43 protein-coding genes are annotated in these 55,039 nt (G+C 59.3%); 16 read left to right on the top strand and 27 right to left on the bottom strand.

Going from position 1 to position 55,039, the window contains the following annotated elements; all coding sequences use genetic code 11:
- Window positions 1–1,045: S1 family peptidase (locus B3Q33_RS11285; protein ID WP_286827538.1), on the bottom strand; the 1,045-nt coding region annotated here is incomplete at its 3' end.
- 100 nt (window positions 1,046–1,145) lie between these two features.
- Complete coding sequence (locus tag B3Q33_RS11280) at window positions 1,146–2,087, bottom strand: GGDEF domain-containing protein (RefSeq protein WP_272963089.1); 942 nt, start codon at window positions 2,085–2,087, stop codon at window positions 1,146–1,148.
- 250 nt (window positions 2,088–2,337) lie between these two features.
- Between B3Q33_RS11280 and ppc the strand changes: the two genes are divergently transcribed.
- On the top strand, window positions 2,338–5,004 hold the full coding sequence (ppc, locus tag B3Q33_RS11275; protein ID WP_272963088.1) for a phosphoenolpyruvate carboxylase: 2,667 nt from the start codon (window positions 2,338–2,340) through the stop codon (window positions 5,002–5,004).
- Window positions 5,005–5,026: 22 nt separating this feature from the next.
- Here the strand turns inward: ppc and B3Q33_RS11270 are convergent, their stop codons facing one another.
- A complete protein-coding gene (locus tag B3Q33_RS11270; RefSeq protein WP_035249452.1) occupies window positions 5,027–5,284 on the bottom strand; it encodes a CDGSH iron-sulfur domain-containing protein in 258 nt (85 codons plus the stop codon).
- A gap of 262 nt (window positions 5,285–5,546) precedes the next feature.
- Here B3Q33_RS11270 and B3Q33_RS11265 point away from each other — a divergent pair, with 262 nt between their 5' ends.
- From B3Q33_RS11265 to B3Q33_RS11225, 9 genes are all read left to right on the top strand, one after another.
- On the top strand, window positions 5,547–6,401 hold the full coding sequence (locus B3Q33_RS11265) for a GNAT family N-acetyltransferase (RefSeq protein WP_272963087.1): 855 nt from the start codon (window positions 5,547–5,549) through the stop codon (window positions 6,399–6,401).
- A gap of 148 nt (window positions 6,402–6,549) precedes the next feature.
- Window positions 6,550–7,365 carry a lysophospholipid acyltransferase family protein gene (locus B3Q33_RS11260; RefSeq protein ID WP_272963086.1) on the top strand — a complete coding sequence of 272 codons (816 nt, stop codon included), beginning with the start codon at window positions 6,550–6,552 and terminating at the stop codon, window positions 7,363–7,365.
- Window positions 7,366–7,570: 205 nt separating this feature from the next.
- A complete protein-coding gene (gene yeiP / locus B3Q33_RS11255; protein ID WP_272963085.1) occupies window positions 7,571–8,137 on the top strand; it encodes an elongation factor P-like protein YeiP in 567 nt (188 codons plus the stop codon).
- Between the two features lie 9 nt (window positions 8,138–8,146).
- A complete protein-coding gene (locus tag B3Q33_RS11250) occupies window positions 8,147–9,190 on the top strand; it encodes an aminopeptidase (RefSeq protein WP_272963084.1) in 1,044 nt (347 codons plus the stop codon).
- Window positions 9,181–10,002 (top strand): rhomboid family intramembrane serine protease, encoded by an 822-nt coding sequence (locus B3Q33_RS11245; protein WP_272974873.1) that lies wholly within the window; start codon window positions 9,181–9,183, stop codon window positions 10,000–10,002. The genes B3Q33_RS11250 and B3Q33_RS11245 overlap by 10 nt, the downstream gene beginning before the upstream one ends.
- 71 nt (window positions 10,003–10,073) lie before the next feature.
- Entirely contained in the window at window positions 10,074–10,925 is an 852-nt protein-coding gene (locus B3Q33_RS11240; protein WP_272963082.1) for a TRAP transporter TatT component family protein, read from the top strand.
- A gap of 8 nt (window positions 10,926–10,933) precedes the next feature.
- A complete protein-coding gene (gene dctP, locus B3Q33_RS11235; protein ID WP_272963081.1) occupies window positions 10,934–11,923 on the top strand; it encodes a TRAP transporter substrate-binding protein DctP in 990 nt (329 codons plus the stop codon).
- A 59-nt stretch (window positions 11,924–11,982) separates the two neighbouring features.
- The gene (locus tag B3Q33_RS11230) at window positions 11,983–12,429 is read left to right on the top strand and encodes a TRAP transporter small permease (RefSeq protein WP_232222118.1); all 447 of its coding nucleotides are present in this window, start codon (window positions 11,983–11,985) and stop codon (window positions 12,427–12,429) included.
- Window positions 12,426–13,715: a TRAP transporter large permease gene (locus tag B3Q33_RS11225; protein ID WP_035249467.1), complete on the top strand. Its 1,290-nt coding sequence runs from the start codon at window positions 12,426–12,428 to the stop codon at window positions 13,713–13,715. Before B3Q33_RS11230 ends, B3Q33_RS11225 begins: the two co-directional genes overlap by 4 nt.
- A gap of 127 nt (window positions 13,716–13,842) precedes the next feature.
- Here the strand turns inward: B3Q33_RS11225 and B3Q33_RS11220 are convergent, their stop codons facing one another.
- The 6 genes from B3Q33_RS11220 to B3Q33_RS11195 form a co-directional block, all read right to left on the bottom strand.
- A complete protein-coding gene (locus B3Q33_RS11220; protein WP_035249468.1) occupies window positions 13,843–14,607 on the bottom strand; it encodes an NYN domain-containing protein in 765 nt (254 codons plus the stop codon).
- A gap of 254 nt (window positions 14,608–14,861) precedes the next feature.
- Window positions 14,862–15,668, bottom strand: a complete 807-nt coding sequence (locus B3Q33_RS11215; RefSeq protein WP_035249471.1) for an SDR family NAD(P)-dependent oxidoreductase — start codon at window positions 15,666–15,668, stop codon at window positions 14,862–14,864.
- Window positions 15,669–15,681: 13 nt separating this feature from the next.
- A complete protein-coding gene (locus B3Q33_RS11210; protein WP_035249473.1) occupies window positions 15,682–16,563 on the bottom strand; it encodes a fatty acid desaturase in 882 nt (293 codons plus the stop codon).
- Between the two features lie 146 nt (window positions 16,564–16,709).
- Window positions 16,710–17,582: a fatty acid desaturase gene (locus tag B3Q33_RS11205; protein ID WP_272963080.1), complete on the bottom strand. Its 873-nt coding sequence runs from the start codon at window positions 17,580–17,582 to the stop codon at window positions 16,710–16,712.
- 226 nt (window positions 17,583–17,808) lie between these two features.
- Window positions 17,809–18,804: an AraC family transcriptional regulator gene (locus tag B3Q33_RS11200; protein WP_035249477.1), complete on the bottom strand. Its 996-nt coding sequence runs from the start codon at window positions 18,802–18,804 to the stop codon at window positions 17,809–17,811.
- Window positions 18,801–19,418 (bottom strand): TetR/AcrR family transcriptional regulator, encoded by a 618-nt coding sequence (locus tag B3Q33_RS11195; protein ID WP_035249479.1) that lies wholly within the window; start codon window positions 19,416–19,418, stop codon window positions 18,801–18,803. Before B3Q33_RS11195 ends, B3Q33_RS11200 begins: the two co-directional genes overlap by 4 nt.
- An 82-nt stretch (window positions 19,419–19,500) precedes the next feature.
- Between B3Q33_RS11195 and B3Q33_RS11190 the strand changes: the two genes are divergently transcribed.
- Both B3Q33_RS11190 and B3Q33_RS11185 read left to right on the top strand, forming a co-directional pair.
- Window positions 19,501–20,739, top strand: a complete 1,239-nt coding sequence (locus B3Q33_RS11190) for an oxygenase MpaB family protein (RefSeq protein WP_273009945.1) — start codon at window positions 19,501–19,503, stop codon at window positions 20,737–20,739.
- Window positions 20,740–20,766: 27 nt separating this feature from the next.
- The gene (locus tag B3Q33_RS11185; RefSeq protein WP_272963078.1) at window positions 20,767–21,633 is read left to right on the top strand and encodes an SDR family oxidoreductase; all 867 of its coding nucleotides are present in this window, start codon (window positions 20,767–20,769) and stop codon (window positions 21,631–21,633) included.
- A gap of 317 nt (window positions 21,634–21,950) precedes the next feature.
- Here B3Q33_RS11185 and B3Q33_RS11180 read toward each other — a convergent pair whose 3' ends face one another.
- From B3Q33_RS11180 to B3Q33_RS11165, 4 genes are all read right to left on the bottom strand, one after another.
- The gene (locus B3Q33_RS11180) at window positions 21,951–22,379 is read right to left on the bottom strand and encodes a GNAT family N-acetyltransferase (RefSeq protein WP_272963077.1); all 429 of its coding nucleotides are present in this window, start codon (window positions 22,377–22,379) and stop codon (window positions 21,951–21,953) included.
- A gap of 173 nt (window positions 22,380–22,552) precedes the next feature.
- Entirely contained in the window at window positions 22,553–22,831 is a 279-nt protein-coding gene (locus tag B3Q33_RS11175) for a hypothetical protein (protein ID WP_272963076.1), read from the bottom strand.
- 547 nt (window positions 22,832–23,378) lie between these two features.
- Window positions 23,379–26,123, bottom strand: a complete 2,745-nt coding sequence (gene acnA, locus B3Q33_RS11170; RefSeq protein ID WP_272963075.1) for an aconitate hydratase AcnA — start codon at window positions 26,121–26,123, stop codon at window positions 23,379–23,381.
- A 314-nt stretch (window positions 26,124–26,437) separates the two neighbouring features.
- Window positions 26,438–26,935, bottom strand: coding sequence for a M48 family metallopeptidase (locus B3Q33_RS11165; protein ID WP_035248996.1), 498 nt, complete (start codon window positions 26,933–26,935; stop codon window positions 26,438–26,440).
- A 99-nt stretch (window positions 26,936–27,034) separates the two neighbouring features.
- On the opposite strand from B3Q33_RS11165, the gene B3Q33_RS11160 reads away from it, so the two are divergent.
- The gene (locus tag B3Q33_RS11160) at window positions 27,035–27,649 is read left to right on the top strand and encodes a lysophospholipid acyltransferase family protein (RefSeq protein ID WP_272963074.1); all 615 of its coding nucleotides are present in this window, start codon (window positions 27,035–27,037) and stop codon (window positions 27,647–27,649) included.
- 76 nt (window positions 27,650–27,725) lie between these two features.
- Here the strand turns inward: B3Q33_RS11160 and B3Q33_RS11155 are convergent, their stop codons facing one another.
- The 4 genes from B3Q33_RS11155 to B3Q33_RS11140 form a co-directional block, all read right to left on the bottom strand.
- Entirely contained in the window at window positions 27,726–30,122 is a 2,397-nt protein-coding gene (locus tag B3Q33_RS11155; RefSeq protein ID WP_272963073.1) for a TIM-barrel domain-containing protein, read from the bottom strand.
- 152 nt (window positions 30,123–30,274) lie between these two features.
- On the bottom strand, window positions 30,275–33,289 hold the full coding sequence (locus B3Q33_RS11150; RefSeq protein ID WP_272963072.1) for a parallel beta-helix domain-containing protein: 3,015 nt from the start codon (window positions 33,287–33,289) through the stop codon (window positions 30,275–30,277).
- Window positions 33,290–33,481: 192 nt separating this feature from the next.
- On the bottom strand, window positions 33,482–35,974 hold the full coding sequence (locus B3Q33_RS11145) for a membrane dipeptidase (protein WP_272963071.1): 2,493 nt from the start codon (window positions 35,972–35,974) through the stop codon (window positions 33,482–33,484).
- A 337-nt stretch (window positions 35,975–36,311) separates the two neighbouring features.
- Window positions 36,312–37,904 (bottom strand): ABC1 kinase family protein, encoded by a 1,593-nt coding sequence (locus B3Q33_RS11140; protein WP_272963070.1) that lies wholly within the window; start codon window positions 37,902–37,904, stop codon window positions 36,312–36,314.
- Between the two features lie 358 nt (window positions 37,905–38,262).
- Between B3Q33_RS11140 and B3Q33_RS11135 the strand changes: the two genes are divergently transcribed.
- Window positions 38,263–39,522: a hypothetical protein gene (locus B3Q33_RS11135; protein ID WP_272963069.1), complete on the top strand. Its 1,260-nt coding sequence runs from the start codon at window positions 38,263–38,265 to the stop codon at window positions 39,520–39,522.
- 12 nt (window positions 39,523–39,534) lie between these two features.
- Window positions 39,535–39,951 carry a hypothetical protein gene (locus tag B3Q33_RS11130; RefSeq protein ID WP_035248979.1) on the top strand — a complete coding sequence of 139 codons (417 nt, stop codon included), beginning with the start codon at window positions 39,535–39,537 and terminating at the stop codon, window positions 39,949–39,951.
- A gap of 185 nt (window positions 39,952–40,136) precedes the next feature.
- On the opposite strand, the gene B3Q33_RS11125 is transcribed toward B3Q33_RS11130, so the two are convergent.
- From B3Q33_RS11125 to B3Q33_RS11090, 8 genes are all read right to left on the bottom strand, one after another.
- The gene (locus B3Q33_RS11125; RefSeq protein ID WP_272963068.1) at window positions 40,137–42,089 is read right to left on the bottom strand and encodes a monovalent cation:proton antiporter family protein; all 1,953 of its coding nucleotides are present in this window, start codon (window positions 42,087–42,089) and stop codon (window positions 40,137–40,139) included.
- Between the two features lie 101 nt (window positions 42,090–42,190).
- Window positions 42,191–42,982, bottom strand: coding sequence for an endo alpha-1,4 polygalactosaminidase (locus tag B3Q33_RS11120; protein ID WP_273009947.1), 792 nt, complete (start codon window positions 42,980–42,982; stop codon window positions 42,191–42,193).
- 285 nt (window positions 42,983–43,267) lie between these two features.
- The gene (locus tag B3Q33_RS11115; RefSeq protein ID WP_273009949.1) at window positions 43,268–44,221 is read right to left on the bottom strand and encodes a Csu type fimbrial protein; all 954 of its coding nucleotides are present in this window, start codon (window positions 44,219–44,221) and stop codon (window positions 43,268–43,270) included.
- Window positions 44,218–44,910 (bottom strand): fimbrial biogenesis chaperone, encoded by a 693-nt coding sequence (locus B3Q33_RS11110; RefSeq protein WP_198030668.1) that lies wholly within the window; start codon window positions 44,908–44,910, stop codon window positions 44,218–44,220. Before B3Q33_RS11110 ends, B3Q33_RS11115 begins: the two co-directional genes overlap by 4 nt.
- Before the next feature lie 15 nt (window positions 44,911–44,925).
- Window positions 44,926–47,130, bottom strand: coding sequence for a fimbria/pilus outer membrane usher protein (locus tag B3Q33_RS11105; protein WP_286827537.1), 2,205 nt, complete (start codon window positions 47,128–47,130; stop codon window positions 44,926–44,928).
- A 340-nt stretch (window positions 47,131–47,470) separates the two neighbouring features.
- Window positions 47,471–47,977 (bottom strand): Csu type fimbrial protein, encoded by a 507-nt coding sequence (locus tag B3Q33_RS11100; protein WP_273009953.1) that lies wholly within the window; start codon window positions 47,975–47,977, stop codon window positions 47,471–47,473.
- Between the two features lie 328 nt (window positions 47,978–48,305).
- On the bottom strand, window positions 48,306–49,739 hold the full coding sequence (locus tag B3Q33_RS11095; RefSeq protein WP_035248966.1) for an aldehyde dehydrogenase family protein: 1,434 nt from the start codon (window positions 49,737–49,739) through the stop codon (window positions 48,306–48,308).
- A gap of 155 nt (window positions 49,740–49,894) precedes the next feature.
- On the bottom strand, window positions 49,895–51,535 hold the full coding sequence (locus tag B3Q33_RS11090; protein WP_035248964.1) for an acetolactate synthase large subunit: 1,641 nt from the start codon (window positions 51,533–51,535) through the stop codon (window positions 49,895–49,897).
- A 303-nt stretch (window positions 51,536–51,838) separates the two neighbouring features.
- Between B3Q33_RS11090 and B3Q33_RS11085 the strand changes: the two genes are divergently transcribed.
- Window positions 51,839–53,548, top strand: a complete 1,710-nt coding sequence (locus B3Q33_RS11085; RefSeq protein WP_286827536.1) for an amidohydrolase — start codon at window positions 51,839–51,841, stop codon at window positions 53,546–53,548.
- Between the two features lie 50 nt (window positions 53,549–53,598).
- Here B3Q33_RS11085 and B3Q33_RS11080 read toward each other — a convergent pair whose 3' ends face one another.
- Window positions 53,599–53,811, bottom strand: coding sequence for a hypothetical protein (locus B3Q33_RS11080; protein ID WP_035248960.1), 213 nt, complete (start codon window positions 53,809–53,811; stop codon window positions 53,599–53,601).
- 401 nt (window positions 53,812–54,212) lie between these two features.
- Window positions 54,213–55,039 (bottom strand): hypothetical protein (locus B3Q33_RS11075; protein WP_286827535.1); only part of this gene is annotated, 827 nt, incomplete at its 5' end.

The raw sequence follows: 55,039 nt of genomic DNA, 5'->3' as shown, positions 1-55,039 counted from the left end.
AGGGCCGACAGCGGTTGCCGGAAAGCAGACCGCTACACCCGGACCAGCCGCCGCTGGCGAAGGTGTTGCCAGTGAGACTAAAGGTCAGAATCGGATTGGTGACGGTGTTTTCCTTGCTGTCGTTTTTCAGGGCCAGGCTCAGCGTTTGGCTGCCGCCCGGGGGCTGGTAGTAATACTGCGGTGGGGGTGTAGGCCATTGGGGGAGTAGGTCGACCAGAGGAATACCGCCGGAAGCGGTCAATACCTCCAGTTCCCGAGTTTCCGCAGACAGATGCGTATAGCCGGATGGAGCCCCGGTGGCGCAGTTGCGCAGGCCGAAGCTGGTCAGGCCGACCAGCCAGGGTTGTCGGTCCCGGTCCAGGAAAAGGGGGCCGCCGCTATCCCCAAAGCAGGAGTCTTGCTGGACACCGTTGACCGGGTTCAGCTCCGCAGCGCACACCGCAAAGTTGGTGATGGTAAGGCTGGATAACTGCCGACAGCGTTGCTGGGGGATGTAGTCCAGCTGCACTTCACGCAACACATTGCTGAGGTTGCCATTACCGGTATTACCCCAGCCCAGGGCGGTGACTGATTCATCCAGCGCTGTGGTACTACGACCTTCTAAATCATTAAAGCTACTTTCGCTGATGATGTTGGGCCAGAGGGTATTGCTACGGGTGTCGATACGCAGCATGGCCAGATCCCGGTTCAGGTTTTGATACTGGCGGTGCAAGAGTATTTGCCTGACGGGGATGCCGTTTTGGGGAACATTGTTGCGATCATCGTCGCCGATAAAGACGAAGGTCTGGTCGGCTTGAGCGGGTGAGCCGTCCAGATATTCCATGCAATGGGCAGCGGTAACCAGCCATTCCGGGCTGAGGTGGCTGGCACCACAAAGCAAATAACCGCTCACGCTGGGATCATCCACGGCCACTTGGGCCATCCACGGCCAGCGATCAACCGGTGCTGGCTCGCCACCCACAATGCGGCCGGTGGCGGTGTCTGCGAGGGTGCTGGATAAGGGGAGTGTGGCTAACCCTGCCAGCAGAGCGATACGACGGAACATGGCAACTGCCTTACACATTTTTCACTATTTTACCGGTTTTCATGGCAAGACAGTGTGAGCTTATGTAGCTGAACAAAATGCACCAAATCGAGGCAGTCTCTCAGTTTATCGGCGGGGCGTGTGCCAGCCAGTGGTCGTTGTCGTTCCGGGTGCGGGCCATGGAGCTCTGCAGGTGGGCCAACGCCTGTTCCAGAGCCGCATCGCCATCACTCAAGGTCATGATCGCAGCACGCAGGCCGGGGTGGCGGTCGCGCAGATCGTTAAGCAGTTGTTCGGCGGCGGCGGTGGCTGTGCAGGGCAGCAGCAAGGCCAGATGTTGTTTGTCATAGCGTGCCGCCACATCGCTGCGGCGGATGCGGTGGGCCACCCGGTTGGCCAACTGGGGTAACTCATCGTGATGCACCAGCGCCAGGGTCATGGGTGATGAAATGCGGTCGTGCAGCGGCACCAGCCAGCCGGCGGTACTGATCAGTGCCTCGCGGCTGATGAAATCCGTATCCGGGTCCCGCCAGGTGGCTTCCAGGGCCGCCCGGGCCAGGGCCTGGTTGCGCCAGATCATCAGCCCGAAATAGAGCATGCAGGCACTCAGGGCGATGACCAGAAACAGGCTCGCCGAGGCAGACGGCGTTGTCACATAGCTCAGCCGGATCGGCAGCACAAAGGCCAGCACGATTTCCGCGCCAGCCAGCATGATCAGAAAGCGTTTGATGCCGTGGAGCAGGCCGTTGCTGAGCACGGCGATAAACAACAGCGCCATGGTGGGCGGCGGGTTGCCCGGGTCCAGTAGCAGCACGATGCCCAGGGTCAGCAAATCCAGACCGGAAGCAAACGCATCGCCATTGGCCGGGCGCCAGAACAACAGCAATAATTGCAGCCCCACATAAGCGGCAAACAACAGCCAGGGTGTCGCTTTGGGCAGAGCAAAGAAGAAACTGTCTGCATGATGGAAATAGATCACGGCCAGGGCGGCGAACAGGGCCCGGGCCAGGTACTGCATGATCACCACACCCTGATCCGAGGTGATACGGCTGGAAGTCGTCATGATTCATCGATCCCCGGTGACTTATTGGAGCCTCTGAATAGCCCTCTGCGTGCCCTTCAGGCCGCTCTGGGAACACAAGGGGTTATTCAGAGGCTCCTTGGCCGCCTATGTTGCGTCAGGGCCCTCCGGGAATAAAGATGTGATGCACGCTAATCTTGTTAAAAATGCGTTTTTTTGCGGTTGTCATGGCCAACGCGAATGTGCTCAGGCATAAAAGGCGATACCGTTCGGCAGTTATGAAGGAGCCACAGTGGATAACAGTGTCAATACGCCCCTGAGAGATGATGTGCGTTTACTGGGGGACTTGCTGGGCCAGTGTCTGCGTCAGCAAGCCGGTGACGATCTCTATCAGACCATCGAAACCATCCGCAAAGCCTCGGTGGCTACCCGCGGCGAGCAGGGAACTGCATTGTCTTCCCTGCGTGATCTGCTCTCGCCTCTGGATGACGCCACCCTGCTGGAAGTGGCGCGGGCCTTCAGCCAGTTTCTCAATTTGAGCAACATTGCTGAACAGCATCACCGTGAACGTCTGCACCGTCAGCATCAGCGTTACCCCGGAGATCCCGGTGGTGATCAGGGTATCGCCAATGTGCTGCAGCGCCTGCAGGAGGAGCAGATCAGCGCTGACGTGATCGACGGCACTCTGCAAGACCTGTCCGTGGAGCTGGTGCTCACTGCCCACCCCACCGAAGTGACCCGCCGCACCCTGATCCGCAAATACGACCAGATGGCGGACCTGCTCGGCGAACTGGACCGGCCGGATCTGACCGATGACGAACTGGCCTTTCGTCGCGAGAAGCTCTACCGCCTGATCCTGGCCGCGTGGAGCACCGATGAGATTCGCCGCGAACGGCCCACCCCGGTAGACGAAGCCAAGTGGGGCTTCGCCACCATCGAGCAGTCCCTGTGGCAGGCGGTACCGGAAATGGTGCGGCAACTGGAGCGGGAGCTGGCCGAGCAGGGCCTGCCCCAGCCGCCAGCGGACTGGGCGCCGGTGAAGCTGGCCTCCTGGATGGGCGGCGACCGGGACGGCAACCCCAATGTGACCGCGCCGGTGACCCGGGAAGTGTTGCTGCTGGCCCGCTGGATGGCCGCGGACCTGTACCTGCGTGACGTGGAAAACCTGCTGGCGGACCTGTCCATGGAAGCGGCCAGTGAGGAATTGCTGGCGGCAACCGGCCCCAGCCATGAGCCTTACCGGGTGATTCTCCGCCAGGTGCGCCAGAGACTGAAGCTCACCCGACGGCAGATGGAAGCCCAGGTAGAAAATCAGCCGGTGCCTGAAGGCGAGGGGTTCCTGCGCCGTGAGCAATTACTGGCGCCCCTGCAACTGATCGACCGCTCCCTGCGCGATGTCGGCCTGGGCGATATCGCCGATGGCGACCTGAAAAACACCCTGCGCCGCCTCAATTGCTTCGGCATTACCCTGTTGCGGCTGGATATCCGCCAGGAATCCACCCGCCATCGTGATGCCGTGGATGCGGTCACCCGTTATCTGGAACTGGGTAGCTATGCGGACTGGCCGGAGGAGCGCAAGCAGGCGTTTCTGGTGGAGGAGCTCCAGGCTCGCCGTCCACTGATTGATGACAGCTTCCACGCCAGTGAGGCATGCAGCGACGAGGTGGCAGAAGTGCTGGCCACCTGCCGAGTGATTGCCGAGCAGGGCAGCGAAGGGTTGGGCGCCTATGTCATCTCCATGGCCCGTGCTCCCTCGGATGTGCTGGCAGTGATGCTGCTGCAGAAGATCGCCGGCGTCAGCGAGCCCATGCGTGTGGTGCCGTTGTTTGAAACCCTGGATGACCTGGACAATGCCGAGGACACCATGTCGGCCCTGCTGGCGGTGCCGTTTTACCGGCAGCGGGTGGCCGGGGGCCAGGAAGTGATGATTGGCTATTCCGACTCCGCCAAGGATGCCGGTTTTCTCGGGGCCGCCTGGGCCCAGTATCGGTCCCAGGAAAAGCTCACCGCCCTGTTTGCCGAACATGACATTCCGCTGACTCTGTTCCATGGCCGTGGTGGTTCTATCTCCCGGGGTGGCTCGCCCACCCGCATGGCGCTGCTGTCCCAGCCACCGGGCTCCGTGGCCGGGCGCATTCGCGTCACTGAACAGGGCGAGGTGATCCGCTTCAAGTACGGCCGCCCGGCGGTGGCCGTGTTCAACCTGGCGCAATATGTGGCTGCCACCCTGGAAGCGACCCTGTTGCCACCCCGGGCGGCCAAGCCGCAATGGCGGGAACAGATGCAGACCCTGACGGATGTCTCCGTGGCCGGGTATCGCAGCGTGGTCCAGGAAGAACCTGAGCTAGTCCGCTACCTGCGCACGGTGACCCCGGAAACCGAGCTGTCCCGGCTGTCCCTGGGCAGTCGCCCGGCCCGCCGCAAGCAGGATGCCGGCATCAGCTCCCTGCGGGCCATCCCCTGGGTGTTCGCCTGGACCCAGATTCGGCTGATGCTTCCTGCCTGGCTGGGTACGGGTGCTGCACTGGAGGCTGCCCAGGCGGACCCGGCGCAAAACGGCACCGTGCAGGAAATGGTGGGCGAGTGGCCGTTCTTTCAGGGCGTGGTGGATATGCTCGAGATGGTGTTAGCCAAGGCGGACCTGCGCGTGGCGGCCTGGTACGAGCAACGGCTGGCCGGGGATGACGTTGATCTGGCCCGGTTGGGTGAAGTGTTACGCGAGCGGCTCACCGGCACCGTGAATGCCTTGTCTGCCCTCACTGGACGTGAAGACCTGCTGGATAACAATCCGGTGATGCGCTGGTCCATCCGGGTCCGCGACCCTTACACGGATCCCCTGCACCTTCTCCAGGCGGAGCTGATGGCGCGCCTGCGCCAGCAGGACGGCGATAAAGTTCTGGAGAGTGCCTTGATGGTGACCATCGCCGGTATTGCAGCGGGGCTTCGCAACACCGGCTAAACGCCTGGCCACGAAGCCGCTCCTACGGGAGCTTTCCCTCTTTCACTTGCACATGGCTGCCATCACAAACCGGCCCCTTGCCGCTGTGTTTGCAGCCGCAGAAGAACACGATCTTGTCCCGTGGGGCGGTGTAGGCCACCGGGGTGATGTCGGTGCCTTTGTGGCTGCCATCACAGTAAGGCTGGTTTTTGCTGCGGCCGCAGGCACACCAGAACACCTTTTCCCCTTTCTTGACCGGCAGAGGGTAGGGCTGCCGGGAAACAGTGACAGGCTTGTCCATAGGGCCTCTCCTTTTCACAAACGGCCGGAGTGTTGGGCGGTGGCGACGTGCTACCTGCATTGCTGCGCAATCGCCTCTCTATATTCAACTCGGAATTTCACTCCTCACTTTTGCTCGCGGCTTCTTGAGTTTCAGCAACCACAGCGCCACTTCCGCGCAACTATTAACTGCTTTTACCCCTTGTCGCACAACTGTCACTCAAGCGTCACTACTGTGCCACGTCCACTGGCGAAACTGCCCGAAACTGCCAGTGGAGTACACTATGCTTGCGCAAGCCGCAGGAAAGATCAAAGCCCTTAGCCCCCACCTAAGAGGGGCCCTGGCCAAGCCGTTTACGGCCACTGCCGATATTCTCCGTTTCCCCCGGGACATGACGGCGGATGCGGAAAATGCCGGACGGTTCAGTGCCTACTTCACCCGTTCCCGGCGGGAAATCATCAAGGTCCAGCGTCTGCGCTACCGTATCTTTTCCCAGGAATATGGCGCCAGCTTCAGCGCTCCCTTCGGGCTGGACCGGGACCGCTTTGATAAACACTGTCTGCACCTGGTGGTGCGCGATAACCACAGTGGCGAGATTGTCGGTTACACCCGTGTGCTGCCCGGCGAACGTCTGCATCGCACCGGCGGTTTCTACTCCAGCGGCGAATTTGATCTGTCCATGCTGCGCCATCTGGATGGCCGGGTGGCAGAGATCGGCCGTACCTGTATCCATCCCGCCCACCGCGGCGGTGCCGTGATCACCGTGCTGTGGGCGCGGCTGGCCCAGTACATGCTCGAAAACGATGTGCGCTACCTGCTGGGCTGCGCCAGCATTGCCCTGAGCGAGGGCTACAACGTGGCCGCCATTCAGCAGCGCATCAACCAGCGTCACCTGAGCGAGCCGGCATTGCGGGTTCAGCCGCACCTGCGCCTGGAGCGCCTGCCGGGCCTGGCCGCCGACGACAACGTGAAAATGCCGCCGCTACTCAAGGCCTACCTGCGCATGGGGGCCCGGGTGTGTGGGGATCCCTGCTGGGACCCGGATTTCAACTGCCTGGATTTCTTCGTGCTGATGGCGGTGGATGACCTGCCGGCCCGCTATGTGCAGCACTTCCTGCAGCCGGCCCAGGCGGTTTAGGAGCGTTGATTGGCGAAGGTCCCGTAGGAGCGGCGCTTGAGCCGCGAAGGTGGAAGGTTTGTCGCAAGCACGTTCGCGGCTCATACCCGCAGGGCACAGAGAGCGCCGCTCCTACGGGGCTTATACGATTCGGCCCAGGCTCTGAACTATGAGTGAAATGAATGATAGCGTCAGCGTCAGCCCTGATATGCAAAGCGGCCTCTGGCCGCAACTGCGTCGGGTATTGAGGGTTGCCCGCATCGTGCTCTATCTGCTGTGGGGCTTTGTGCTGGCATTTCTGCTGGGGGCGTTCTGGTCACCGTATCGGCCCGTGGTGCTGGCGGCCAAGCAGCGCTGGTGCCGGCACTTTCTGCGTATCCTCGGGGTGGAGCTGACGGTAACGGGCAATGCGGTCGACGCCCCGGTGTTTCTGGTCAGCAACCATGTGTCCTGGCTGGATATTCCATTGATTGCCAGCCAACGCCACCTGTATTTCCTGTCCAAGGCGGAAGTGGGTGATTGGCCGTTAATCGGCACTCTGGCCCGGGCCATGGGTACCCTGTTCATCAAGCGAGGCAGCGGCGAGTCCAGTCGCAAGGCCAGGGAAATTGGTGATCGGCTGAAGCAGGGTCACACGGTGCTGGTGTTCCCGGAGGGCACCACCACCGACGGCACCGGCCTGCGCCGTTTCTTTCCGCAGCTGTTCGATGCGCCGCTGATGGCCAATGTGCCAGTACAACCCCTGGCGGTGCGCTACCTGGACGACAGAGGCGCCCCGGATGCCGCCATGGCCTTTATCGGCGACGACGAATTCCACCACCACCTGTGGGCCATGCTACTGCGCAACCGCATCCGCGTGCGCCTGCATTTCTGCGAACCGGTATCGGCACAAGGCACGGATCGGAAGGCGCTGTGTGAGGGTGCGTGGGGGAAGGTGGCGGAGCAGTTGACAGTTGATAGTGGACAGTTGACAGCTCGCGGTTGATTCTTGTCCTTGTTTGCAATGCTTGAGGCCGCGCTCAGTATTTAGGTGCGGCCTCCTGGCTTTCCAAGCTGGGGAAGGTTTTCGCGTTTTTCGCTATCAACTATCAACTGTCCACTGTCAACTGTATTCCTCCTCCCTGTTATCTGGCGCCACACCTTTAAGCTCGGATACCATGTCCTTTTACTCACAAGGACCTTCCCCAGCCATGACCCGCGCCAGCGATCTGAAAAAATCCGATGTTATCGAAGCGAACGGCACCCTTTACGCGATCCGTCAGATCGAGGTGCAGTCCCCCTCGGCCCGGGGGGCGGCGACGCTGTATCGGGTGAAGGCCAGTGCGGTAGGGGGTGGGCCCAAGTTCGAGGAGCGTTACAAGGGGGATGACGACGTGACCACGGTGGAGTTGCTGCGCAGGCCGGTGCAGTTCTCTTACCTGGATGGTGACGATTACATCTTCATGGATAACGAGGATTTCTCCCAGTACCTGCTCAAAGCCGAGGACATCGCCGACGAGCTGGCCTTTATCACTGAGGATACCGAAGGGTTGCTGGCGCTGCGGGTGGACGATGCCGTGATCGGCCTGGAGCTGCCTGCATCCGTGGTGCTGGAAGTCGCCGAAACCGCCCCGGCCATGAAAGCCGCCTCTGCCTCCGCACGCACCAAGCCGGCCACCCTGAATACCGGGCTGGTGGTGCAGGTGCCGGAATATATCGTGGAAGGCGAAAAAGTGCGGGTGAACACCGCCGAACGTAAATTCATGTCGCGGGCCTGATCCCGGATCATGATGTTATTGCGGGTTGTCGCGCTGGCAGGCATGACGCTACTTGCCGGCTGCCAGTTGGGCTACTACAGCCAGGCTGCCAAGGGCCACTTGTCGCTGATGGGTCAGCGGGAACCGCTGGAGGTGGTGCTGGCGGACCCGCAGATACCCCCGCAGATTGCCGATTCCCTGGAGTTCAGTCAGGAGGTGGTGAGCTTTGCCGGGGACCAGCTGGCACTCCCCGCCGAGCACGTCTATCACCAGTATGTGGCGCTGGAGCAGGACGCAGTGGTGTGGAATGTGCTGGCGGCCCCGGCCTGGTCACTCACCCCGAAAACCTGGTGTTACCCACTGATAGGCTGCGTCAGCTACCGGGGGTATTTTCAGCGACCGGCGGCGGAAAAGGCTGCCGCCAAATTGGCTGAGCAGGGCCTGGATACCTATGTGGGCGGCGCCATTGCCTATTCGACCCTGGGCTGGTTTGCCGATCCGCTGACCACGCCCATGCTGCAACGCTCGGAGCCGGCGCTGGCGGAACTGCTGATCCACGAGCTGGCTCACCGGCGTCTGTATATCAAGAATGACACCCGCTTCAATGAATCCCTGGCCACCCTGGTGGGTCGCGAAGGCGCGGTGGATTTCTTTGCCGCCAGTGGCGAGCCGTTGCCGACGGATTTCTGGCAGCGCCGTGAGCAGGTCCGACAGGCCTTTATGGCCATCGTCACCGATACCCGTGAGGCCCTGAAACAGCTCTATACCGCTGAGCAGGATGAGGCGCTGCTGGCCCGGGAAAAAGCCCGCATCCAGCAACAGGCCCGGGAGCGCTTCGCCCGGGAGCAACAAACCCTGCCGGCCCTGGCCGGTTACCGGGGCTTCTTTGACGGACCGTTGAACAATGCCCAGTTAAACGGTGTCAGTGACTACAATGATCATGTGCCGGCCTTTGCCCGCCTGCTGGAACAATGCCGGCGGGACTGGGGCTGTTTCTGGCAGCAGGTGGAAAACCTGGCCGAGCTGGATACCCTGCAACGTACCGAGGCCCTGAAGGAGCTCTCATGGAACTGATCCGCACCCCGCAACCGGAACTGGCCGAACTGTTTGAGCATACCCTCAAGCGCAATGGCTTTGCGGTGGCGCGCCGTGAGGAGGGCAGTGAGCAGATCATCGATCTGCAGGACCCGGCGCAGTACAACCATGCCAAGGCTCTGCTGGAAGAGCTGATCACCGATCTCAAACACCAGCAGGGTCGCCAGCCGGTGGAGCCCCTCACCGGGCGGCCTCAGCCACTGATGTCCGGGGGATGGTTCGCCAGCCTGGGCTGGGTGACCCGCATCGTGTTGATTGTCAGCGTGCTGGTGTATCTGACGCCGTATCTGATGGGCGATGGCGTCTACCGGGCGCTGCTGTTCCCGGCAGCACTGGACGGGCTGGCCAGCCAGCCCTGGCGGCTTGTGACCCCCATGCTGCTGCACTTTTCCCTGCTGCACCTGCTGTTCAACCTGCTCTGGTGGTCGGACCTGGGTCGCCTGATCGAGCGGTTCCAGTCCAGCGGGCAGCTGGTGCTGGTCACTCTGGTCACCGGCATTACCGCCAATGTGGCCCAGTTCTTCCATACCGGGCCCATGTTCGGTGGTCTGTCCGGGGTGGTCTACGGGCTGCTCGGTTACCTGTGGATCTATGGCAAGGTGAATCCCCAATCCGGTTACCCCCTGCGCCGAGAGATTGTCATCTTCATGCTGGCCTGGATGGTGATCTGCTTTGTGGGGCTGTCCAGTGTGGTGGCCAACGCTGCGCATCTGGCGGGGCTGGTCAGCGGCTGTCTGCTGGGGGCCGGTTTCGGGCTCTGGCGCCGGGCACAGGGGGCCGGCGCCGTTTGAGTTAGCCCGGTCGTACTGCTATAAAGACTCCCAAACAAATGGTCACAATAATGAAAGGATACCGGCGACCTATGCAGTGGCGCTTCCTACCCGGGTTTGTCCCCTCTCTCCTCGTTGCAGCGGTGGTTTCCTTGCAGGGCTGTTCCCTGGCCAGCATCGACGACAACCTGCCCTATGGCGTACTCAACAACAATGACCTTGAGCTGGTGGCTGAGGGCCTGCCCACCTATCTGTTGATGGTGGACGGCCTGATCGAAAACTGGCCTGACAGCGCTTCCATGCTGGCCAGCGGGGCGGATCTATACGGCGCCTACGCGGGACTGTTTGTGGAAGACCCGAAACGGGCCCGCAAGCTCAGCGACAAGGCCCTGGGCTATGCCTTCCGCTCCGCCTGTGCCCACGATAGCGATTACTGCAATCTGCGTGACCTGTCGGTTCCCGAGTTCGAGGAACTGCTGGAAGATGCGGACGAGGGCGATGTGCCCATGCTGTTCACCCTGGGCAGCGCCTGGGCCGGTTATATTCAGCAGAACACCAGCGACTGGAATGCGGTGGCCGAACTGGGACGCGTGGAAGCCATCATGGAGCGCGTAGTGGTTCTGGATGAGGGTTACCAGTATGGCCAGGCGCACATGTACCTGGGTGTGCTGAGCAGCATCCTGCCCGCGTCCCTGGGCGGTAAGCCGGATCAGGCGAAGGCCCATTTTGAGCAGGCCATGACCCTGTCAGAGGGCAAGAACCTGTTGGCCCCGGTGCTGTTTGCGGAAAAATATGCCCGTTTGGTGTTTGACCGTGAACTGCATGATAGCCTGCTGGAAGATGTCCTTACCGCTGATCCGCAGGTGCACGGTCTGACCCTGCAGAATACCTATGCGCAGGAGCAGGCCGAAGCCCTGCTCGCCGACGCTGACGATTATTTCTAGGAGTACTTATGCTGCGTCTTGCCACGATTCTGGTCGCACTGTTGCCGGTCTGGGCTTCGGCCGCCAACACCTTGAAAATTTCTACTCTGTACCCGGACGGCACCACCATCGTCACCGGCCTGAAAGAGGCGGGTAAGGAGATTGCCGAAAAGACCGAAGGACGGGTGAAGCTGAAAGTGTACCCCGGTGGGGTGATGGGCGATGACCGGGCGGTACAGCGCAAGATCCGCATCGGTCAGCTACACGGTCAAGTAGCTCAGGGCGGCGCCTTTGCCTCTGCCTACAAGGACAGCCAGATTCTTAACGTGCCGCTGGCCTTCACTAACTACGACGAAGTGGATGCGGTACGCGCCGAACTGGATCCGGTGATTCAGCAGGGCCTGGAAGAGGGCGGCTGGGTCAGCTTTGGTCTGATTGATGGTGGCTTCGCCTACGTGATGTCAGAAAACCCGGTGAAAAGCATCACCGATCTGCGCAACCAGAAGCTGTGGCTGCCGGCCAATGATGAAGGCTCCGCCAAGGCGGCCAAGGCATTTGAGTTGTCGCCCATCCTGCTCAATATCGGCTCGGTGCTGACCTCCCTGCAGACCGGGGCGGTCAATGCCTTTGCGGCTCCGCCGGTGGCGGCCCTGACGCTGCAGTGGTACTCGCGGGTGAACTACCTCACCGATATGCCGCTGCTGTATACCTTCGGCACCCTGGGTATCCATGAGAAATTCTTCAAGCGACTCAGCGCCGAGGATCAGCAGGTAGTGCGTCAGGTGCTGGAAAGCACCTTTGCCAAGCTGGATACGGAAAGCCGCCAGGAAAACCTGAGTGCCTTCCAGGCGGTGAAACAGCAGGGCCTGGAAGTGGTTGGGCCCTCCCCGGAGCAGCTGGTCGAATGGCGCGACTATGCCAAGCGGGCCACCGCAGAGCTGGTGGAAGAGGGCGAAATCTCCCAGGAGATGCTGGACCAGCTTAACGCCATTCTGGCCCAGCAGCGCGAAGGGCAGTGATGGCAGCCTTGTTACACAGGCTCCACCGTACCCTTCACCAAATCGAGGACGGCCTGATCGTGGCCGTCCTTTTGTTTATGGTGCTGCTGGCGGTGGCGCAGATCGTACTGCGTAACTTCTTCGGCACCAGCCTGGTATGGATCGAGCCGCTGCTGCAGAACGCGGTGTTGTGGATCGGCCTGCTCGGCGCCATGATCGCTTCGCGCAATGATGAACATATCCGTATCGATGTGGCCTCGTCACTGCTGCCGGAAAAATACCACCCTTTCCTGACCACCGTTGTGGACTTGTTCACCGCCTTTATCTGTGTGCTGGTGGCCTGGTACAGCGTGGGCTTCGTCATCGAGGAATATGAATACGCCGGCACTGCTTTTTCCAAGGTGCCGAGCTGGGTGCTGCAGAGCATTATTCCGGTGGGTTTCTCGGTGATGGCAGTGCGTTATGTGGTGCTGTTCGTGCTGGGCCTGCTGGGTAAAAGGCCGAAGATGCAGGAGCCGGTGCCATGATACCCATTGCCATTGTCCTGCTGGTGTTGCTGGCGCTGATGGGCGCGCCGCTGTTTGCGATTATTCTCGGCGCCGCGGCACTGGGCTTTTATACCCTGGGCATCGAAATGTCGGTGCTGCATATCGACATTTATCAGCTCAGCAATTCCGTGGTGCTGATGGCGCTGCCGCTATTTACCTTTGCCGGTTTCCTGCTCAGCGAATCGAAAACTGCCGACCGCATGCTGCGCCTCAGCCAGGCGGCCTTTGGCTGGATGCCTGGCGGCATGGCCTTTGTGTCGCTGATTGCCTGTGCGTTCTTTACGGCTCTTACCGGTGGTTCCGGTGTCACCATTGTGGCGCTGGGCGCGTTGTTGTTGCCGGCGCTGGTAAAAGGCAATTATCCGGAAAAATTCAGCCTGGGTCTGGTGACGTCATCCGGTAGCCTGGGGCTGCTGCTGGTGCCCTCCGTGCCGCTGCTGATCTACGGCATTATTGCCCAGCAGATGTCACAGCAGTTGGATATGCCGTCGGTGGAAATCGTCGATTTGTATCTGGCCGGTCTGGTACCGGCGCTGCTGATGGTCGTGCTGATGTACGGCTATTGTGTGTGGGCGACGCGCGGCACCGAGGTGCCACGTCAGAGTTTCGATTTCCGTGAACTGGTGGATGCGCTCTGGGAAGCTCGCTGGGAGCTACCGCTGCCGCTGGTGGTGCTGGGCGGGATCTTCTCCGGCTTCCTGGTGATCAGTGAAGCGGCAGCAGTGACCGCGCTTTATGTGCTGGTGGCGGAAGTGTTCCTGTACCGGGAAATTTCCCTGCGCAGATTGCCCGGCATCATGCGTGACTCCATGATCATGGTGGGGGGCATTCTGCTGATTCTGGCGGTGGCGCTGGCCTTTACTGATTACCTGGTTTACGCCGGAGTGCCGGAGAAGTTGTTTACCCTGATTCAGACCCACGTGGAGAGCAAGATCACCTTCCTGATTCTGCTCAACATCCTGCTGCTGTTGCTGGGGGCGGTGCTGGATATCTTTGCGGCGCTGGTAATCATGGTACCGCTGATCTTGCCGGTGGCACTGCGCTACGGCATCGACCCGGTGCATCTGGGGATCATCTTCGTGGCCAACATGCAGATCGGCTATATCACCCCGCCGGTGGGTATGAACCTGTTCATCGCCAGCTACCGGTTCAAGAAGAAAGTCACCGAGCTGTTCGCGGCCACGCTTCCCTTCATGATGGTGCTGATCATCGCCTTGCTGATGATTACCTATATCCCGCAGCTCAGCCTCTGGCTGGTGCGCTAGCCTATCGACGAAGCCGCTGTAGGAGCGCCTCTTGAGGCGCGAAGCGGCTTTCCGTTAACCAAAGAGAGCACAGTGCACCCTACGGTAGGTGTAGCCAGCGTGGGTGTCTCCGTGAAGGGAGCTGCTATCACTTCCGTAGCGTTTTTACCTGAATGCTTTTGCCTTGCCCTTTCTGGATCTGGAACCACTTGGGGTAGGCGCGGATCATGTCGCTGAGTTTCTTGTGGCCGAACAGGCGGGTATCAAAATCGGGTTTGCGCTTGCTCAGGTGCTGGCCCACGGTGCCCAGGTTGGCCCAGTCGTCTTCGTCGGAAATATCATCAATCACATTGGCAATCAGCTGCAGCGGTGGCGGTTCCTTGCTGACCGGTTCGCTGGGAGCAGGCTCATCGGCTTTGCCGGTGGTGTCTTGCGGGGTGTGGTCCGAGCGCAGTACTTCGGTATAGATGAACTTGTCACAGGCAGCCACAAAGGGCCCCGGAGTCTTGCGTTCCCCGAAACCGTAAACGGTCTGCCCTTCCTCGCGCAATCTGGCCGCCAGACGGGTGAAATCGCTGTCGCTGGATACCAGGCAGAACCCGGACAGTTGTTTCGTATACAGCAGATCCATGGCATCGATGATCATGCTGCAGTCCGTGGCGTTCTTGCCCTGGGTGTAGGCGAATTGCTGGATCGGTTGTACGGAGTGCTTCAGCAGCACGTTTTTCCAGCCGCCCAGATTGGGCTTGGTCCAGTCGCCGTAGATACGCTTGACGCTGGCTGTGCCGAATTTGGCAATTTCCTCGAACAGACCATCGACGATTTTCGGCGGGGTATTGTCCGCATCAATAAGCACCGCCAGCGATGTGCTGCTGACCGGTGAAGCGTCGTTGCCAATATTGCTGCCTGCCATGATGCATTCCTTTTGCGTGGGATACCGCCAACATAACGGATTCGGCGGGGAGTGGACAGGCGCGGATGGGGCGGCTGTAGGAGCGGCGCTTGAGCCGCGAACCGAGCGTCGCGAGGCGGCAGAGATATCTGCCTCTCGTGACCTTTCTGGATAGACGGGACTTGAACTGAATCGCCTGATCGCCCGCTGGGCGATTCCTCCCCTTGAAGGGGAGGTTCGCGGCTCAAGCGCCGCTCTTACAGCGGCTTCGTAGATTATCTTTCCATTTCTTTTATCGATTGCTTGTACACAAAATTCGCCATGGCGCGCAGGGGCATGATGCGAATCCAGATGCTTTGCAGGGTCACGGAGAGGCCGGGCAGGGCGTAGCGCTTGCCCTTGTTGAGGGCCTGGTAGCCAGCTTTTGCCACCGCTTCCGGGGTGGCGATTTGTGCGGAGACGAATTCTCTGATGCCGCTGGACGATTTATGGTTGCTCTCGGCGGTATCCAGAAAGGCGGTTTTGGTAGTGCTGGGGCAGAAGCAGGTGACCTGCACGCCATAGGGTTTCAGCTCTTCGTGCAGGGAGGCGCTGAAGTTGATCACGAAGGCCTTGCTGGCGCTGTAGGCGGCGAAGAAGGGCATGGGGCAGAAGCCGGCCAGGGAACCGATGTTCATGATCTTGCCTTCACCGCGGGCTTTCATGCGCGCGCCCACCAACATGCATAATTTGCTGAGCAGGATGTTGTTGAGGGTGAGCATGCGCTCCAGCGTCTGGCTGTCCTGTTCTACATGTTCGCCCATCATGCCGAAGCCCACGTTATTGACCAGTACGTCCACGTCCAGCTGTTGCTGGTCCAGCCACTGCATGATCGCTTCGGCGGCACCGGGTTGGGACAGGTCCATCTGAACGGCATGGTATTCCACATCAGGGCGTTGCGCCTTCAGATCGTTGCCAAGCGCGTCCAGTTCCTCCTGCAGCAGGCTGAACACAATGATGCGATAGTCATCTGCGTTGAACAGCTTGCAGAACTCCCGGCCAATGCCGCCGGCGCCGCCGGTGATCAGAACGGTTTTTGTCATTGAGGTTCTCCTGTCAGGCATTACCGGGTTTGTCATCAGGCCCAAGCTGGAACGGGCGGATGATCATGCTGCCGGAGTGCTCGCGGTGGTATTGCTCACGGGCCTTCCAGGCCTTGCCGTAGCGATAGAAAGGAATGGTGGGGTAGAGGTGATGGATCAGGTGATAGTTCTGATACATCAGTACCGGGGTCAGCAGCCACTCCTTGCCCATGCGCATCAGCGCGGTGGTATTCGGGTCCACGTCCTGGCGGCCGGTGTGTGGATAGTGGGGCAATACCATGAACACCAGGCACATCAGGTAGAAGGAGAAATAGGAGGGGATCAGCCACAGCATCAGGGCTTCATAGGGGCGCCAGAGAAACAGGGCGGTGAGTGCCACGCCGGCCACGGCCAGTTCTCGCCAGATCTCCGCGGGTTTCACATTGGGCAGCACATCAGGGTTGCGCAGAAAATTGATCAGATAAAGGAACGGCCAGAAGCCCCACAGGGGCATGGTCCACAGGCTGCTGGCCATCCAGTGATCCGGGTCTTTCTGCGGATCATTGGCAAAGCGGTGATGGCGCATGTGCATCAGCCGGAACATCTTGCCCTTACCGAAGGGTACCGCCACAAAGGTGGCAATGGCGAGGATCAGGTCGTTGTGCTCCGGTTTGCGGGCGGCACAGCGGTGGATGGCTTCATGGGCTGGCGTGAACATCGCGTAGCCGGCGATGCTGTTGATGATCAGGCCTACCCAGGCGGGCCAGAGTCCACTGAGCACCATCACCCAGCTGAGAATATTGGCGCCGTGGGATGCCACCATGATGGTCATGGTGGGGCCGGCAAACCTGGGTGATACCTTGAGCCGGGCCAGGGTCTTGAGTTCGTTGTGTTGCGGGGCGGTTGTACTTGTCATGGGCGCTCTCCTGCAAGGTGCCAATACAGAGTGTTTACCTTTCTGCGCAGAAACATAAGCGCGAAAATTGCCAAATGGGGGATAAAAAGTGCCAATGAGTGAATAAACAAAAAGCGGGCGGCAAACGCCGCCCGAAAAGGGGGGCATCATGCAGGGTTTTGTTTCTGGTCTGTTTCCGGCCCCAGGCCAAAGGGCCCGATGATCATGCTGCCGGAATATTCACGGTGGTACTGTTCGCGGGCTTTCCAGACTTTGCCGTAGCGGTAGAAGGGCACGGTGGGATACAGGTGATGCACCAGATGATAGTTCTGGTACATCAACACCGGGGTCAGCAGCCACTCTTTGCCCATGCGCATCAGGGCGGTGGTGTTCGGGTCTTCGTCCTGCCGGCCGGTGTGTGGGTAGTGCGGCAGCACCATGAACACCAGGCACATCAGAAAAAACGCGAAGTAGGTGGGGATCAGCCACAGTGTCAGCATGTAAAACGGCGCCAAGGCGAGCAGAACGGCAAAAATCACACCTGCCAGGGCAACTTCACGCAGCACTTCCTGCACTGTCACATTGGGTAGCAGCGATGGGTTGCGCAGGAACTTGTACAGATACAGATAAGGCCACAATCCCCACAGAGGCATGGTCCACAGGCTGCTGGCCATCCAGTGGTCCGGGTCATTTTGCGGATCATTGGCAAAGCGGTGGTGGCGCATGTGCAGCAGCCGGAAGAGTTTCCCCTTGCCGAATGGCACTGCCACGAATGTGGCGGCAGCCAGCAGGAAATCGTTGGTTTCGGGTTTACGGGCCGCAGCGCGGTGGATGGCTTCGTGAGCCGGGGTAAAAAGGGCATAGCCGGCAAGGCTGTTCACCACCATGCCCAGCCAGAGCGGCCAGATGCCGGAGGGAACCAGAGCCCAGGTCAGCGCAATGGCAACCAGAGAACCAACAAGAATGGCCACGGTTGGCCAAGCTAGTGGTGGTGACACCTTCAGGCGTGCCAGTTCATTGTTGTTGTCTTCGTTGTACATTGCGCCAGTCTCCAGTGTTGCTTGGCTCCAGTGTTACTGGAATACCGGGGATGGGTGAGCGCGGATGCTGACAAGAAGGGGATAAAAAGTGACAGGGTGAGCCGCAAGCTTCAAGCTGCAACGCGGGAGGGCGACGTGGATTGGCAACGCCGTGCCCGCGTTTACTGGTTTATGCGGGCAGGGCAGCCCAGACATTAAACACCTTTATGGCCCTTGTAGCTTGAGGCTACTCCTGGCGGAAGCGGCCGGGGCTGGTGCCGAACCAGCGCTGAAAGGCTCGCCGGAAGCTGGCCACATCGGTGTAGCCAAGATCTTCGGCAACGGCGGCGACGGTGTAGTGGGGCAGGCTGAGTAACTGGGCAGCCCGGCGGCTGAGGGTCTGGTCGAGCAGTTGCTGGAAGCGGGTGTCTTCCTGCTTGAGCTTGCGGATCAGGGTGCGGGGGCTCATGTGTAACTGGTCGGCGATACTGTCCAGGTTGGCTTTACCGGGTTTCTGGTGCATCAGGGAAAGTACCCGGTCACTGACGGTACCTTGTTTGCGTAGGGCTTCCTGGCGGATCTCGCACTGTTGGATCGCCACCCAGAGCAGATCCCGGTCATGGCTGGGCAGGGGCTCGTCGCCGTAGCTGGCGGGAAGGCTCATGGCCGTGTCCGGAGCGTCAAACACTATACGAGTGCCCGGAAAGACCTGCGGGTAACGGTCGGCCCAGAGTGGTGGCGGGTAGTTGAAATAGGCACTCCCGCCATCAATGGGCTTGCCGCGCAGCACCACATGGCAGGCATAAGCGGAGGCCATGGCAGACTCGGTAAGAAACTGTATGGTCGGGCTCTGCGGATAGGCAAACACCATGCGCAGGGTGATTACCTCCGGGGTTTCCTCCATCACCGTATTGAATATACGCGTGCGGGTGTTGTTGAAACGCGCAAACAGCTGCATGGCATTGCGCAGGGTGGGGCTGGCCATGGCCGCCATGCCCATGGGGCCATGCATGGCGGGCAGGGCGCGCAGGCCTGTTTGCAAGGCGATATCCGGTTGATCGGTGAGTTGGTGGGCATTGGTGATCAACTGGCGAATGCCTGGCCAATCAATAAAGCCGTCACTGTGCAGCAGCGTTTCCACGTCGATGCCGGTTCCGCGCACCAGCATTTCCAGGCCGGCATGATCCAGTCCCAGGGTCTTGGCAATCATGCGGCAGTAGGTGATGGCCAGATCCGGATTCATGGGGATTCCTCAACGGTGTCCGGGGGGCTTGCCAGATAGCGGGCGACCATCAGTGTCAGTTCGTCGGCCAGCTCCTGTTCGCGGATCAGGCCACTGTGCTGGCTGATATGCCGGATCATGGTGAACAGGACACTGTTGGTCACGATAAAGACCCGCACTTCCAGGTTGCTGATCTGATGGTGCTGGTAGTGACGCAGGAAATACAACCTGGCCAACTCCATGAAGTGTTGTTGCAGCGCGTCCATCACCCGGTTGGTGGGCAACCGGTGCCAATTGCGCACCAGCTCCAGATAGAGCCCGTCGCGGGAATGCAGTACCGCAAAGCCAAAACGGATGGCGCTGCCCACCGTCGCGGCCATGTCCACATTATCCATGACCGGCAGTCGTTTCAGTCCTGTGCCGATCTCATCGGCCAGGCTTTCCATTAACGCCTCAATCAGCCCGTCCTTGTCGCCGAAATACTGATACAGCGACCCCACACTGACCCCGGCGACCTCGGCGATGCGGGCGGTAGTGGTGTTATCCAGTCCCTGCTGCTGAATGACCTTGCCGGTGGCGTCGATCAGGGCGCGGACCATTTCCCGGGAGCGCTGCTGTTGGGGGCGTTTACGCATGGGAGCCTCAAATGCGAATTGAATGCGAATAAATATTCGCATTATGGTGCCAGGCAATGCAAGATCGTTGAGGAGGCTTCCTGTGATAGCCAAGACGCAAAGACACAAGGTTCCCAGCCGGGCCCGCCCGTTCGAAAAGACTCAGAAGCCGACTCCGGCCTGGCTGAAAAAACTGCTCGGCCGTGAATTGGCCCCGAGTTACGAAGAGTACGCCGCCGTTCTGGATGCCCTTTGGGAGGGGGACCCGGCTATGGACGCGCTGGTGGACTGGATGGTGGATTATGGCCCCCGTGAGGCCCGCGTCTTGTTCGACAAGGCCGTCAGCGAAGGGCTGGCGACCATCCCGAATTGTCCGGAACCACTCTATCTCTTTATCAAGAGCCTGGAGCGGCGGCCTGCCTGGGTGGATGCCGAGCTGATTGACGAAGGTGCCCGTTTTATTCATTCCACGGGGATGACGGCGCCATACGTACTGCGGAATCTTGCGCTGATGGGCGGCTACCTGCTGTCCGGTTTCAATCAATCGTTGGTGATGACCGGGGCCTTGAATAAAGGAGCTTCCCGGCGCGTGGCGGAGACCGGAAAGTGGTGGATCGACTGTACCGAAATCGGCGGGCTACGCCGTTTTGCGCCGGGTTTCCGCAGCACCTTGCATGTGCGCCTGGTGCATTCACTGGTGCGCCGTAATCTGGCCAGCCGCGAAGAGTGGGAAGCCAGCAAGTGGGGCATGCCTCTCAGCCAGGTGGATATGGTCGCGACCTACCTGGGATTCTGTGTGGTCATGCTGGGAGGGCTGCGCAAAATGGGCGTGCCGGTGACGCCCCGGGAGTCCCGCGCGGTGATGCATCTGTGGAAATATGCCTGCTGGGTGATGGGGGTGGATGAGAAATGGCTGGTGGACACGGAGCGCGATGGCATCGTGCTGCTGCAGCATGCGTTGATGACCCAGAGTCAGCCCGACTGGACCAGTCAGGAACTGGGGCAAGCGCTGGCCCGGGAGCCCCTTGATCGTCATTTTCCCCGCTTCGAAAAATTGCAGCGAAAACTGGCCTACCAGAAGCATCTGAGCGTCAGTCGTTACTTCCTTGACCGCACCAAGATGCAACAGCTCGGTTTGCCCGAGGGCGTGTCTGCCTGGTACCCGCTGGCGACCTTTTTTCCCCGCCTGGCAAGTTATGGGGTGCAACGCTATATCCCTGGATTGCGACAGTGGCAACAAAAACTGGGGCGCAGTACGCAACGGCATGTACTCACGCAGATGTTCGGCGATGCCGAGCAGGATCTTATCCGTCCGGGTGCTGATCACCCGGGCCATGTTTAACCGCCTGTTAGAGATAGGGAGATAGCTGTGTCTCAGACGCAAACAAAAACCGTATTGATTACCGGTGCCTCATCCGGCATTGGTCGTGCCGCTGCCCTGTATTTTCAGGCGCGGGGTTGGCAGGTAGTTGCCACCATGCGTAACCCTGAACAGGCCGGAGACTTGGCTGAGCTCCCCGGTGTGCTGTGCCTGCCTCTGGACGTTAATGACCGCGACAGTATTCATGGTGCAGTGACACAGGCCATCAAACACTGTGGCGCCATTGATGTGCTGGTGAACAACGCCGGCTATGGATTGATGGGAGCGTTTGAAACGCTGGATGAGGAACAGATCCTGCGCCAGTTTGATACCAATGTATTCGGGCTGATGGAAACCTGTCGGGCGGTACTGCCTCACTTTCGTGAGCGTAAAAGCGGGGTGCTGGTCAATGTGGCCAGTATGGTAGGGCGTGTGCCGTTACCCTTGTATAGCGTCTATAACGCCAGCAAGTGGGCAGTAGAAGGGTTCACCGAGGGGCTGGTTTATGAGCTGACTCCGCTAGGCATCGGCGTCAAGATCATCGAGCCGGGGGCGGTGAACACAGAGTTTTTTGGCCGCTCTGCCGACCGTAAAAATCAGACCGGGGTTGAGAGTTATGCCACATATTCGCAGGCCCAGCTTGGGGTGATGGACAAGACCGGGCCGGGGGGATCTCGCCCGGAAGATGCCGCCAAGGTGATCTACCGGGCCGCCACCGACCAGAGTGCCCGTTTGCGTTATAGCGTGGGCGCGGATGCACGGATGTTGCTGTTGGCTCGTCGTTTGCTCCCGGAAACCTGGTTCCGCTCCATGATTCGCATGAGCCTCAGTGAGAAAGCCTTCAATAGCGTCGGCAAGCTGCTTTACAAGTCCTGACGCTCAGCCCCGGTTCGTAGTCGGGCAATCCTTTTCTCGGCAAGCGGTTGAGAAAGGGATTGCCAGATAGCGGGCACGGCCGTCCTGCAGACAAAAAAACGGCCGTCAGGGGTGACGGCCTAAGGGGGGGAAGCATGAACCCTCACGGGTTCCGGGTATCACAGAATCAACGCATGGATGTATATCTGGAGGCGGAGAAAGTGGTTCTGCCGCCATCCGATAAGTAAAGAATAGCGACAGCCCCGAGGGGAACCCAGAAGGCTGGGTTGAGGGGTGTTATCAGATTTTTCGATCAATCCCGCATGATGCGGTTGGGTTCAGATCAGCGATTTTCGCATGGCGTGGCGGGTAAGCGGGATGCCATCCCGTTCCGCCTGTTCCTGGCCTTCGCTGGTATAGCCCATGTAGGCAAAGAAATCGTGGGCAGTAAGGCTGGCGTGGGTGGTCAGCTCAGTGAGGCCATCGATGCGAGCACCGTCTTCCAGATGCTGGTAAAGCAGGGTGGCAATACCGACCCGAGAGGCCTCAGGGTGGACAAAGACCATGTTGATGTAATCCCGAATCCGATGGGCAAAGCCCACCAGCTTGTCGTCCCATTCCGCCACTACCGTGTCGCCTTCGCTAAGCACAGAGATCAGGCTGTCGTAGCTCTGTCCCCGGCTCCAGGCATCCCGTTGTTGCTGATCGTAGTCCGCCGCCGCACTGATCTGGATGGCCTCACGAAACACGCCCAGGAGCTCTGACATATCGCCGCTGTGCAAGGGGCGAATCTGGAAGGGCATCAGCGCGGCAATCGGGTCTGCCTCTGAAACGGGGGCGGGCGTGCTGACGGTTTCAGGCTTCTGCCGGGGTTCCGGTTTATGGGGGGCCGGCTTCGAGGGTGTCCGGCGGTGAAAGAGCTGGCGTAACCATTGCAGCATCACTGATCTGCCCGGGCAGTGTTATCTGCCTCTTCTGAGAGTTTTTTGAGTGCCTGGATTTCTTGCTGTAGCGCGTCCAGGTACTTGTCCTGTTGGCGGAGAAGTTGTTGCGCTGTGTCCTGTCGATCCTGCAATTCTGCCGCCCGCTCTGACAATTCCTGCTGCTCAAGCAGGCGAGCGTCGCGCTCCTCTTCCGTGAGCAGACGGGCGTTGCTGTCCTGTTGTGCAAACAAGGTGCCGGACAGGATCAGCGCGGTAGCAGCAAACAGGTAACGCACGGACTTCCCCCAAACTGGCCGTGAAGGGAATCAGCATAGCAAAAACAGGGGGTCAAGGGGGAGGGCTAGCTACGCTCGACTGGATAGGGAAAGGGTGGAGGGTTCCCCTGATCCCGTCATTTCTACGAAGCCGCTGTAGAAACGGAGCGTAGCGGAGTAACGCACGCAGTTACGTGCGGCCCGGAGGGTGAGCGTAGCGAATAACCTATGCTTGTCCCCCAGGGGATCTGCGACATGCGAACCGCGCTTGCGCGGAAATCGCCCGCAGGGCGATCAGGAATCTCAGAGCTCGACAGGTTCCAGAAAGAACGGCGGACAGACCTTTACCCCTGTCGCCTCGCGACGCTCGGTTCGCACCTCAAGCGGTGCTCCTACGGGGGAGGGGGTAGAGCGGTGCAGTTCGCCTGAGGCTCAGTGCACCCTACGGTGGCGTCCCAAATGCAGGAGGCCGCGCCCGAACATCGGGCGCGGCCTCCTGGATCAGAGCAAGCAACACGGCTTCCCGCGTTACTGCCCGTAGCTAGCAGCTCGAAGCTGGTAGCGTCTCCTACATCATCTGCCGCAGCACATAGTGCAGGATGCCGCCGTTTTTGTAGTACTCCACTTCGGCAGCGGTATCCAGCCGTGACAGGGCCTCGACTTTCTGTTCCTTGCCGTCCTTGCGGAATACCACGGTGACGGTGTCACTGGGCTTCAGGCCATTGGTCAGGTCCGGAATATCCACTTCCTCGCTGCCGTCCAGGTTCAACGTCTTGCGGTCGGTGCCTTCCGGGAACTGCAGTGGCAGTACGCCCATGCCGATCAGGTTGGAGCGGTGAATGCGCTCGTAGCTTTCGGCGATTACCGCTTTCACACCCAGCAGGTTGGTGCCCTTGGCGGCCCAGTCGCGGCTGGAGCCGGTGCCGTATTCCTTGCCGGCCACGACTACCGTGGGTACGCCATCCTTCTGGTAGCGCATGGCGGCGCCGTAGATGGAAATCTCTTCGCCACCGGGCAGGTGCCGGGTAAAGCCACCCTCGATATCCGGGGTCATCTCGTTGCGGATGCGGATATTGGCGAAGGTGCCGCGCATCATCACTTCGTGGTTACCCCGGCGTGAGCCGTAGGAGTTGAAGTCGAGGGGCTCCACGTCATGCCCTTGCAGATAATGACCGGCGGGGGAGTCAGCCTTGATGGCCCCGGCGGGGGAGATGTGGTCGGTGGTGATGGAGTCGCCAAGCAGCGCCAGGATGCGGGCATCCTTCACCGGCTGCACATCGTCCACTTCCTTGGTCAGCCCGTCGAAGAAGGGCGGGTTCTGGATGTAGGTGGAGCTGCTGTCCCAGTCGTAGGTTTCGGAGTCCGGGATTGGCAGGCTCTGCCAGACCTCGTCCCCTTCAAAGACACTGGCGTACTGGGTGCGGAACATGCTGTTGTTGATCTTCACCAGTTCATTCTGGATCTCTTCGGAGCTGGGCCAGAGATCTTTCAGGTAAACCGGCTTGCCGTCCTTGTCCTTGCCAAGGGGGTCCTTATCCAGATCAATCTTCACGGTACCGGCCAGGGCATAGGCCACTACCAATGGCGGCGAGGCCAGCCAGTTGGTGCGGACGCTCTGATGCACCCGGCCTTCGAAGTTACGGTTACCGGAGAGCACCGAGGCCACTACCAGATCGCCTTCGGCAATCGCCTTGTCGATTTCCTCGGGCAGCGGGCCGGAGTTGCCGATACAGGTGGTGCAGCCATAGCCCACCAGATCGAAACCGATATCGTTGAGCGGTTTCTGCAGGCCGGTCACGTCCAGGTAATCGGTGACCACCTTGGAACCCGGTGCCAGCGAGGTTTTTACCCAGGGCTTGCGGTTCATGCCTTTCTCGGCGGCCTTCTTGGCCACCAGGCCGGCGGCCAGCATGACGCTGGGGTTGGAGGTGTTGGTACAGGAGGTGATGGCAGCGATCACCACGTCACCGTGGCTCATGAAGTGTTTCTGGCCGTCGATCACCACCGGTACCTGGCCGCCACTGGGCTCGTGATTGCCCACAGCGGTCTGGCCGCCTTCGCCTTCCAGGGTACTGATTTCGTCGTCGTTGAGTTTGAGGGTCTCGGTGACCACATCAATGAAGGTGCGTTTCACCGCGGTGAGTGGCACCCGGTCCTGGGGCCGTTTGGGGCCGGCCAGGCTGGGCACCACATCGCCCAGATCCAGTTCCAGCACGTCGGTGAATTCCGGGTCCGGATCCGCACTGGAGCGCCACAGGCCCTGGGCCTTGCAGTAGGCCTCGACCAGGGCAATGGTGTCCGCGTCGCGACCGGACAGCTCCATATACTCGGTGGTGCGCTCATCGATGGGGAAGAAGCCACAGGTGGCGCCGTATTCCGGCGCCATGTTGGCGATGGTGGCCCGGTCGGCCAGGGTCAGGTCGGCCAGACCGTCGCCGAAGAATTCCACGAACTTGCCCACCACACCGCGGCGACGCAGCATCTCGGTGACGGTGAGTACCAGGTCGGTGGCGGTAATACCTTCACGCAGCTTGCCGCTGATCTTGAAGCCGATCACCTCGGGAATCAGCATGGCGATGGGCTGGCCAAGCATGGCGGCCTCAGCCTCGATACCGCCCACACCCCAGCCGAGTACGCCCAGGCCGTTGATCATGGTGGTATGGGAGTCGGTGCCTACCAGTGTATCCGGGTAGGCGTAGGTGTTGCCGTCGTCACTCTCGGAGGACCACACACCCTTGGCCAGGTATTCCAGATTCACCTGGTGGCAGATGCCGGTGCCCGGTGGGACTACCCGGAAGTTGTTGAACGCTTTCTGGCCCCAGCGAAGGAACTGGTAACGCTCCCGGTTGCGCTGGTATTCGATGTCCACGTTCTCGGAGAACGCCTGGGGATTACCAAACTTGTCCACCATTACCGAGTGGTCGATCACCAGATCCACCGGCGTTAGCGGGTTAATGCGGGAGGGATCGCCACCGGCCTTCTTGATGGCATCGCGCATGGCGGCCAGGTCGACCACGCCGGGGACACCGGTGAAATCCTGCATCAGTACCCGGGCCGGGCGATAGTTGATCTCTTTGTCAGAGCGCTTGTTTTCCAGCCAGCGCACCACGGCTTCCACGTCAGCGCCGGTGACGCTGTCGCCGTCTTCAAAACGGAGCAGGTTTTCGAGAAGGACTTTGAGGGAGAAAGGGAGCTTGCTGAGATCACCCCAGCCCTTGTCGGCGACCGTATTGATATCGAAGTAATGATAGGTCTTGCCGTTGGCTTCCAGCGTTTTCTTGCTGTTCAGGGTGTCCTGGCCAATCCGTGTCACTACACACCTCCTGGGCTCTGATTGGAGTCCCGCGCAGGCGGATAGAGCGGCCGCCAGCGGGAACACTGGCGCAGGATCAGTACAGCATTGCCACAAACCGAGGCACTGATGACCCTGCGTTATGACGTTAAGTCATTTCATACTACGCCCTTATGGCGGAGACATGAAACTGGCTGGAATGCTCTCTGGCAATATGAGTGGCCGGAAATGTAAGTGATTGTTGAATAGAGAGGTTTTGATGTTATGTGGCTGTTGGGCGGGCCCGGATAAGGGAGGGTAAAGGGAACCTGCAGGTGCTGATAAGAGCAGGGTTGTCAGCCGCTTGTGGTGTCCTGCCAGAGTAGCCAGAGCCGGGTATCCAGCTCCAGCTGGTGGTAGTCCGGCGCCATATGCGAGCAGAGCTGATAAAACGCCTTGTTGTGGTCGGTTTCTTTGAAGTGGGCCAGTTCGTGGACCACGATCATACGCAGAAAGGCCTCTGGCGCCGCCTTGAACTGGCTGGCGATGCGCAGGCTGTTATGGCTGCGCAGTTTGCTGCCGTGAATACGGGTTTGCCGGGTGTGCATGCCCAGCGCCTGACTCAGCGTTTTCAGCTTGGCGTCGTAATGGGCCTTGCCCAGCGGCGGCGCCTTGCGCAGGTATTGCTGTTTCAGGCTGTTGGCGTACTGGAACAGGGCCTTGTCGCCCTGAATATCATGCTTGTCGGGGTAGCGCTGTTGCAGATAATCACCCAGCTGCCCCCGGTCCACCAGGGTTTGGGCCTGCTGCTGGATCTGGGTGGGGTAGCCGGTCAGGTAATGCAGGGGATTCATGGGCCGGTTATCGTTTCCTGGCTTCGTTGGGCGTTAGTGCCAATGTGATCATTGGGCCGCGTGGGTATGATCGCCGCTCTCTTTGCAATGGACAATCCCATGTCGTCACCCCAGGACTCTGATTATCCCCGTCGCGGCAATGCCTTTTCCCGGTGGCTGGCCGGTGGTTTTTTGCGCCTGGCAGGCTGGCGGGTGACCAATCCCATGCCGGCAGTGCCCAAGGCAGTCATCATCGGCGGGCCGCATACGTCCAACTGGGATGGTATCTATACCCTGGCGGCGATGATGCAGCTGGGGCTGGATGCTCACGTGATGATCAAGGATAGCGCCTTCAAGGGGCCGTTTGGGGCAATGCTGCGCTGGATGGGAGCGTTGCCCATTGCCCGCCACAAGGCGGGTGGGGTCGTCGAGCAGACCGTGGCGCAGTTCAACAGCCGCGACAAGCTGGTCATGGTGGTGGCGCCGGAAGGCACCCGGGGTGGGGCCACACAATGGAAAACCGGCTTTTACCGTATCGCCGAGCAGGCCGGTGTGCCCATTGTGTTGGCCACAGCGGACTACCGGAAAAAAGAAATTACCTTTGCCCGGGTGATTGAACCCTGTGGCGATATGGAAAAGGATCTGGCTGAAATTTTTGAATGCTATGCGTCCATTCACCCGCGTCATCCGGATAAATTGTCGGCACCATTGAAAGCCCTCCGCGAGCGTCGTTAATAGCTGTCAGAGCATGAGGGGCAGATCTGCCCCCATTGTTTGGTTCTGCCCCTCATCGCCCTTATGCAATTTCAGTCTAGAAACCGCCTTCCGGTACCGGAAAGGGTTGGGCTCCGCAGCTGAAGAAGTAAGGCAGCTCATCGACCGCGGCCTGGATGAATTGTGTCTGTGGCCCAAGAATGGTCTCTTTCGTTTCCGGGTGCTGCCAGCAGCCCCGTGGGAAATAGACGTCGCGTCCGTCACTGTTTGGGGATACCACCGGTGCCACCAGCACATTCGGCCCCAACATGAACTGCTGGTCCTGGCGGCCGGCCTCCAGGTCGTTCGGGTATTCAAGCCAAAGTGGCCGGGTTATCGGAATGCCGGTGGCCAGGGCTTCCTGCCAGAGACGATAAATGAGCGGTTGCGCAGCGATGTGCCTGTTCATCGCTGCGCGGTAGTGCTCGACAACCTCGGGATCGTCGAATCGCCAGGGCATGGGAGTGCCATTGACAGGGCCTCCATGTTGGCGGAATACGGGCATCAGGGACGCATGGTTGGCCCAGCGAATCAATAATTCCGAATCGATGGAACCGAAGATATCAATGTAGCCGCCAATCTCGGTGACAAAGCCATAGGCTCCGCCAACACTGCGATTCAGCATGTCAGGAATGACCGAGCCAAGGCCCGAGGCACGGCTCCAGTCGGCGGTGTTGTCGCCAGGCCAGCTCGCGGATTCGTAGTGTGCTGAGCCTCTACGGCCGGAGTTGCCAAAACGCACGAAGAACCACGGTTCCCTGTCCGGGTTGTCGGCAACAAATTCGTCAAAGGCCTGACGGGTTGCCTGATGGAACAGCGCCGCATTGCGGTTGTGCATGGCGATACCCGAGCTGCCATCATGAAAAACCATATCAACCTGAACCTGCTCGCCGAAGTCTTGCATAAAGCCTTCGCTGCCTTCTTCGAGGCCTTTCTTGATCCGCTCTTTCCACCACTCGACGGCTTGCGGATTTGTGAAATCAATCAGAGCGGCGATGCCCCCCATCAGTGGAGAGCCAAAAATGTAAGGCACTCCTGATGCCCGCTTTGTGACATACCCACGGGATAGTGCCTCTTGATATACCTCCGGTTCTTCAAGCTCGTCCTCTGTCTGCCCCACAAAGCCCCGATAATAGGTCACAGGCTTGATGTTTTGTGCGCGCAGCCGCTGGATAATCTCATCGAAGGCGCCTGTTTTTTTGGTGCCGACCCACCCTTCAAAAGCAAATGCGGTGACAGGGAGTTCCAGTGCTTCGATTTGATCCAATGACTCCTTCACTTTTTCGGTGTAATTCTCTGGAGAATCGGTGAACTCCTGAATGGTTTCAGACAGCATTGGGCCCAGTGACCAGCGTGGTGGCACCCGATGCCGACCGTTTATGCCGGAGAGACGGCTCACGACTTGCTTTTGATTGCCGGGGACGACAAGGAAATCCAGTTCGCCGCCTGCTACTTCGACACGCCAGGCATCGTTACGGTCTGATGCCATTCGCCAATGAGAAAGCTCATCGCGATCCAGCATAAAACCGTAACCTTGATCTGAAATGAACAGTGACTGGATGTAATAAGCCCCCTGGGGGCCGGTGGGGAACTGGTACTGTTCGCCGAACGTATCGCCAATCAGAGGCTCAAGTTGCTCAGGGGTTTGTGAAAACTCTTCCGCCCAATTCAAGAACGCTTCATGGCGTTGATCGATTTTGTTGCGTCTGCCGCCAAACCCCCTGAACGCCTCACTGGACGTTGAATCGAAACTGGCTGAGATAAGCGGGACTTCCCGGAAGACGTGATTCACCTTGACGGAGACATGGAAGCTGCTGTTTTCATCGGCCTTGACGGTGACCCGTGCCTCCCGCCCGCTGGGGTCGGAGGTGTCTACCCGCAATAACAGTTGATTGCCGTCAACAGAAACGTCTTTCACATTGGTCAGACGAAACTCGATACCGGTGGATGCCGAGGCCAGCATATTTCCAACCCAGAAGGTTGCCGGGAATTGAAGGTTTATCTGGTCGCCAACAACAAATGAGAAGGGCGCATACAGGGCGGGTGCTTCCGGCATGATCTCGGTCCAGCCACCCAAAAGCCGGCTTGGTAACGGTGTTCTTAGCAGCAGCGGGACCGGCGGTTGCTGCCTGTCGCTGCTCAATACTTTTTTGCCATTCTCGTCGTAAAAGCTCATGGACAATGGCGCGCGTTTTATTTCCACGTGCCCATAGTCTGTTCTCAATGTAATGAGCTCAGGGCCATCTTCTATCTGGATATTGTCAGGTGGCGTCGTGGCGGGTGTTTCATTTTTTGCTTGCGGGGGTGCGTCTGGTTCAGAGGCCGTGATGTCGGGAGACAGGGTAGAGGGTGACGGTGGGGGTGACATTGACGTTGGAGAAGACGAGTCGTCTCCACTGCCGCATCCCCACAATAGACCAGAGAGAAGAAGGATGAATTGGATATTTTTAGTCATGTTAAGGGCCCCATTCCAGAAACATAGCCCTGCCCTGGTGCTCTGAGAGCTGCTGTTCGGATAGTTAGAAAATAAAAACCCTCCCCTTGCGGGGAGGGGCCAAACGCTCCTCCCGGAGACAGGTGGGAGGAGGGAGGGGGAACAGTGCAGCGCTAGTTGCAGGCGCTGCCGTTGGTGTAGCTGCTATCCACCACCTGATTGATCCACTGATCCAGCAGGGTGGTGGCTTCATCGTGGGCCACGCTGCGGGCGATGGGGGGCATCATCCGTTGCGGGTCGTTTTCCGCGGCCAGGCGGCAGGAGACGATGGAGTTGTTAGCGCTTCCCGGGACTACCACATGCTGGCGACCGCAGGAGCCGCCGCCGGTGGCGGTGGGTTTCTTGCAGATGCCGTAGCTGGCGTCCACTTCACGGAAATGATCCAGGTAGTAACCCGTGTTGGAGGCGGCGCCCTTGTCGTTGTGACAGTGCTGGCAGTTCACTTCCAGGTAGGCCTTTACCCGACTTTCAATATCCGCATCGGAGTTGGCAGTGTTGCCGCTGTCACCGGGCACGTTCCAGTGCGGCAGGCGCTCGATGTTGCTGGCAACGCCGTTGCTGATCTGCAGCTCCGGGGTGCCGCTGAGGATGCCTACGTCAGTCCAGTACTGCAGCTGGTTAAGGCGTGGGAAGCCGGCCTGGCCGGTGTTACCCATGAAGGCAGATTCCGGTTTGTAGGCACGGTTCAGGTTGCGTGGCTTGGGACCGATAGGGGCGCTGCCGCCGGCCTGGTCGTCGTTGCCATGACAGGTGATGCACTGGTTGGCGTTGGGCACCGAGTAGCTGTCGGTGCTGCCGGTGAGCAGTGCACCTGAGTCGCTGTCGCGGTAATGCCAGCTGGCAGGTGTGCTGCCGCCGCCCATGCTCAGACGGGCCACCGGTTTGCCGTCCTGTTCGCCCCAGATATAGGGCAGGCCTTCCCAGAAAGGTTTGCCGCTACTGCTGGTGCGTTTGATCAACAGGCGCGTCTCCACCAGCGTTTCATTGCTGTTGGCCTCATCGGTGAAGGCGAAGGTCTTGGCCAGTACGGTACCGGTGGGGAAGTGAATCCCTCCATTGGGGTTGCTGCCTCCCTGGCCGTCTCGGTACACCGCCTTGGTACCGGGAGGAACGAAGGCGACCCGGTATTTAGTGGCGTAGTCGGAGAACAGTTTGGTGTTCAGCACATAGGGCACGCCGCCTTCGTTGGGCAAGCTGCGTGGGTCGCTGGCATCGGCAAACAGGTTGTACTGTTCCAGGCGCGGGCAGTTTACTGCCAGCGCGTCGCGATTGATTTCACCGCTGGCCACTTCGGTGTTGCAGAGTGCTTCTACCACTTCCGGTGACGGCGCAGGATCGAAATCACCGCTGGGTTCGAAGGGAGGAATTTCTACTCTTGGCAGCGAGGGCAGCAGTTTGCCGAAACGGGCCTGACAGTCGTGGTCGGACAGGTTGGTATCCGAAGGCATGTTGAGCAGGCCTTCCAGTGCATCAAGCAGACCACCGGGCGAGAGGATTGAGAAATCCTGTTCTGCCAGAGCCAGCACCAACTCAAGCCCATCGGTACCGTGGAAGTTCAGGTAGGGTTCGCTGTCCTCGGAAAAGTCGTTGTCGTGGAAACAGGAGCCCCAGGTGGGCTGGATACGTTCGTTGTTTTCATCGAACTTGTAGGCGTTGTAGTGACAGGCCGGGTTGGGGTGCTCATTGGTGTGTAGCGGCTTGCCGTTGCTGTCCATGGGCACCGGCTCGCCATTGCTGTCCACCGGGTAGGGGCAGTCCGCATCCAGGTCATCACGGAGGCCGTCCCAGACAATGTGGGCGCCTTTACCCAGGTTGAGGATGTTGTCCAGGCTGCCCAGTAGTTGGGTGGGATCATTGATGATGGGCAGGTTCTTCAGGCCGATCAGGGTGGGCAGCACGCTTTCCACTTCACCGTTGGCCAGTTTTTCCAGGTCGGGTGGCGGCAGGTCGTAACCGGAGTTTTTCATCACGTTGTTGTGGATGTGCAGCCCTTCGGTATAGGGGTCCAGTTTTTTGTCTGCGGTCTTGTCTTTGCCATCAATCAGCTCATAGCTGGTATAGATGACGGCGGCGGTGCTGTGGTCTTCGAAAGTATTATTGAAGACCTCGATGTTGTCGTAGCCCAGGGTGATAAAACCGGTGCCGCGTGGCACCGCAGAGACCAGCCCGCTCTGGGCGAAGTTGTAGGTATTGTTGTTGCGGGCCAGGTTGTTGAGCATCACCGAGGTGTCGCCGTACTGGGTGATGTTTTCCAGGTCGTAGATCAGGAAGCCGCCGGTATTACACTCGGCCACGTTGTTGTCGTATTCCCCACCTTGCACATTTTCGATTTCAAACCCCATGACGTTATAAACGGCACGGCTGTCACGAATAATGGCGGTGTTGGTCTGGCCCACGTAGATGCCGGCATCGGAGGCGCCCACGGATTCACTGCCTTCCACCAGGATGTTTTCCGATTCCACCGGGTAGATGCCGTAGCGGCCACTGGCGGCACTGGGTACGTAATCCGGGGTGGGGTCGCCTTCGTTGAAGGGCGGATTGGTACAGGCCACATTCAGCCGGTCGCCGTAGTTGTCGGCGGTGATCGGCTCGCCGCCACCAGACCACATGGCGCGCACATTGCGCAGGGTGCCCCATTTGACGCCCTTGAGTTTGAAGGCGTCGCCGGGGGAATCCAGGATGGTCAGGTCTTCCACGGTAATGCCGCGAATGTTCAGCGCTTCCAGGCCGGTGACGTTGGCGCTGTTCTTGAATGACAGCACGGTGTCGTCCTTGCCGCAGCCTTCAATCAGGACATCCTCGGTGGCCTGGATCAGCAGCCCTTGATCCAGATCGAAGTAGCCACAGTCAAATTGCAGCGTGTCGCCAGGGCGCAGCTGAATCATGGCGTTGACCATGTCTTCGGTGGCGTTGTCGCCGGGGGAAATCATAAAGGTGCGGCCTTCCCCGGTGGGCGGGGTAACCGGATCGTCACCGTCACCACCGCCATCACTACTCCCTCCGCCATCATCGCCGCTATTGGCGGTGGGGGTGTTGGCCGGGTCGCTGCTACCCCCGCCACCACAGCCGGTGACGATGAAGGCGGTGAGTAACAGCAGAAACAGAGAACGGGCTGTTAGTGTTTTCATGGTATTCCCCAAAGGTTTCTAGTTTTTGGCTCTCTTCTCTCTTGGTGAGAGAAGAGTTGGAGGAAGCTGGGGTATTACGCCAGATCATCAAGCAAGTCTTGGCGCCTCTCACCCTCTCCCTGTCCCTCTCCCCTCAAGAAAGAGGGGACCTTTCTGGAAATGCTCTGGAATAGGTGCTTCCTTGATAGTTAATCATTGCGCCGCCTGTTCAAGCCGTTCCCACATGCGCAGGTAGGCTTCCGCCGAGGTGAATAACTGGTTGATGGCATCGTCAATCTGTTCCGGCGGGCGATCGCTATGGGCAATCATGTCAGCGATCTGATCCGGGTAGAGGCCGTAGTGGGCCACCCCCCGACCTTCGTAAAGGCTGAAGGCGTGGTCACCGGTGACCTGTTTGTCGAACACCACGCGACCATCCACGGAAGTAAACGGATAAAGGCTGTCTTCCTGATCCGGCGTCCCCGGGTTGCCGGCCAGGGCGGCGATACCATTCACATCGGAGGCAAAGGGAGCGCCGCCGAAGGGGCCCACTTTGTAGCTGTCGGGGCGCGGGCGGTTGCCATCGCGGGTGAGCTGGTCGACCCAGTCGTCACGGACACTGCCGAAGGAGGCGCTTATGCCGCCCTGAGCAGCGACACGGTCACGCAGGGTCTCGGTGCCGCCCCAGTTGCCGTGGCTGTTGATGATCGGGTAGCCACGCGGGGCGGTCAGATCGAGAATCTGGTCGGCGGCCTTGCGGCTGATGTGGTCGGTTTCAATCATCATGCCGCGTTTGGCCAGTTCTTCGATCAGGAAGAAGCCAAGGTCGGTGAGACCGCGGGTGTTGCAAAGGTGGTCGGTGCCCCGGCGCGGGTCGAGTTCGGCCAGCTCTTCCGGGCTGGCCGGGAAGCGCTCGCCCACGTAATCCAGCTGGAACAGCAACTGCTCGAAGATGCCATAGGGTTGTAGTGGGTCGGCCAGTGGGCTGTCATTCACCGCGTGGTCGTGATCCGGGCACTCTTCAAATTCCACGGTGTGACCGGTTTCCAGCAGGTTGCCGCCATACAGCACGGCACCAATGCCGATACCGTCGGAGAGATCCGGCAGGTGGCCACCAAAGGCGTTATCGAATTTATGCACCGGGAACAGGCTGCGCACATCCATGGCGTAAAGACGGTCTAGCCGTTCGACGATTTCTTCGCGGCTGCATTCGGCTACGCCCAGAAATTCCCCACAGTTGAGGGCCTTGGAGGCTTCCACGCCGAGGATGACAGCCATCTTGCCTTCACCGATCACCTGGCGGGCCTGACTGGGACTGGTGACGATACGGAACCAGCCTTCGCCGGGGCCACCGTTCTGTGCATCCACGTAATCCTCCATGCGGTGCATCAGTTCTGCCTGCTGTTCGATGGCGGCCACGGTGTCGCAGTCGTTCTGCTTCTGTGGATTGATCTGGCAGAGGATTTCGTTATGCACCAGGTGGTTGACCAGAATCTTCAGGCCGGACAGGTGGGCCCGTTCGATCCATTTGTAATAGCTCTGGTGGTGTTGCAGTGAATCGTTGCGCGGCCAGAAGGGAAAGTCAGGCCAGCCGCGGGTCTCGTGGGGTCCCGGGTTGCTGGTGACTTGTTCCACCAGGCCAGTCAGGCCCTGGGGACCATGGTTTTCCGCGCAATCGTGGAGAGCGTGGTCGACGCCGAATTTGTGAAAGGGATCGCCATAATTGACCCGGCCGCCGATGAATTCGTAGGCAGAGATATGACTGTGGGCATCCACGTAGCCGAACACATCGTCGTTATCGATGCCGGGGGTGCCACGGAAGCGATCGACCTCTTGCAGGTAAATGGCCGGGCCGCTGTCGACCACGGTGGCGTTCAGCTCGGCTTCAGGGTAACCGTTGCAGCCTTCAGCATCGGTGAGGACAAAACGGGTGTCGGCGTTCTCCAGGCTGGGCGAGGTCAGAGTCAGCCCGTCATCGCCGGCGGTGAGTAGCAGGCCGGTGACCTGGGAGGCCAGGGTGAAGCTGTCGCCCTCGCTGGGGTTGAGATTCCATACCGCCAGATCATTGGCATCGGCGACCATGGCCAGAGACGGGCGCAGGGTGGTGTCGCCCAGGTTGTTGCCGATGCCTTCCAGATTTTCTCCCAGCTCCCGCAGCAGGCCGCCCAGGGGGGCCACCGGATCCAGTACCAGGTTGAGGGTGTCGCCCAGGCCTGCCACCAGATAACTGAGTTCGCCGACGAAGTTACCGCCCTGATCCAGCAGCTCCCCGGCAGGGTCGCTGATGCCCAACAGTTGTTTCTGACCGATGCTGCCGGTGGTGCGCTGGTAATCAGACACCAGCAGATAGCGGCCCAGATCGGTGGGTTTCAGGGTAAAGGTGGTGGCCTGGGAGGCGTCCGCGGTCAGGCCATAGGCGCTGCTGGAGCTGTTCGCCTGCAGGAAGCGTCCGTCGCTATTCAGGGTGTAGCAGCCATTGGCGAACTGGAAGCGATTGAGCGGTTGTGGCTCTGGCGCCGGTTCCGGGCCGGGTTCCGGCGTCGGGGCCGGGTTCTCGGTATCGGGCTGGCGTGGCTGCTCGCCGGCAGTGCTGGCGGAGGAGCCGCCACTACCACCGCCACAGCCGGCCAGAAGGCTGACGGCCAGTAGCAGCGAGCAGGGCAATACAGAAGTGGTCAGGGCCGGAGCCCGGGTCAGTTGTAGCATGGCTAACCCCTTAAGGGAGTCCTCGCGATGCGGGGCGCCCGTTGTTGTTATGGGTACGTACGTTCTTATTGGTACGTTTGTACAACTAAAGGGCTGGGAGTGGCTGTAGCGTTATTGTCAAAAAGGGGGAGGGGTTTGTTACAGGGGGGCATCAAGCGAGGCCGGGTGATAACTGTGTAGGGTGCACTGAGCCTAAGGCGAACTGCACCGATCCGCCGCCGGGGTGGTGCAGTTCGCCTTAGGCTCAGTGCACCCTACGAAGAGGAGGGAGTTGGGAGAGCGGTCGAGCCAACCGGACATGGCAAACGACCGCTCAACAGAACACGGAAAAGGCAGTTTACGCCACCAGCCGGTTATCCAGCGGGCGGGTCAGGTACCCCAGCACCAGGGCGGCGATATCCACCTTGGGTTGGTAATGCAGGAAGAACCCGCCCAGGGTGCCGAACACCCGCGCCAGCATGATGAAGTCACCGGGCATTTTTTCCACCGGGTCATGCTCCAGGCGATCCAGCAGGTGGCTGACCTGCTGCATCATTTCCTCGGCGCTGGGCCAGCCCTTGTCCGGGTCAGGATAAATAATGGCGTTGCGTACCTGATCCAGAATGGCAGCGACGAACGCCAGCAGGGTGTCTGGATTACCGCTGCGGGTGCTGAAGCCCATGGCAGTAAGTGTGTCGGCAATGACTTTCTGATCGTTCACCACGCAGGCCTGCAAGACCCGGAAATAGCCGTGCCGTGCCGCATCGCTGAGGCTCTGGGCACAACCGAAATCCAGCAGTACCAGGGTGTCGTGGTCAGTGATCATGATGTTGCCTGGGTGCGGGTCGGCATGGAATACGCCGCCGTGCAGCACCTGGGAGAACCAGGCATCCAGCAGCCGATGCAGGACCACACCCAGGCGCTCCGGGTCGGTGTGGTGCAGTTCATCCAGCACGGTGGTGAGTTTGCGGCCGTGCACGAATTCGGTGGTCAGCACGTGGCGGCTGCTATGTTCTGCCACCAGGGCCGGGGTGGTGATGCCGTTGACGCCTGCCAGTTGCGCGCCGATCTGCGTCATCACCCGGGCTTCGCGCTCATAGTCCAGTTCTTCGCGCACGGTGCGCTGGATTTCACTGACGATGGTATCCATGTCCATGGGTGGCAGGGCGGATTTCACCGCATCCATGAACACCTTTAGCAGGGTCATATCCAGCTCTACCACTTCGTCCAGGCCCGGGCGTTGTACCTTGACGGCGACCTCGCGACCATCGTGCAGCCGTGCCCGGTGTACCTGCCCGATGCTGGCAGCGGCCAGCGGTTCCGGGTCGAAATCGGCAAACAGTTCGTTCAGGGGCTGACCGAACTCCTGTTCCAGCACCACGGCAATGTCCTCGAAGGGCACCGGGGTAGCCTGATCCTGCAGAATGGTCAGCTCATCGACCCAGGCCTGGGGGAGCAGGTCCGGGCGGCTGGACAGCAGCTGACCGATCTTCAGGAAGGCGCCGCCCTGTTCCAGGGAGGTATCGCGGAAGCGGCGGGCATTGCGCTGGTGCAGGTTGGCCAGGGCGGCTTCGCGCATGCTGGTTGGCAGAAAGGCGGAGCGGGTACCCCACAGGCGGTAGCTTGCCACCACCTTGGTCAGCATCCAGCCGGTTTTGCTCAGGCGCTTGAGGCGGGTTGGCCAGCGGCGCGCCTCGTCGGCCAGGATCTGCATTTCCTCGTTCACGGCGTTGGCGCCACGGCCCACCGCTTTACAGGCCTTGATGGCCTGGTCGGCAATCTCGCGACCCTGCCAGGCGGTCTTCTCAATGGCTCTGATACAGCCTTCCACCACGGCCAGCCAGGCCTTCAGGCCGCTGTCTTTCTGTTTGCGCTCGGCAAAGTCGTTGAGCGGCTGCCAGTTGGGCTCTGCCGGGGTGTTCGGAGTCTGATTCAATGACGTGTCACGCATTAGGCACGCCTCCACTTTGTGAATAGGTGTTCACAAAATAGGGGTGAAGAGAGGATTTGGCAAGCAAAAGGGTTTACGACTGTTCACTTTGTAGGGCAATTCATGCCGGGGCGCTGATGGAATGGGGGCCTGCGCGTGGGGAAATGATGGCTTGGTGCTACCACGGGTAACCTTTCTTTGGTTCTTTCGTACTAAATTCAAAGGGTTACGTGCTCTGGTGTGATGGGCGGTAGTGCCGTGTGGATAACCGGCACTGCAGGCGACGTTTCCCTCACCCACAGTGGACAGACTCCGATACCGTTTGGGAACGGCGGGTCGGTGCCTTTAACGATAATAACAACGTAATCAGAGGAACCTGATGACAACCACTACCAGGATGTTGGTACCAGCCGTGTTGTTGCTGGCGCCGGTGGTCCAGGCGCAATCTCCTGCGTCGCTGGAAGACATGGAGCGGCGTCTTGAGCAACTGGAAATGCAGCAATACGAAAAGCAGAACAACTGGAGCGATCGCCTCTCCGTTAACGGCTTCATGACCTATGGCGTTACCCGCCACGATGTTCATGTTCGCGCCAATAATGGTGAGCCGATCGATTACATTGATCGTACTACCGACGAGATTTCCCACCGGGAGCTGTCACGGGCGGGGATCCAGTTCAATGCAACCATCAGCGATGAGACCAGTGCTACGGTACAGGTGCTGGCCCGTGGGCGGGATGATTACGATGCTCAGGTGCAGTGGGCTTACCTGAGCCATGATCTGTCGCCGTCGGTGACGGTTCGGGCCGGCCGCATGGTGTTGCCGTTTTTCATGCACACCCAGTACAACAATGTGGGTTACACCTACCACTGGGCGACCTTGCCCGGTGAGGCCTATGACGTGGTGCCGTTTGACACCATGGAAGGGGTGGACCTGAGCTGGAATCTGAACACCGGTCCGGTCTCCCATCGTCTCAATGTATATGGCGGTGCCACCGATGTGCCCAGTTTTTCGCTGCCGGCACCGGTGGTGTATGAAGTCAGCGAGTTGACCGGCATCAATCTCACCAGCCAATGGCGGGACTGGACCAGCTGGCTCAGTTACAGCCATGCGGAAGTGACCCTGGATCTTACCGACCTTGCCGGCCCTACCGGCCTGCCGGTGGCGGCACTGGAAGCGCCCGTCAGCCTGGACGAGGCCCAGACCTATATCAGCAGTGTGGGCCTGCAGTATGACAACGGCGCCATGGTGCTGATGGCAGAGCGTACCCAGCTGGGTATCGAAGGCTGGTTCCCCACCAAGTGGGGCGGTTATGTCAGCGCAGGGTATCGTTTCGGGCCGTGGATGCCGCATGTGACCTGGGGTGCTGCCAATGCCCACGGCGTCAGTGAAGCACAGAGCGAAGGACCGGTCGCCGCCAACTTCTCTGCAGCCAATCAGGTGCGCAGTAAAAGCTGGACGCTGGGTTTGCGTTACGAGCTGGAAGTGGGCGTTGCCGTGAAACTGGAAGCACAGCGCTTTTATGACATGAGCAACGACAAGATCATGACCAACGGTCTGTTCACTCCCCAGGGGTCGGCACCTTCCATCGAAGAGGAAGAACCGACGGTATTCCGGCTCACCGTAGATGCGGCCTTTTAAGGGAGAATGATCATGTTGAAGAAAGTGTGTGCTGTCTTCCTTGTCCTGTGCTGCCCCGCGTTATCATCCGCCGGCATGCTGGTGATAGTGGCGGAGTCTTCGCCATTGGCGCAGATGGATCGTCATGAAGTCCGTCAGCTTTACATGGATAATGCGTCCCGCTTTGGCGGTTATACCGTGACGGTGCTGGACATGCCGGAGGGCAGCCAGCAGCGCGAACGCTTCTATGAGGGCGCCACGGGCAAGTCCGCGTCTCAATTGAAAAGCTACTGGGCCAGGATGATTTTCACCGGCCAGGGTATGCCGCCACGCCAGGTGAAAAATGCCCGGGACATGGTTCAGCAGGTAAAACAGAACCCGGATGCCGTGGGTTATGTGCAGGAATCGGATCTGCAGGAGGGATTACGGGTATTGTTGCGTTTGCCATGATGGTCAGTGGCAAGTTGCAAGTGGCAGCGCGTGTGATGACAAGCTAATCGATAACCATGACCGCCGCGATCCTGCGGCGGTTTTTTAGTGATGTGACAACTCGCGCTGAATCGCGGCCACTGTCGGTGCTGCATCGACTATAGCTATCGCGCGTTGCAACTTTCTACTTGTAACGTGCTACTGCCTTACCCTCCCAGCAAGCGGTTTTCCGCAGCTTCCACTGCTTCCAGCGGGCCGTAAAGAATCACCGTATCTCCCGGCTCGAGAACCAGCTCTGGATCGGGGCTTTCCAGTGTCTGGTCATCCCGTTTCACCGCCCGGATTTCCACATCCCGTAATGCACAGCGTGCAATGCTCCGGCCGATGCCCCGGGCCTTGTCGGATAATGTCACCGCATGCAACAGGCGGTACGGGTTACCGGCACTGTCGGTAGTGGGCAGGGTGTCGCCGTGATAATAGCCCTGCAACATGCGGTAGCGTTCCCGGCGGGTCTTGCGCAGCGTGGCCATGACCCGGTCGAAGGGCACATCCAGCATCATCAGGGCATGGGCAACCAGCATCAGCGAAGCTTCCAGTACTTCGGGGACTACTTCTTCCGCACCGGCATCGATCAGCGCATCAAGGTAAGTGTCGTCCCGGGTACGTACCAGGATACGGATATTGGGATTGAGCTCCCGAGCGGTATGCAGGATGCGCTCTGCCAGACGTGGGTCGTCAAAGGTCACCACCAGCAGGCGAGCGTGCTGAATACCGGCATTGACCAGGATTTCCTTGCGGCTGGAATCACCAAACAGGATGTGTTCACCGGCGGCGCTGGCTTCCTGTAGTCGTACCAGGTCCCGGTCCACCGCCACGGCCTTCATGTGGAAGCTGTTCAGGTAGCGCATCAGGTTCTGACCCACCCGGCCATAGCCGCAGAGGATCACGTGGTTGCGGGTTTCATCGGAGATGGGCGTGTCTTCAGGAATCTTTTGCCAGCGTTGCAGCAAGCGGCGGGTAAGGCGGCCGCTGTTGTCCAGCAAGGCGGGCGTGAACACCATGGTCAGCACCACGATTGAGACCAGAAGGCCAGCCTTGTCCGGCGTAATCAGCTGATGAGAGACCCCCAGTGCAACCAGCACAAAACCGAACTCCCCCGCCTGGGAGAGAATCAGCCCGCTTCGCATTGCGGTATCGCTGCGCTCTTTCAACAAGCGCAGCAGCGTAAATATCAGCAGCCCCTTGAACAGCATCAATGCCGCAGCGGCGAGTATGATCCAGTGCCACTGATCGGCGAACAGGTTCGGATCCACCAGCATGCCGACACTGATAAAGAAAAGCCCCAGTAGCAGATCCCGGAAGGGGCGCAGGTCGGCTTCGATCTGATGGCGGAAGTGGCTCTCGCCCAGCATCATGCCGGCCAGAAAAGCGCCCAGGGCCATGGACAGGCCCAGCCAGTGAGTTACCCAGGCCGCCAGCAATGCCAGTAGCAGGGCGGTCATGACAAAGACCTCATCGGAACGGGCGCGGCCGGTTTCTTCCAGCATGCGTGGCAGCACCCAACGGCCGATCACATAGATACCGGCAAACAACAGCAGGGATTTGCCCAGCGTCAGTGACGCCACGGACCACATGGGGCCGCTGTTTTCCTGAGTGAGGATCGGCAACATCACCAGCATGATCACGGCGGCCAGATCCTGGAATAGCAGGATGCCGGTGGAGGTTCTGCCGTAGCCGGTATTGACCGATCCCCGGGATATCAGATCGCGGATCACAATGGCGGTTGAGGAGAGGGAGAGAGCACAGGCGGTAATCAGAGAGGGTGTGTAGTCAAACCCGAGCAACCGCATGATAGCGAACACTGCCAGGCCGGTGAGGGCGACCTGAAGCGGGCCGGCGCCGAAGACGATGCGGCGAAGGGTCATCAACCGCGGAATGGAAAATTCCAGGCCCAGCGTAAACAACAGAAAAACGATGCCAAACTCGGCCAGGTGTTGAATGCCGTCGGTATTGCTGACCCAGCCAAAGCCGAAGGGTCCGGCAGCAAGGCCGCAGAGCAGGTAGGCCAGAATGGGTGGCATACCAAGCCGCCGAAACAGCACCACGGCAGCCACGGCGGTGCCGAGCAGAACAACAATGAGTGTCAGGGCATCATGCATAGAAAAACCGGGTTCCTGAAGAGCCAGGTTCCCAGTGTAGCAGCCCGCCCATGACAGGACAGACCAGGATGTTGATCCTGATCAATGGGGCCGGAAATGGCTTAGAAGCAACTGAAGCGGAAGCTGTCGTCCAGCGCAAGGGGAAGGGTCATTGAGCGGAAGCCCAGAATCTCCATATGTTCGCAGTGGAAGGTTCTCTCCCCTGCATCCTGGCTGAACCGATAGTCAATATGCAGTACCGGTTTGCCGGCATCGATGAAGGGTTGCAGCAGGTGACACTCGCGCCATTCATGGCAGGATTCGTTGATGGCAAAATCCGCATAATCCACCAGTTCCCTGACCTGTTGCAGGTCATTTTTCAGGGATACGGCGAGGCTGTACTGATGGGCGGTGCGAAACAGAAAACGGTTATAAGAGAGCTGCTGCCTGCTATTCAGAGGGAAGCCGGTTTCATTGGTATAGCCATCCACATTGTCCGGATCGACCCCATCGCAGCCTTTTTGCGCGGCCAGTTCAATACGATCTGCCATGCGCTTGCGAACATTGAGGGAGCGGATATCCAGCCAGCGCTCGCCCGGCCAGTTACCCAGGCGCCGACCCTTTTCAGTGGGCAGGAAACGGTAGCGGTCCGGGCGCCAGTTTTCGTAGGTCCCGGCGGAAAAATAGCAGATCACCTTTTTGCCAGCGGCCTGCAGGTCCTGAATAACACTCTCTTCGGTATCGAACAGATCCACCACATACAGTTCCACGTCATAGCCGATGTTGACCTCACCCTGTAGCTGGATCTGCCACTGCACGTCCACGTGCGGCTGGTACCACTCGGGCGCCAGGTTGCCGCCATCGGTGGGTAGAGGCAGGAGCAGGGCAGAGACAAGACTGAGGGACAGATCCATGGCTTCATACCGAAATTCAACGCCTTGATGCTAGCCGGTTTCCGGGTCGGCGAATGTTACGTTATGAGATTTCTTTGTAAGAATGAGGCAGGGTCATGGCCGTGTCAGATGCGCCCCCAACTGTCGGTTTCGGGGCACTGAGGCGTGCAATGATTGATGCTTCGTGCCGCGTGTTATGTACGCGGCGCGCTGGCGTCGTGACTAACGCTGAATGCGTTGCTCCGCCATTGGTTGGATCAGGTTTTGCTGATTACTGCGAAAATGGCAGATGATGGTTGAGGCGGTTTAAAAGCTGACTTCGACCGTCACTGTATCCGAGTAACTGCCCGCCTCGGCGGTGGGGTTGGCGAAAACGCGCCCGTAAACTGTGAGGTTTATTGCTGAGCCAGTGCCCAGCCCGATACCCGTCTGGAGGGTGCCTGGCGTGTTACCCCAGTCTACGGAGCGGGCCGCATCCTGATAAAGCTCGTAGGCCACCTGATCGGTGCCATTGGTCATCTCCCGATTACCGGTAAGCCCTCCGTTGAGGCCGACCTCGAAGTCGGTACTGTTTGTACAGCGCACGGTCACGGTGGAGGTGCTATCCACTTGAGCGAGGGGAGTATTGCGGGTACCAAAATCCAGATCGGTGGCTGCCACCTGGCATTGATCCGGGATGGTTACCTGGGCGGTCAGGGTGTAGTTGTCGGTAATGGCGCCGGCCCCTGCACTGCAGCTCTGGTTGAAGCCGCCCGTGCGCACGCGTACCTGGGAGCCGGTCATCAGTGCTTGATGAAACTCTGCTCGAGTGGTGCCCGGCAGCGGGCCAGGAAGCAACCCATATAGGGTAACGGTACCGCTGTCATTGAAGGTGAAGAACGGCATGTTCACATTGACGGGTATGCCGGAGTTTGTAGCTCCGCCCGGTTGCCCGACTACCTCTACTCTGGCTGCAGAGGTATAGACATTAAAGGGGATAGACGGGGGCTGATTGCTATTGGCTACCAGTCGTCTCGGTAGCATGCCTCCGCTGTTGTCATTGGCGACGTGGACGCACATGGTGTTCTGGTTCGAATCAAAGAAACCACGGGTACAAGACCAGTTCACCGTAACCTGTGTTAGTACATTACCGCCGGTAAAGGGATCCACGTTGCCGAAGTCCAGGGTTGGACTGCCCTGTAAGCTGCAATTTACAGCACCCCATGCACAGGGTGTCAGAAAGAGCACGGCACCGCCCAGCAGCACGTTTCCCCTTTTCATTTTTCCTCCTCAACGGGCAACGTCAGGCTCTTGCCGTTGGCGGTAAATGTTACTGCAACAGGCTGGCCGCTAAAGTCATCGGTGTCCAGCCACAGCTCGCTATCGGGAAGCACGTAACCTGCCAGGCCTTTGTGAATAATGTGGCGTTGTTGTTGATTATCCAGCCAATAGGCGTCGACAAGACGGGCATGGCCATTGCCACCGTTATGAATGACAAAGCGACCCTGTTGTCGCGTGACTGACAGCGCATGGGTCTGGCTCTTGTCGCCGACAAACACCGGCACGGAAAGCCTGAGTAGCACTTTCAGTTGGGCACCGCGCTCCGATTCGGTATCCGGGACTTCGCTGATGATCAGGCGATAGCTTTTTTCCTTTTCAGAGTCCGTAGGCCGTTGCCTCACTACTCGTACTATCTGATCGCTGTTGCCTGGGATCATGGTCACCGGGGGGGTGATTACCAGATCCTGTTGTCTTTTGAGCTGAGTTTCACCGCCTTCCTGTTCCCAGGCAAAAAGCTGTAGCTGGTAGAAGCCATCTTCATTGGAGCCATTGGTAAGGGTGAAGGTGGCGTTGGGCTGCGTCGGGCTCATGGTGAGCCGGATGGGAGCCACGGTTAGCTGTCCGGCCATTAAGGAGGGTGCCAGGGTCAGCAGCACGGGGACGATGAGGACAGCAAAGCGTTTGATCATGATGCACATTACTCTTTATGGATTGCTGGTTTCAGACGTTGGATGACAAGTATAGGGACCAATCCGTGGCAAGGTTCCTGGCGCGGGTGTGAAATTGAAATCGGCGGTACACCGTTTGCCATTGTCAATAATATCCAGCGTATTCTCGCCCGCCTCCAGGCCCTGAATAAAGACTTCTCCATCGTAGCCCACTACAGTGACATCGTCGTCACTGAAGAGTGCTCGGCTTCCGGCAGGGAGCGGTTTGCCTTGGGGATCATGTATCACAACAACCGCACTGTGTATTTGTTCCACCGAGAAGCGTGCGGTGATGCCGGTAAGGTCTGCGGGTTTGATCAGTAATTCCGTGTCACCGATCCGGGCATCCACCGGCAGATCGTTGACATCAATGTTCAGCTTGTTTTCCGTGAAAGGAATCATGTCGGGCAACAACAATGTGCCGTTGCGATTGGTATGGCCGATTACCCGGTTAGCACGGCGAACCGGGACATTGGTGAAGTCACCGGCGTCGACAATGGCAAAGCTGTTGTCCATGGTGTTGGCGGCAAACACGTCTTCGTAATTGGTCACCAGGGAACCGCTCAGGTTGGCAAAGGTACTGGTGCTATCCTGCTGACGGAACACGCCGGCCTGCACATCAAGATAAGGCGTCCACCAGCGACCGCTGGCCCGCCGGATGCCGTCTGAATCTGGGCTATAGGCCAGATCCCAGCCCAGGTCCCAGAACTGTTCCACCTGGCGCTGCAGGGTCAGAACGGTGCTGGTATCGTCGGTTTTTTCATCATGGCTGATACGCGCGCCTGCTTGCACAGGGCGATCCTGGGAGCGATCGAGATAGTAATTGAACGAGGCCAGCCAGGTGCGATCCTCACTATCATCCAGGTTCTGGTTAACACTCAGGGTCAGCGATAGTTGCCGCCAAAGTGTACGGTTGTGGCCAATCACCAGAAAGCGGTTTTCATCGCCATTAAATAGCTTTGTGTCCAGATAGCTGGCATTGAGGCTGCCCTGGCGGCGGCCCAGGTTCAGGCTGCCATTGATCTGCAGGCTGCTTTCGATGGCCGGGCGAATATCCAGGCTGTTGCCCAGATCTCTGTACCCCTCGGTGCGGCGTGTGTATTGACCGCTGAGACCAAAACGGCGGGTGCGGAATTCATGCCCGGCCGCCCACTGCGTCCCCTGGCTGATGTCATCCTCGCCGTGCGCCAGAGACACATTGCTGACCCCCAGTAATCCGGGGCGGAACACTACGCCGGCGCCGGCATTGGTGAGGGATTCACTGGCATTTGCGGTGGCTTCCAGAGTGACGCGGTCGTTGAGGCCATAACGTGCTACCCCGGTGGCGACCGGGTCGTTGTCGTAATCATTGGAGCGCACGCTATAGAAGCGCCGGGGGGCGCCCACCGTGGCGGAATAGTCCCAATAACCCTCTCGCAGCAATTGTGGGCTGACATAAAAGGGAACGGTCTGGCTGACTTGCCGCCCCAGGGTGTCAGTGGTGACGACCTGGACTTCCCCTAGCCCGGTAAGGCGGGGTGAGGTTTCCAGCAGGAAAGGACCCGGCTGAACATCCTGTTCTGTGAGCCGCAAGTCGTTGACGAAGACTTCCAGAGCAGACGGAAGTGTTGCGGAGCCACTGATTTCAGGAAGCGGGAAGGTAATCAGATCCGGGCGAGAGGCAAAATTGCGTGACACCTGGACACCGGCGAGCCGTACGGTCGGGGTCCAGCTCAATGCCCCATTCAGTGTGTCGCCAACCACATAGGTGCGCATTTTGTCAGGGTTGGTATAGCGCCAGAAACTGTCCAGCCGCACATAGTCCCCGGAGGTTTCCGGGTCCGAATCGTTCCAACGCACCACCCCGCTACTGCTGAAAGCGCCCCAGTCCCCGAAAAAACGAGCCTCATGACTGGCAGAGGTGGTTTGGTCACCGTTTTCCTGTCGAGTGCTAAATGCATCATAGTTCAGCAGTGCACCCTGGCCCCGCTGCACCGGAGTGTTGCTCTGGAAGGTACCAGCCGTGAACGACTGGTTAGGCAGCCACTCTGCAGGCACAACCAGATTGATCTGTTGGGCATTGTTATCGTACCGACCGGCAATGCCCATCTCATCAAGGCTCTGCCATTGGGCCTGGGGCGGAGTCGGAAATTGAACGCCGATTTTTTGTAATTCCCGGGTTTCTACAGCCAGCTCTTGGCCATAGACCTGGGTGGGCAGCATGTGAGCGGTAGCTGCGCCATTGAGGATAAGTTGCGGATAAGCAATATAGGCAGCGTTACTGTTGCCACTGGCCTGGGCGCGAAGGCGGGCAACATCTGACTGCGAGAAGGTTTGATTCAGAGATACCTGGTTCAGCTGTGCCTCACCGGCATCTGCAAGCCTTGAATCTTGCCCCCAGGCAGGTCCGGACCAGCACAAAAACGCCGCGAGCAGGCAGGCAGGGGCGGCGGGCACCTGACTCTCTGGCAAGCGGCGAATTGACGTGGGTAATATTTTCACGCAAATGCATCCCCGAATGTGTCCGCCCCACAGTGGGGGCGGTAAACGACGGCTATGCGGATCAGAATGTGACGGTCACGGTGACGGTATCACTCAGGTCGATACCGGTGTCGCCGTCGATGTTGTCAGCAGCATCAATGGTCGCTGTCTGGGCGGGAATCAGGCCGTATACGATGAAATCCTGCTGGGCACTGTTACCCGTGTCGGAGACCACGCTGGTATTGTCCCAGTCGGTGCTGTTACCGGCATCTTGGTACAGCTCATACGCTACCGATGATCCTGCAGCGGTGGTCATGGCGCGGCTGCCATTGGTACCACTCAGGCCGATATCGTAGGCCGTGCCAGTAGAGCAGGTAACACCGACGGTGCTGGTGGAGGTGACGCCCCCGGCGTTCACATCGGCTTCGGTCTGTGTGCCGAAATCCAGGTCCGTGGCCTGATCAATAGTGCACGAGGCAAGCAGAGTGAGCAGTACGTCGAAGGTGTCGGTTTCAGTGGCTGCCTGGCTAGCCAGGGGGGCACAGAGTAGGGCCGCAGTCAGTGCAGAAGCCGTGTAGAGTTTCTTCATTGGGTTCTCCTGGCCGGTCTCAGACCGGATGTTGGTATGAAAATATGTGAACCAAGTCACACTTCTGGTGTGACGCAAATATGCCTAGGGAGATTTTCTTAGTAAACAAGAAACCTGTAATAGGACGTAAAATGCAGATGGATGGTAGAAATTGAAGTGCTACTGGTAGCAAATAAACGGTGAACGCTTGGTGAAGCAGCCATGTGTCTAATGCAGGGCAGTTCCAGGGGCCTGGTTTTTTTGGCTAATTATTCAACGTGATCGAGAAACGGGCCCGCTACCTTGCGATAACGGGCCCGTACTCCCTGGTCCTGAGGGAGGTAACCGGTCAGGGCTGCGGGGTGCGGATCACCAGCAGTCGTTCTTCTGTCATGTCGTTGATGGCCCAGCGAATGCCTTCTCGGCCCAGGCCGGAATCCTTCACGCCGCCGTAGGGCATGTTGTCTACCCGCCAGCTGGGTACGTCGCCGATCACCACGCCGCCCACTTCCAGTTCGTCCCAGGCTTTGTGGGCCTTGTACAGGTCGCGGGTGAAGATGCCGGCCTGCAGGCCGAACTTGGATTCGTTGACGGTGTTCAACGCGTCGTCGAAATCGCTGAAACGGCTGACCACCGCCACCGGGCCGAAGGCTTCCTCTTCCACGATGTTGGTGCCCTTGGGGGCATTTTCCAGCAGTGTGGCTTGCAGCATGGCGCCATCGCGCTTGCCGCCCACCAGCAGGGTGGCGCCGGCATCCACCGCTTCATTGATCCAGTTTTCCAGACGTTTCGCTTCGCCTTCGGAAATCACCGGGCCGATAAAGGTGTCTTCGTCTTTCGGGTCGCCCATTTTCAGGGCGGCGGTTTTTTCCACCAATTTGGCTTTCAGTTCGTCGTAGATGGCATCGTGGATCAGGATGCGCTGTACGCCGATGCAGCTCTGGCCAGACTGGTAAAAGGCGCCGAAGACGATACGTTCCATGGCATCGTTCAGGTCCGCATCTTCATCGACGATCACGGCTGCATTGCCGCCCAGCTCCAGGATCACCGGTTTTTTGCCGGCGCGGGCTTTCAGGTCCCAGCCCACATCCGGGCTGCCGGTAAAGCTGAGCAGTTTGAAGCGCTCGTCGGTGGTGAACAGGTCGGCGCCTTCGCGATGACAGGGCAAAATGGAAAACGCGCCTTTGGGCAGATCGGTCTCCGCCAGCACTTCACCGATGATGATGGCGCCGATGGGCGTACGGCTGGCCGGCTTGAGCACAAAGGGGCAACCGGCAGCGATGGCCGGCGCCACTTTGTGGGCGGCCAGGTTCAACGGGAAGTTGAACGGGGAAATAAATGAGCAGGGGCCGATGGGCACGCGCTTGACCATGCCGCGATAGCCTTTGGCGCGGGCGGAGATTTCCAGGTTGGGCATTTCGCCATCAATGCGCACGGCTTCTTCGGCAGCTACCCGGAAGGTGTCGATCAGGCGGCCCACTTCGCCACGGGCATCCTTGATGGGTTTGCCGGCTTCAATGCACAGGGCCAGGGCCAGTTCGTCGTAGCGCTCTTCAAAGCGTTTCACGCAATGGTAGAGAATCGCTTGGCGTTCGTAGGGGGCCAGTTTGGCCATGGCGCCAGCGGCCTTGTCGGCGGCGTCGATGGCTTTATCAATGGTGGCCGCATCGGCCATGGCCACCCGGGTGGCCACTTCACCGCTGTATTTGTCGGTGACATCCAAGTCCTGGTTGGCGAAGACGGCTTCGTTGGCGAGGTAGTAGGGGTAGGCGTCTTTTAGCATGTCGGTTCCTTAATGGAAGAGGTTGTCGCTGGCTAAGCACTCTCAGAGAGTCGCGGATTGGTGCCCCGACCCTTCGCGATGCAAGCACCGCTTCCCACAGGGTTCTGTCTTTGTGGGAAGTCATGCTTGCATGAGGAAGGGCGAGGCACTGGCCGTCACAACTTGCTGCTCAACTCGCGAATTTCCCGGTTGAGGATGCGACTGTTGTCGCCGTAAGCCACCATGCAGTCGATCACATGCACCCCGCCGGTCTGGTAGCACTCTTCCACCAGGGGGCCCAGGCCGGCGGTGGATTCCACCCGGTGGCCATAGGCGCCATAGGAACGGGCATAGTCGACGAAGTCCGGGTTGCCGAAATCCAGACCGAAGTCCTGGAAATCCATGTCGTTCTGCTTCCACTTGATCATGCCGTAGCCGTCATCGCGCAGAATCAGCACCACGATGTCGAGCTTCAGGCGCACTGCGGTTTCCAGTTCCTGGCTGTTCATCATGAAGCCGCCGTCGCCGACGATAGCCATCACGCGTCGGTCCGGGTGCACCATCTTGGCGGCCATGCCGGAGGGCAGGCCGGCACCCATGGTGGCCAGGGCGTTATCCAGCAGCACGGTGTTGGGTTTGGTGGCCGGGTAGTTACGGGCAAACCAGATTTTGTACATGCCGTTATCCAGGGTGAGGATGCCATCCTCGGGCATGATCTTGCGGATCTCGTCCACCAGCCGCTGCGGGCGGATCGGGAAGCTGTCGTCCACAATGCCTTCACGGATGTGTTTCTGCAGCGCATCGCGGATACGGTGAAAGTCGGAGAAACCCCAATGTTCCTGTGGCTCCAGGCGTTCCTTGAGCTGCCACAGGCTGTTGGCGATGTCGCCCACCACTTCGATCTGCGGGAAGTACACCGGATCCACCTGGGCGGAGTTGAAGTTGATGTGAACCACTTCGGCGCCACCGGGGCGCATGAAGAAGGGCGGCTTTTCCACCACGTCGTGGCCCACGTTGATGATCAGGTCGGCTTGGTCGATGGCGCGGTGTACGAAGTCGCCGTCGGACAGGGCGGTGTTGCCCAGGAAGTGCGGACCGGTTTCGTCAACGACCCCTTTACCCATCTGGGTGGTGATCACCGGAATGCCCAGTTTTTCCACGAACTGGCGCAGCATCTTGCTGGTCAGCTTGCGGTTGGCGCCGGCACCGGCCAGCAACAACGGCTTGCGGGCGCCCTGGATGGCCTCGATGGCCCTGCAGATGGCCTTGTCTTCGGCAATCGGGCGGCGGGTTGAGCTGGGCTCGGTCACCGGCATGGTGGAATGTTCGCGGGCGATATCTTCCGGCAATTCCAGGTGGGTGGCGCCGGGGCGCTCTTCCTGGGCCAGGCGGAAGGCCTCACGGATGCGGGTGGGGATGCTGTCACCGCTGACCACCTGCTTGGTGAATTTGGTGAGCGGGCGCATCATGTCGACCACATCAATGATCTGGAACTGGCCCTGCTTGCTGGTCTTGATCGGCTTCTGGCCGGTGATCATGACCATGGGCATGGCGCCCAGCTGGGCATAGGCTGCGGCGGTCACGAAGTTGGTGGCGCCGGGGCCCAGGGTGGACATGCAGACACCGGCCTTGCCGGTGAGTCGACCATAGGTGGACGCCATGAAACCGGCGGCCTGCTCATGGCGGGTAATCACCAGTTTGATTTTCGAGCCGCGCAGGGACTCCAGCAGGTCCAGGTTTTCTTCCCCGGGGATGGCGAAGACGTGTTCAACCCCTTCGGCTTCCAGGGCGCGAACGAACAAATCTGATGCTTTCATGGTGCGTTGTCTCCAGTTGATCCCGCTATCGGTTTGTCTGTTAGCGGGAGTCCACGATGCGTGGCTGTCAAAATTCACCGCGGTTAATGCAAGGATGGTGCCGCATTTTCCTCATGCTGGTGCAGGAAAGTTGCTTTAAGTTGGTGCGCCATCTGCACGACGGGCTTCACTATAGCGCGCCAGGGCCGGGAACAGGTATGGGGTAATCTGATCTGTTTCATTAACAAATGTGATATTCCCGCTTGAGGCCGCAGGCGGGTCACGGCAGAGTCTGCGCTAGCAGGCTGCCAAGGAGCGATCACTATGAAAAAAATCTGGTTTATCGGGGCCGTATCGCTACTGGCGTTGCTGGCAGCGGGGGTAGCGGGTGTGCATCGCTGGTTCAATCCGCCACCGCCACCGGTGCAGCTGTTTACCAACGGTACCATCATGACCATGGATCCGGGCAATCCCCAGGTGGATGCCATGCTGGTCAAGCGCGGCGAGATCGTGGCGCTGGGTGACAGCGATGCCCTGCGCGATCAGGTGAGTCGCGATGTGCGGGTGGTGGATCTGCAGGGTGGGGTGTTGATGCCCGGCTTTATCGAGGCCCATGGCCATTTCCCCGGTGAGGGACTGTCGGCGGTGGCAGTGGATGCCAACAGTCCGCCAATTGGCGACCTGGACAGTATTGCCACCTTGCTGGAGCGGTTGCGCACCCTGGCCCAGCGACGCCCGGACGGGACGCTGATGGCCTTCGGGTTCGACGACACCACCGTGAGCGACCAGCGTTATCCTACCCGGGCGGAGCTGGATGCAGTCAGTGAAACCCGGCCGATCATGGTGTTGCACATCTCCGGCCATCTGGGAGTGGTGAATTCTGCGGCCCTGAAGGCCATGTCCATCAGCGAGAACGTGCAGGACCCGCCTGGTGGTTACTATGGTCGCGATGACGATGGCCGTCTCAATGGCTTGCTGGCAGAGACCGCGTTCAACCCGGTGCGTGCCAACCTGTTGAAGCTGTCGGCCATGGATGGCTACCGGGTGATGCGTCGGGCCTCACGGTTGTACCTGTCACGGGGGATTACCTTTGCCCAGAACGGCCTGGCCGATACCACCACCATCAAGGCGTTAGTGCCGGCGTTGCGGTTCGGGCTGATCCCGCTGCGGCTCAGTGTCTGGCCGGATGCGGCCGCCGAGCAGGCACGGCAGGACGGCCAGTGGACCCTGCCGGAGGGTGAGCGAGTTCATCTGGGGTCGGTGAAGCTGGTCAGTGATGGTTCTTTGCAGGGCTATACCGGTTTTCTCAACGATCCTTATTTTTCCGTGCCCGAGGATCACCCGCCGGAATATCTGGGTTTCCCCAACCAGTCGCCGCAGCAGCTCTCCGAGCAGGTGGTGCAGTTCCATTGTGCCGGGCGGCAGACCGCGATCCATGCCAATGGTGATGCGGCCATCAGCATGAGCCTGGATGCGGTGGCGGCGGCCCGCCAGCAGTGCCCGGACGTGACCGTGCAACCGGTACTGATCCATGCCCAGATGGCCACCGGCGAACAACTGACGCGAATGCAGGCGCTGGACGTAATTCCCTCTTTCTTCAACAACCATGTGTACTACTGGGGCGATCGTCACCGGGATATTTTCCTGGGGCCGGAGCGGGCAGCACGCATCAGCCCACTGGCGGAAGCGGCGGATGCGGGGCTGCGCTTTACCCTGCATGCGGATTCACCGGTAGTGCCGTTCCAGCCATTGCAACTGGTATGGAATGCCACCCAACGTCGCACGGCATCCGGCGCCATGCTGGGGCCGGAGCAGGCGATTGCGGTGGAGCGGGCCCTGCAGGCGGTGACCGTAGACGCCGCCAGTCAGCTGGGCGTGGCAGATCGGGTCGGGCAATTGCGTCTCGGCATGCGCGCGGATCTGGTCTGGCTGGATCGCGATCCGCGAGAATTTATCGGTGACTGGTCGTCTATCCAGGTGCGAGGGACCTGGGTGGATGGGGTACGCCGTTATCCGGAAAGGATCGCGGAGTAGGTGAGAGTGGGGCCATCGATGCGGCCCCTGTCACTTCACACTGAGAGGAACTAGTGCCAGGTGCCTTCCAGGTTCTCGCACTGCTCCAGGAATTCCTCGGCGCTCATTTCAACCGTGTACGGGTCAAGGTGTGAGGCCACCTGTTCCTTTAGCTGCCCGACTACTTTGGACATGACTGTCAGGGTTTCTTCTACCTGCTCAATCGTTTCCAACAGGTCTTCGGCTTCTTGCTGGTAATCATCTCTGTCGTCGTAATCGCTCATGCGAAGCCTCCTGCAGTTAAGGTGAGCCAGTTTGTTGTGCCTTGTCCAAGCTCCACTCCATGTTGCCAACGATGCCGGCACAAAACAAACGGGAAATGCCCGGTGTTGGTGAAAGTTTCGCCACTCGGGACGGATGGTCGTTGTCATTTCGTTAACGGTTTTCGTGCTGCGGGCTGATTGCTATGTCGTTGGCGCTGCCAGAAGGGTCGATGGTGCTGCGGGGAAAGGGCAGGTGATAGTAGCTGCAGGCGTGAGAGTGATTATCGAGGTTTGAATCGATGGGGCAGGCACTTCACCCCGATCTACAGTGTTTTTATGACCGGTTTTTCTTTTCGTTCTAGCTCGCCAAGAACAAAGTAGAGGGCATGGAAAAATCGTATAATGCGTCTCTTCTTCGTATCTCATAGCTTGTCTGCAGCTTGCCACCCTCTATGCGTTAGAATGAACATGACACCTTGATTCCCAGAGGCTTTAACAAAATCTTCTGAAACTAGCTCTTCAAGTGCGGCCTCGTTTTTTGCAAAATCTCTATGGCTTTTCGCGCCAAAGGTCAAGCCGCCGGCCTCTATGCTAGGAAGCCCTAAAGACTCTGACTTGATGATAGTGCCATCTTTACTTTTTGAGGCAGCCTTCAATATCGAAGAGGCTTCACTAGATAAGCCTTTAATTATTGATTTTTCATCGCGTTTTTGAGTATCAATTTGGGCGCTAAGTTGATCTCGCTCGTTTCTTAAGGCTCCCAATTGTGCAATTAAATTTTCTTTTGCGATTTTATCTTCAATGCCGGCAACCTTTTCATCTCTTTGGGCTCTTTCAATGAGCTCTTTTTCTTTAACCGCAAAAAGTTCTGATCGTGATTGCTCTAGTTCTGTTTGGCGTATGGTTCTCTTGTGCTCTGCTTCAAGGTAAAGATTGTCTATTAATGCAGATGGTTTGCTGGATATGAAACCGAAAATGAAGTGAACCCAGTGTGAGGTGGCTGCGACGGCTGCTCCAACGAGCAGGGGAAGTATCACTAGGGTGAAGCTGTTAGTTTGGCTATCAAATGCGGACAATCGTTCTAGAGGAGATGCTTCTGTTGTGCTGAGGAGAAATATACCTCTCCAGTTTAACGCTACGAATGCTAATGCTGCATAGCCGAAGTAGGGTGCTTTGATTCTTGAGTCGACAGCGTCGATTAACTCTCTCATCTTCTTGGTTGCTTCGGTAATCACCCCATTTTTAGCAT

Origin of the sequence: Alcanivorax sp. UBA3183 (genome assembly GCF_002364155.1) — a bacterium.
Taxonomy (GTDB): domain Bacteria; phylum Pseudomonadota; class Gammaproteobacteria; order Pseudomonadales; family Alcanivoracaceae; genus Alcanivorax; species Alcanivorax jadensis.
The sequence above is the reverse complement of the archived record's forward strand: the minus strand, read 5'-3'. Positions and strand labels throughout refer to the sequence as shown.

Bases quoted from the DNA above. Each gene is read 5' to 3' on its own strand.
- B3Q33_RS11115 (WP_273009949.1), bottom strand. From the start codon at position 44,221: ATGAAAAGGGGAAACGTGCTGCTGGGCGGTGCCGTGCTCTTTCTGACA.
- B3Q33_RS11245 (WP_272974873.1), top strand. From the start codon at position 9,181: ATGGAACTGATCCGCACCCCGCAACCGGAACTGGCCGAACTGTTTGAG.
- B3Q33_RS11195 (WP_035249479.1), bottom strand. From the start codon at position 19,418: ATGCGTAAACGCCCCCAACAGCAGCGCTCCCGGGAAATGGTCCGCGCC.
- B3Q33_RS11095 (WP_035248966.1), bottom strand. From the start codon at position 49,739: ATGCTAAAAGACGCCTACCCCTACTACCTCGCCAACGAAGCCGTCTTC.
- dctP (WP_272963081.1), top strand. From the start codon at position 10,934: ATGCTGCGTCTTGCCACGATTCTGGTCGCACTGTTGCCGGTCTGGGCT.
- B3Q33_RS11160 (WP_272963074.1), top strand. From the start codon at position 27,035: ATGTCGTCACCCCAGGACTCTGATTATCCCCGTCGCGGCAATGCCTTT.
- B3Q33_RS11100 (WP_273009953.1), bottom strand. From the start codon at position 47,977: ATGAAGAAACTCTACACGGCTTCTGCACTGACTGCGGCCCTACTCTGT.
- B3Q33_RS11200 (WP_035249477.1), bottom strand. From the start codon at position 18,804: ATGAATCCGGATCTGGCCATCACCTACTGCCGCATGATTGCCAAGACC.
- B3Q33_RS11120 (WP_273009947.1), bottom strand. From the start codon at position 42,982: ATGGATCTGTCCCTCAGTCTTGTCTCTGCCCTGCTCCTGCCTCTACCC.
- B3Q33_RS11155 (WP_272963073.1), bottom strand. From the start codon at position 30,122: ATGACTAAAAATATCCAATTCATCCTTCTTCTCTCTGGTCTATTGTGG.
- B3Q33_RS11110 (WP_198030668.1), bottom strand. From the start codon at position 44,910: ATGATCAAACGCTTTGCTGTCCTCATCGTCCCCGTGCTGCTGACCCTG.
- B3Q33_RS11180 (WP_272963077.1), bottom strand. From the start codon at position 22,379: ATGTCAGAGCTCCTGGGCGTGTTTCGTGAGGCCATCCAGATCAGTGCG.
- B3Q33_RS11145 (WP_272963071.1), bottom strand. From the start codon at position 35,974: ATGCTACAACTGACCCGGGCTCCGGCCCTGACCACTTCTGTATTGCCC.
- B3Q33_RS11270 (WP_035249452.1), bottom strand. From the start codon at position 5,284: ATGGACAAGCCTGTCACTGTTTCCCGGCAGCCCTACCCTCTGCCGGTC.
- B3Q33_RS11265 (WP_272963087.1), top strand. From the start codon at position 5,547: ATGCTTGCGCAAGCCGCAGGAAAGATCAAAGCCCTTAGCCCCCACCTA.
- B3Q33_RS11105 (WP_286827537.1), bottom strand. From the start codon at position 47,130: ATGCTGCCCACCCAGGTCTATGGCCAAGAGCTGGCTGTAGAAACCCGG.
- B3Q33_RS11080 (WP_035248960.1), bottom strand. From the start codon at position 53,811: ATGAGCGATTACGACGACAGAGATGATTACCAGCAAGAAGCCGAAGAC.
- B3Q33_RS11090 (WP_035248964.1), bottom strand. From the start codon at position 51,535: ATGAAAGCATCAGATTTGTTCGTTCGCGCCCTGGAAGCCGAAGGGGTT.
- B3Q33_RS11240 (WP_272963082.1), top strand. From the start codon at position 10,074: ATGCAGTGGCGCTTCCTACCCGGGTTTGTCCCCTCTCTCCTCGTTGCA.
- B3Q33_RS11130 (WP_035248979.1), top strand. From the start codon at position 39,535: ATGTTGAAGAAAGTGTGTGCTGTCTTCCTTGTCCTGTGCTGCCCCGCG.
- B3Q33_RS11150 (WP_272963072.1), bottom strand. From the start codon at position 33,289: ATGAAAACACTAACAGCCCGTTCTCTGTTTCTGCTGTTACTCACCGCC.
- B3Q33_RS11250 (WP_272963084.1), top strand. From the start codon at position 8,147: ATGATGTTATTGCGGGTTGTCGCGCTGGCAGGCATGACGCTACTTGCC.
- yeiP (WP_272963085.1), top strand. From the start codon at position 7,571: ATGACCCGCGCCAGCGATCTGAAAAAATCCGATGTTATCGAAGCGAAC.
- B3Q33_RS11220 (WP_035249468.1), bottom strand. From the start codon at position 14,607: ATGGCAGGCAGCAATATTGGCAACGACGCTTCACCGGTCAGCAGCACA.
- B3Q33_RS11280 (WP_272963089.1), bottom strand. From the start codon at position 2,087: ATGACGACTTCCAGCCGTATCACCTCGGATCAGGGTGTGGTGATCATG.
- B3Q33_RS11225 (WP_035249467.1), top strand. From the start codon at position 12,426: ATGATACCCATTGCCATTGTCCTGCTGGTGTTGCTGGCGCTGATGGGC.
- B3Q33_RS11140 (WP_272963070.1), bottom strand. From the start codon at position 37,904: ATGCGTGACACGTCATTGAATCAGACTCCGAACACCCCGGCAGAGCCC.
- B3Q33_RS11215 (WP_035249471.1), bottom strand. From the start codon at position 15,668: ATGACAAAAACCGTTCTGATCACCGGCGGCGCCGGCGGCATTGGCCGG.
- B3Q33_RS11165 (WP_035248996.1), bottom strand. From the start codon at position 26,935: ATGAATCCCCTGCATTACCTGACCGGCTACCCCACCCAGATCCAGCAG.
- B3Q33_RS11205 (WP_272963080.1), bottom strand. From the start codon at position 17,582: ATGTACAACGAAGACAACAACAATGAACTGGCACGCCTGAAGGTGTCA.
- B3Q33_RS11085 (WP_286827536.1), top strand. From the start codon at position 51,839: ATGAAAAAAATCTGGTTTATCGGGGCCGTATCGCTACTGGCGTTGCTG.
- B3Q33_RS11260 (WP_272963086.1), top strand. From the start codon at position 6,550: ATGAGTGAAATGAATGATAGCGTCAGCGTCAGCCCTGATATGCAAAGC.
- B3Q33_RS11125 (WP_272963068.1), bottom strand. From the start codon at position 42,089: ATGCATGATGCCCTGACACTCATTGTTGTTCTGCTCGGCACCGCCGTG.
- B3Q33_RS11210 (WP_035249473.1), bottom strand. From the start codon at position 16,563: ATGACAAGTACAACCGCCCCGCAACACAACGAACTCAAGACCCTGGCC.
- B3Q33_RS11135 (WP_272963069.1), top strand. From the start codon at position 38,263: ATGACAACCACTACCAGGATGTTGGTACCAGCCGTGTTGTTGCTGGCG.